Origin of the sequence: Candidatus Pantoea rara (genome assembly GCF_051136265.1) — a bacterium.
Classification (GTDB): domain Bacteria; phylum Pseudomonadota; class Gammaproteobacteria; order Enterobacterales; family Enterobacteriaceae; genus Pantoea; species Pantoea rara.
In genome coordinates, this window is record NZ_CP194942.1 from 1,260,251 (window position 1) to 1,317,921 (window position 57,671).

At 55.0% G+C, this 57,671-nt stretch carries 52 protein-coding genes and 1 pseudogene (2 of these 53 running past the window's edge); 39 read left to right on the top strand and 14 right to left on the bottom strand.

The features are described from left to right. On the bottom strand, window positions 1-905 hold the start of the coding sequence (gene mnmC / locus ACR8BF_RS06130; RefSeq protein ID WP_434745723.1) for a bifunctional tRNA (5-methylaminomethyl-2-thiouridine)(34)-methyltransferase MnmD/FAD-dependent 5-carboxymethylaminomethyl-2-thiouridine(34) oxidoreductase MnmC. 1,102 nt of this gene lie to the left of the window's left edge; 905 of the gene's 2,007 nt are visible here — the first part of the coding sequence; the start codon lies at window positions 903-905; its stop codon lies off the left edge, out of view. Between the two features lie 154 nt (window positions 906-1,059). Here mnmC and fabB point away from each other — a divergent pair, with 154 nt between their 5' ends. Then, entirely contained in the window at window positions 1,060-2,280 is a 1,221-nt protein-coding gene (fabB, locus tag ACR8BF_RS06135) for a beta-ketoacyl-ACP synthase I (RefSeq protein WP_179895191.1), read from the top strand. Window positions 2,281-2,366: 86 nt separating this feature from the next. Here the strand turns inward: fabB and ACR8BF_RS06140 are convergent. Next, a pseudogene (locus ACR8BF_RS06140) lies at window positions 2,367-3,791 on the bottom strand (PLP-dependent aminotransferase family protein). Between the two features lie 87 nt (window positions 3,792-3,878). Between ACR8BF_RS06140 and ACR8BF_RS06145 the strand changes: the two are divergent. Further along, window positions 3,879-4,322 (top strand): rhodanese-like domain-containing protein, encoded by a 444-nt coding sequence (locus ACR8BF_RS06145; protein WP_292992088.1) that lies wholly within the window; start codon window positions 3,879-3,881, stop codon window positions 4,320-4,322. A 1-nt stretch (window position 4,323) separates the two neighbouring features. Here the strand turns inward: ACR8BF_RS06145 and flk are convergent, their stop codons facing one another. Together flk and ACR8BF_RS06155 are read right to left on the bottom strand one after the other, a co-directional pair. Beyond that, window positions 4,324-5,370 (bottom strand): flagella biosynthesis regulator Flk, encoded by a 1,047-nt coding sequence (gene flk, locus ACR8BF_RS06150; protein WP_292992090.1) that lies wholly within the window; start codon window positions 5,368-5,370, stop codon window positions 4,324-4,326. A gap of 226 nt (window positions 5,371-5,596) precedes the next feature. Next, the gene (locus ACR8BF_RS06155; RefSeq protein WP_434745724.1) at window positions 5,597-6,496 is read right to left on the bottom strand and encodes a DMT family transporter; all 900 of its coding nucleotides are present in this window, start codon (window positions 6,494-6,496) and stop codon (window positions 5,597-5,599) included. Between the two features lie 98 nt (window positions 6,497-6,594). Here ACR8BF_RS06155 and ACR8BF_RS06160 point away from each other — a divergent pair, with 98 nt between their 5' ends. The 15 genes from ACR8BF_RS06160 (at window position 6,595) to hisP (ending at window position 20,955) form a co-directional block, all read left to right on the top strand. Further along, a complete protein-coding gene (locus ACR8BF_RS06160; RefSeq protein WP_179895199.1) occupies window positions 6,595-7,374 on the top strand; it encodes an AraC family transcriptional regulator in 780 nt (259 codons plus the stop codon). A 55-nt stretch (window positions 7,375-7,429) separates the two neighbouring features. Then, window positions 7,430-8,563 (top strand): 4-phosphoerythronate dehydrogenase PdxB, encoded by a 1,134-nt coding sequence (gene pdxB / locus ACR8BF_RS06165; protein ID WP_434745725.1) that lies wholly within the window; start codon window positions 7,430-7,432, stop codon window positions 8,561-8,563. A 303-nt stretch (window positions 8,564-8,866) separates the two neighbouring features. Then, window positions 8,867-9,874: an aspartate-semialdehyde dehydrogenase gene (locus ACR8BF_RS06170; protein WP_136199010.1), complete on the top strand. Its 1,008-nt coding sequence runs from the start codon at window positions 8,867-8,869 to the stop codon at window positions 9,872-9,874. Between the two features lie 2 nt (window positions 9,875-9,876). Then, window positions 9,877-10,680: a tRNA pseudouridine(38-40) synthase TruA gene (truA, locus tag ACR8BF_RS06175; protein ID WP_179895201.1), complete on the top strand. Its 804-nt coding sequence runs from the start codon at window positions 9,877-9,879 to the stop codon at window positions 10,678-10,680. Window positions 10,681-10,709: 29 nt separating this feature from the next. Then, window positions 10,710-11,372: a DedA family protein gene (locus ACR8BF_RS06180; RefSeq protein WP_434745726.1), complete on the top strand. Its 663-nt coding sequence runs from the start codon at window positions 10,710-10,712 to the stop codon at window positions 11,370-11,372. Between the two features lie 144 nt (window positions 11,373-11,516). Beyond that, window positions 11,517-12,431 carry an acetyl-CoA carboxylase, carboxyltransferase subunit beta gene (gene accD / locus ACR8BF_RS06185; RefSeq protein WP_179895203.1) on the top strand — a complete coding sequence of 305 codons (915 nt, stop codon included), beginning with the start codon at window positions 11,517-11,519 and terminating at the stop codon, window positions 12,429-12,431. A gap of 94 nt (window positions 12,432-12,525) precedes the next feature. Next, window positions 12,526-13,794 (top strand): bifunctional tetrahydrofolate synthase/dihydrofolate synthase, encoded by a 1,269-nt coding sequence (gene folC, locus ACR8BF_RS06190; protein WP_434745727.1) that lies wholly within the window; start codon window positions 12,526-12,528, stop codon window positions 13,792-13,794. Further along, entirely contained in the window at window positions 13,784-14,566 is a 783-nt protein-coding gene (gene dedD, locus ACR8BF_RS06195; protein ID WP_179895205.1) for a cell division protein DedD, read from the top strand. Before folC ends, dedD begins: the two co-directional genes overlap by 11 nt. A 264-nt stretch (window positions 14,567-14,830) precedes the next feature. Beyond that, window positions 14,831-15,316, top strand: a complete 486-nt coding sequence (cvpA, locus tag ACR8BF_RS06200; protein ID WP_003854265.1) for a colicin V production protein — start codon at window positions 14,831-14,833, stop codon at window positions 15,314-15,316. 37 nt (window positions 15,317-15,353) lie between these two features. Continuing rightward, window positions 15,354-16,871, top strand: coding sequence for an amidophosphoribosyltransferase (gene purF / locus ACR8BF_RS06205; RefSeq protein WP_013358590.1), 1,518 nt, complete (start codon window positions 15,354-15,356; stop codon window positions 16,869-16,871). Between the two features lie 112 nt (window positions 16,872-16,983). Beyond that, window positions 16,984-17,553, top strand: a complete 570-nt coding sequence (locus tag ACR8BF_RS06210; protein ID WP_179895206.1) for a UbiX family flavin prenyltransferase — start codon at window positions 16,984-16,986, stop codon at window positions 17,551-17,553. A 259-nt stretch (window positions 17,554-17,812) separates the two neighbouring features. Continuing rightward, window positions 17,813-18,595 carry a lysine/arginine/ornithine ABC transporter substrate-binding protein ArgT gene (argT, locus tag ACR8BF_RS06215; protein WP_179895207.1) on the top strand — a complete coding sequence of 261 codons (783 nt, stop codon included), beginning with the start codon at window positions 17,813-17,815 and terminating at the stop codon, window positions 18,593-18,595. Window positions 18,596-18,774: 179 nt separating this feature from the next. After that, the gene (locus ACR8BF_RS06220) at window positions 18,775-19,464 is read left to right on the top strand and encodes a histidine ABC transporter permease HisQ (protein ID WP_003854260.1); all 690 of its coding nucleotides are present in this window, start codon (window positions 18,775-18,777) and stop codon (window positions 19,462-19,464) included. After that, entirely contained in the window at window positions 19,457-20,173 is a 717-nt protein-coding gene (locus ACR8BF_RS06225) for an ABC transporter permease (protein WP_090959168.1), read from the top strand. The genes ACR8BF_RS06220 and ACR8BF_RS06225 overlap by 8 nt, the downstream gene beginning before the upstream one ends. Window positions 20,174-20,181: 8 nt before the next feature. Continuing rightward, window positions 20,182-20,955, top strand: coding sequence for a histidine ABC transporter ATP-binding protein HisP (hisP, locus tag ACR8BF_RS06230; RefSeq protein WP_179895208.1), 774 nt, complete (start codon window positions 20,182-20,184; stop codon window positions 20,953-20,955). Window positions 20,956-20,990: 35 nt separating this feature from the next. On the opposite strand, the gene ACR8BF_RS06235 is transcribed toward hisP, so the two are convergent. Beyond that, on the bottom strand, window positions 20,991-21,890 hold the full coding sequence (locus ACR8BF_RS06235; protein WP_179895209.1) for a TIGR01777 family oxidoreductase: 900 nt from the start codon (window positions 21,888-21,890) through the stop codon (window positions 20,991-20,993). Between the two features lie 182 nt (window positions 21,891-22,072). Between ACR8BF_RS06235 and yfcF the strand changes: the two genes are divergently transcribed. Next, window positions 22,073-22,714, top strand: coding sequence for a glutathione transferase (gene yfcF / locus ACR8BF_RS06240; protein ID WP_179895210.1), 642 nt, complete (start codon window positions 22,073-22,075; stop codon window positions 22,712-22,714). Window positions 22,715-22,822: 108 nt separating this feature from the next. Continuing rightward, window positions 22,823-23,347 (top strand): NUDIX hydrolase YfcD, encoded by a 525-nt coding sequence (gene yfcD / locus ACR8BF_RS06245; RefSeq protein ID WP_003854255.1) that lies wholly within the window; start codon window positions 22,823-22,825, stop codon window positions 23,345-23,347. 109 nt (window positions 23,348-23,456) lie between these two features. On the opposite strand, the gene pta is transcribed toward yfcD, so the two are convergent. Beyond that, a complete protein-coding gene (gene pta / locus ACR8BF_RS06250) occupies window positions 23,457-25,586 on the bottom strand; it encodes a phosphate acetyltransferase (protein WP_179897013.1) in 2,130 nt (709 codons plus the stop codon). An 86-nt stretch (window positions 25,587-25,672) separates the two neighbouring features. Then, window positions 25,673-26,875: an acetate kinase gene (gene ackA, locus ACR8BF_RS06255; RefSeq protein WP_179895211.1), complete on the bottom strand. Its 1,203-nt coding sequence runs from the start codon at window positions 26,873-26,875 to the stop codon at window positions 25,673-25,675. 337 nt (window positions 26,876-27,212) lie between these two features. Here ackA and yfbV point away from each other — a divergent pair, with 337 nt between their 5' ends. The 3 genes from yfbV to ACR8BF_RS06270 all read left to right on the top strand — a co-directional run bounded on the left by yfbV (window position 27,213) and on the right by ACR8BF_RS06270 (window position 28,978). Beyond that, window positions 27,213-27,665 (top strand): terminus macrodomain insulation protein YfbV, encoded by a 453-nt coding sequence (yfbV, locus tag ACR8BF_RS06260; RefSeq protein WP_179895212.1) that lies wholly within the window; start codon window positions 27,213-27,215, stop codon window positions 27,663-27,665. A 145-nt stretch (window positions 27,666-27,810) separates the two neighbouring features. Beyond that, window positions 27,811-28,305, top strand: coding sequence for a YfbU family protein (locus ACR8BF_RS06265; RefSeq protein WP_313698317.1), 495 nt, complete (start codon window positions 27,811-27,813; stop codon window positions 28,303-28,305). 13 nt (window positions 28,306-28,318) lie between these two features. Continuing rightward, a complete protein-coding gene (locus ACR8BF_RS06270) occupies window positions 28,319-28,978 on the top strand; it encodes a sugar phosphatase (RefSeq protein ID WP_434745728.1) in 660 nt (219 codons plus the stop codon). Between the two features lie 29 nt (window positions 28,979-29,007). On the opposite strand, the gene yfbR is transcribed toward ACR8BF_RS06270, so the two are convergent. Both yfbR and ACR8BF_RS06280 read right to left on the bottom strand, forming a co-directional pair. Continuing rightward, window positions 29,008-29,607, bottom strand: a complete 600-nt coding sequence (gene yfbR / locus ACR8BF_RS06275; protein WP_013358577.1) for a 5'-deoxynucleotidase — start codon at window positions 29,605-29,607, stop codon at window positions 29,008-29,010. Between the two features lie 69 nt (window positions 29,608-29,676). Continuing rightward, a complete protein-coding gene (locus ACR8BF_RS06280) occupies window positions 29,677-30,894 on the bottom strand; it encodes a pyridoxal phosphate-dependent aminotransferase (RefSeq protein ID WP_179895215.1) in 1,218 nt (405 codons plus the stop codon). A gap of 960 nt (window positions 30,895-31,854) precedes the next feature. Between ACR8BF_RS06280 and lrhA the strand changes: the two genes are divergently transcribed. The 15 genes from lrhA to ACR8BF_RS06355 all read left to right on the top strand — a co-directional run bounded on the left by lrhA (window position 31,855) and on the right by ACR8BF_RS06355 (window position 49,161). Further along, a complete protein-coding gene (gene lrhA / locus ACR8BF_RS06285; protein ID WP_150010546.1) occupies window positions 31,855-32,778 on the top strand; it encodes a transcriptional regulator LrhA in 924 nt (307 codons plus the stop codon). A gap of 638 nt (window positions 32,779-33,416) precedes the next feature. After that, a complete protein-coding gene (locus tag ACR8BF_RS06290; RefSeq protein WP_010258058.1) occupies window positions 33,417-33,860 on the top strand; it encodes an NADH-quinone oxidoreductase subunit A in 444 nt (147 codons plus the stop codon). 15 nt (window positions 33,861-33,875) lie between these two features. After that, window positions 33,876-34,553: a NuoB/complex I 20 kDa subunit family protein gene (locus ACR8BF_RS06295; RefSeq protein WP_003854245.1), complete on the top strand. Its 678-nt coding sequence runs from the start codon at window positions 33,876-33,878 to the stop codon at window positions 34,551-34,553. Between the two features lie 113 nt (window positions 34,554-34,666). Beyond that, window positions 34,667-36,466 carry an NADH-quinone oxidoreductase subunit C/D gene (gene nuoC / locus ACR8BF_RS06300; protein ID WP_179895216.1) on the top strand — a complete coding sequence of 600 codons (1,800 nt, stop codon included), beginning with the start codon at window positions 34,667-34,669 and terminating at the stop codon, window positions 36,464-36,466. Between the two features lie 2 nt (window positions 36,467-36,468). After that, a complete protein-coding gene (nuoE, locus tag ACR8BF_RS06305) occupies window positions 36,469-36,984 on the top strand; it encodes an NADH-quinone oxidoreductase subunit NuoE (RefSeq protein ID WP_033733367.1) in 516 nt (171 codons plus the stop codon). A gap of 2 nt (window positions 36,985-36,986) precedes the next feature. After that, the gene (gene nuoF, locus ACR8BF_RS06310) at window positions 36,987-38,327 is read left to right on the top strand and encodes an NADH-quinone oxidoreductase subunit NuoF (protein ID WP_179897017.1); all 1,341 of its coding nucleotides are present in this window, start codon (window positions 36,987-36,989) and stop codon (window positions 38,325-38,327) included. 112 nt (window positions 38,328-38,439) lie between these two features. Next, on the top strand, window positions 38,440-41,163 hold the full coding sequence (nuoG, locus tag ACR8BF_RS06315) for an NADH-quinone oxidoreductase subunit NuoG (protein ID WP_434745729.1): 2,724 nt from the start codon (window positions 38,440-38,442) through the stop codon (window positions 41,161-41,163). Beyond that, the gene (gene nuoH, locus ACR8BF_RS06320) at window positions 41,160-42,137 is read left to right on the top strand and encodes an NADH-quinone oxidoreductase subunit NuoH (RefSeq protein WP_003854240.1); all 978 of its coding nucleotides are present in this window, start codon (window positions 41,160-41,162) and stop codon (window positions 42,135-42,137) included. The genes nuoG and nuoH overlap by 4 nt, the downstream gene beginning before the upstream one ends. Before the next feature lie 11 nt (window positions 42,138-42,148). Next, window positions 42,149-42,691 (top strand): NADH-quinone oxidoreductase subunit NuoI, encoded by a 543-nt coding sequence (nuoI, locus tag ACR8BF_RS06325; RefSeq protein WP_003854239.1) that lies wholly within the window; start codon window positions 42,149-42,151, stop codon window positions 42,689-42,691. 10 nt (window positions 42,692-42,701) lie between these two features. Continuing rightward, window positions 42,702-43,253 carry an NADH-quinone oxidoreductase subunit J gene (nuoJ, locus tag ACR8BF_RS06330; RefSeq protein WP_010258075.1) on the top strand — a complete coding sequence of 184 codons (552 nt, stop codon included), beginning with the start codon at window positions 42,702-42,704 and terminating at the stop codon, window positions 43,251-43,253. Beyond that, on the top strand, window positions 43,250-43,552 hold the full coding sequence (nuoK, locus tag ACR8BF_RS06335) for an NADH-quinone oxidoreductase subunit NuoK (protein WP_003854236.1): 303 nt from the start codon (window positions 43,250-43,252) through the stop codon (window positions 43,550-43,552). The genes nuoJ and nuoK overlap by 4 nt, the downstream gene beginning before the upstream one ends. Beyond that, window positions 43,549-45,384 carry an NADH-quinone oxidoreductase subunit L gene (gene nuoL, locus ACR8BF_RS06340; protein ID WP_313697963.1) on the top strand — a complete coding sequence of 612 codons (1,836 nt, stop codon included), beginning with the start codon at window positions 43,549-43,551 and terminating at the stop codon, window positions 45,382-45,384. The genes nuoK and nuoL overlap by 4 nt, the downstream gene beginning before the upstream one ends. Window positions 45,385-45,594: 210 nt before the next feature. After that, on the top strand, window positions 45,595-47,115 hold the full coding sequence (gene nuoM / locus ACR8BF_RS06345) for an NADH-quinone oxidoreductase subunit M (RefSeq protein WP_010258081.1): 1,521 nt from the start codon (window positions 45,595-45,597) through the stop codon (window positions 47,113-47,115). A 6-nt stretch (window positions 47,116-47,121) separates the two neighbouring features. After that, window positions 47,122-48,579, top strand: a complete 1,458-nt coding sequence (nuoN, locus tag ACR8BF_RS06350; RefSeq protein WP_003854230.1) for an NADH-quinone oxidoreductase subunit NuoN — start codon at window positions 47,122-47,124, stop codon at window positions 48,577-48,579. A gap of 123 nt (window positions 48,580-48,702) precedes the next feature. Further along, window positions 48,703-49,161: a GNAT family N-acetyltransferase gene (locus tag ACR8BF_RS06355; protein ID WP_434745730.1), complete on the top strand. Its 459-nt coding sequence runs from the start codon at window positions 48,703-48,705 to the stop codon at window positions 49,159-49,161. A 32-nt stretch (window positions 49,162-49,193) separates the two neighbouring features. Here ACR8BF_RS06355 and ACR8BF_RS06360 read toward each other — a convergent pair whose 3' ends face one another. Continuing rightward, window positions 49,194-50,852, bottom strand: a complete 1,659-nt coding sequence (locus ACR8BF_RS06360; protein ID WP_434745731.1) for a glucan biosynthesis protein D — start codon at window positions 50,850-50,852, stop codon at window positions 49,194-49,196. A gap of 335 nt (window positions 50,853-51,187) precedes the next feature. Here ACR8BF_RS06360 and elaB point away from each other — a divergent pair, with 335 nt between their 5' ends. Beyond that, a complete protein-coding gene (gene elaB / locus ACR8BF_RS06365) occupies window positions 51,188-51,499 on the top strand; it encodes a stress response protein ElaB (RefSeq protein ID WP_434745923.1) in 312 nt (103 codons plus the stop codon). A 241-nt stretch (window positions 51,500-51,740) separates the two neighbouring features. Then, window positions 51,741-52,937 (top strand): nicotinamide mononucleotide deamidase-related protein YfaY, encoded by a 1,197-nt coding sequence (locus tag ACR8BF_RS06370; protein WP_434745732.1) that lies wholly within the window; start codon window positions 51,741-51,743, stop codon window positions 52,935-52,937. A gap of 140 nt (window positions 52,938-53,077) precedes the next feature. On the opposite strand, the gene yfaE is transcribed toward ACR8BF_RS06370, so the two are convergent. From yfaE to ubiG, 4 genes are all read right to left on the bottom strand, one after another. Next, window positions 53,078-53,338 carry a class I ribonucleotide reductase maintenance protein YfaE gene (gene yfaE / locus ACR8BF_RS06375; RefSeq protein WP_010258095.1) on the bottom strand — a complete coding sequence of 87 codons (261 nt, stop codon included), beginning with the start codon at window positions 53,336-53,338 and terminating at the stop codon, window positions 53,078-53,080. A gap of 2 nt (window positions 53,339-53,340) precedes the next feature. Next, window positions 53,341-54,471: a class Ia ribonucleoside-diphosphate reductase subunit beta gene (gene nrdB / locus ACR8BF_RS06380; protein ID WP_179895222.1), complete on the bottom strand. Its 1,131-nt coding sequence runs from the start codon at window positions 54,469-54,471 to the stop codon at window positions 53,341-53,343. A 72-nt stretch (window positions 54,472-54,543) separates the two neighbouring features. Beyond that, the gene (nrdA, locus tag ACR8BF_RS06385) at window positions 54,544-56,829 is read right to left on the bottom strand and encodes a class 1a ribonucleoside-diphosphate reductase subunit alpha (protein WP_179895223.1); all 2,286 of its coding nucleotides are present in this window, start codon (window positions 56,827-56,829) and stop codon (window positions 54,544-54,546) included. Window positions 56,830-57,334: 505 nt separating this feature from the next. Next, a protein-coding gene (gene ubiG / locus ACR8BF_RS06390; RefSeq protein WP_179895224.1) for a bifunctional 2-polyprenyl-6-hydroxyphenol methylase/3-demethylubiquinol 3-O-methyltransferase UbiG crosses the window boundary here: on the bottom strand, window positions 57,335-57,671 show its end. 389 nt of this gene lie beyond the right edge of the window; only the last 337 of its 726 coding nucleotides appear in the window; the start codon falls outside the window, past its right edge — the gene reads right to left on this strand; it ends in the stop codon at window positions 57,335-57,337.

Here is a 57,671-nt window from a genome sequence, read left to right on the forward strand (position 1 = left end):
CCCAGGGCGGGCGCGTCATCAGCGCAGTAAAGCGTGACCCGCCAGCCGCGGCGCAGCAGCGCCAGCGCCAGCGTGGCACTGGCAACACCGCCACCAATCAGGGCAACGTCGCGCTGCTGTGCAGATTGACGATGATACCAGGGCTGCGTGCCGGGTAAGGGCGGCGCATCCTGCAACGGCCCGCATAACATTTCGCGCTTCGGGCCAAACCCTTTGCGGCGGATGACTGCAAAGCCCGCCTGTTGCAGGCCGCGCCGGACAATACCTGCGGCAGTAAAGGTCGCGAAAGTTCCCTGCGGGCGCGCCAGTTTTGCCATCATGCCGAACAGCTCTGGCGTCCACATGTCCGGGTTCTTCGAGGGCGCAAAACCATCCAGGAACCAGGCATCCACCTGACGATTCAGGCTGTCATCAAGCTGTCCCATCAGCAGGTTAATATCGCCCAGCCACAGGTCGAGCGTGATGCGACCGCCGTCAAACAGCAGTCGCTGACAGCCGGGCAGGGCAGCGGGCCATTGCGCCTGCAGTGCTTCGGCCCAGGGGGCCAGTTCAGGCCAGTGCTGCTGCGCTGCCGCCAGGTCGTCACGAGTTAACGGAAATTTCTCAAAGCTGATGAAATGCAGACGTTTTAAAGTGGCATCGGGCTGTTCGCGCTGAAAGGCATCGAATGCCTGCCACAGCGTCAGAAAATTGAGGCCGGTGCCAAAACCGCTTTCCGCCACAATCAGCAGATCGCGCGGATGCCCGGCAAAACGCTGGGGAAAACCGTTGCCGCCAAGGAAGACATAGCGTGTCTCTTCCAGACCATTGTCATTAGAGAAATAGACGTCGCCAAACGCTCGGGAAACAGGTGTACCCTGTTCATTCCAGTTTAGCTGCGCATGTTCAACCGGTGTTAATTTCACGGTAAAGGCTCGTTTTTCAGGCAGTGGCGCGATTCTAGCGACCCACGTGACATGACGCAAATTTACAAAAGGAAATAGCAGATCGGACTTGTTCGGCGTACAAGTGTACGCTAGAGTGCATGCCAATTAAGAAGAAGTGGATGAGGAAGATTGAATGAAACGTGCTGTGATTACTGGCTTAGGGATCGTTTCCAGTATTGGTAATAACCAGCAGGAGGTGCTGTCATCTCTGCGTGAAGGACGCTCTGGCATCACCTTTTCTGAAGAGATGAAAGATTCCGGCATGCGTAGTCACGTCTGGGGTAACGTTAAATTAGATACCACCGGCCTCATCGATCGCAAAGTTGTGCGTTTTATGAGTGATGCGTCCATCTATGCTTATCTTTCCATGGAAGAAGCGATTAAAGATTCCGGCCTCACCAATGAAATGTATCAGAGCAACCCACGTGTGGGTCTGATTGCAGGTTCAGGCGGTGGTTCTCCACGTTTCCAGGTGTTTGGTGCTGATGCAATGCGCAGCCCACGCGGCCTGAAAGCGGTTGGCCCTTACGTGGTCACCAAAGCGATGGCTTCGGGTGTTTCTGCCTGCCTCGCCACGCCGTTCAAAATTCATGGCGTAAACTATTCGATTAGCTCTGCCTGTGCCACCTCGGCGCACTGTATCGGTAATGCCGTTGAGCAGATTCAGCTCGGCAAGCAGGATATCGTTTTTGCGGGCGGCGGCGAAGAGCTGTGCTGGGAAATGGCCTGTGAGTTCGACGCCATGGGCGCGCTCTCTACCCGTTACAACGACACCCCAGAAAAAGCGTCCCGCACTTATGACAATGAGCGCGACGGTTTTGTTATCGCAGGTGGCGGTGGCATGGTGGTAGTTGAAGAGCTGGAACATGCGCTGGCACGTGGTGCGCACATCTATGCCGAAATCGTTGGTTACGGTGCAACTTCTGACGGTGCAGACATGGTTGCACCCTCAGGGGAAGGTGCAGTGCGCTGCATGAAGATGGCAATGCACGGTGTCGATACACCTATCGACTATCTGAACAGCCATGGAACCTCTACCCCGGTGGGCGATGTGAAAGAGCTGGGTGCGATTCGTGAAGTGTTTGGCGATAACACGCCACACATCTCAGCTACCAAAGCGATGACCGGCCACTCGCTGGGTGCCGCGGGTGTGCAGGAAGCGATTTACTCGCTGCTGATGCTGGAGCATGGCTTTATCGCGCCAAGCATCAACATCACCTCGCTGGACGCTGCCGCAACCGGTATGAACATCGTCACTGCGCCGATGGAAAAAGAGCTGACCACCGTGATGTCTAACAGCTTTGGTTTTGGCGGCACCAATGCCACGCTGACCATGCGTAAATATCAGGCGTAATCATTACGTCAGCACTCTGAAGGGCCGGCTTGCCGGCCCTTTTTGTTTTTACAGCCCATCTGCGTTACCGCATTTACCTGTCGGTATTAACTTTCCCGCTGCAGTAGCCGCAGCAACTTATCGCATCCTGCCACAATCTCGTCAGGCGTCAGCGCGGCGAAGCCCAGCATTCAGCCTTGCTGAGACGCAGGTCCGGCATAGAGCGGGCTGAGACGGGGTAATAGCAGACCTTCTTGTGCCGCCAGCGCGGTTAAGCGCGCTTCATCCTGCTGCAATTTCACCGTGAGCTGTAATCCGCCGCCGCTGGGTATTGGCGTGATCCACGGCGAAAGCCGCTGCTCAATCTGCGCGAGCAACCGATCCCGACGGCTTCGATAGAGCTGACGCATCAGCCGCAGATGGCTGGCAAAGTGTCCCTGCTGCAGAAAGGCGGCAGTGACAGCCTGCGGAAGCAGAGCGCTGTGCCCGTCCAGCACACTGCGCGCCTGACCTATGGGCGTGATCAGCGCTGGCGGCACCACCATCCAGGCCAGCCGCAGGGAGGGAAACAGCGACTTCGAGAAGGTACCCAGCGTGATGACCCGCTGATGACGATCCAGTCCCTGCAGCGCCGGAATCGGACGCTCGTCATAGTGAAATTCGCTGTCGTAATCATCTTCGATCAGCCAGCTCTGGTTGTGCTGCGCCCAGGCGAGCCATGCCAGACGCCGGGACAGACTCAGCGTGACGCCGGTAGGATAATGATGCGAGGGCGTCAGATACATCAGCTTTGCACTGCCACTCGCAGGAAGCGCACCTTCGGTATCGACCGTAATCCCTTGCACCTTCGCCCCTGCGGCCAGAAAGGCATTACGCGCACCAGGATAGCCGGGCTCCTCCATCCACACGTCATCACCAGGATCGACAAACATCATGGCCAGTAACTGCAGTGCCTGTTGCGAGCTGGTCAGAATGATCACCTGCTCCGGCTGGCACGCTACGCCCCGTGAGAGCGCCAGATAATCAGCAAGTGCGCTGCGTAACGGCAGATAGCCGCCGGGATCGCCATAGCCCATGGCGGCGCTGCCCAGTGAACGCTGTACGCTGCTGCTGAGACGTCGCCAGGTATCATGAGGAAAAGCGCGTAACTCGGGTGAACCTGCAGCGAACGCATGGGGAAAAGGAGGATCCTGACAGCCACCGGTTGCCAGCACCTGCAAGCCCCGCGCCGAAAAGCGGGCGGGCTGAGGCCGGGCCGGTAAGGTTGAGGGGCTGGCGGGGATGCTGATAGCGACAAAGGTACCGCGTCCGGTCTCGCGTCGCAGATAGCCTTCACTCTCAAGCTGGCCGTAGGCTGCTTCCACCGTAACGCGTGACAGATGCAGATCCTGCGCCAGCTGTCGGCTGGAGGGTAACTGCTGATCGGCGTGCAGATAGTGACGGTTAATCGCCAGTCGCAGAGTAGAGCAGAGCCGCTCACGCACGCCGCCACTGGCCTGATGCTGGAAGAGTTGTAATAGCGGTGAAGACATATGGGTCTTATACCTGACGAGGAATGGGTCTCAGTAAGCAGTCCACTTTGCCGTAAACTGCGAACTCACCACAACAGGAGAATTGTTATGTCATCGGTTTTACGCATTCCCGCCGCCACACCGCAGCAAAGCCTCGACTATCTGCAGGCGAAACTCGCTTATTACACCGACGCCTGGGATCTCGCGGAAGACCTGGGGCAGCAGCTTACGGAAATTGTCGTGATCGATGCGCGTGCGCCGGAGGCTTATCGCGCCGGGCATATCTGCAGCGCAATAAACTTTCCACATCGCGGGATGGACGCCACCACGACGGCCCGGCTTGACCGCAGCAAAGTGTATGTCACTTATTGTGACGGTATTGGCTGTAACGGCTCGACGAAAGCGGCCCTGAAGCTGGCATCGCTGGGGTTTCAGGTAAAGGAATTAATTGGCGGGCTGGATTTCTGGAAACGTGACGGTCATCCGCTGACCTGGGGTGATGCACCGGGCGAATGGCCCCTCGCCGCGCCCAAAGCATCCTGTGGCTGTTAACTCAGAGTACCAGCCAAAGTATCAGGGTGATGGCAACCAGAACGATAAAGAAACCCAGCAGGGGACGCTGTGCCAGAGGCTGAACTGCAGGCGGCAGTGACGCGACAAACGGCGACCAGATCGGCTGCGGTCTGAGCTCGCTGGGCGCCAGCGGCTGCTCGAGAATTTTTTCTGCCCGATCAGCGCGACGGCTGAACAGGAAGTTCAGCAGATCCTGGGTCTGAGTCACAGTCAGCACCGTCAGCGGTGTAGCCTGGAAACGCTGCTGACTGTAATCCTCCAGCTGCTGCCGCTCCTGCTGATCAAGCGGCTGTTTCAGCGAGGCTTCAAGCAAATGGAGCGTCGGAGCGCTGTGCTGACTCAGCGTCTGGCGCACCTGGAGATACTGGGTCAGCAGCGGGAAGTGGCGCGACGGGATCGGATCGCCGCTGGTCAGATTCACCAGTTTCAGCGCAGCCGTCCAGAGCTTACCGGTGGACTCGCCGGTAGCGGCGGCAAGGCGGACCACCTGCTGATTCAGCGTATGGTGCTCGGCAGGCAACAGCGTGCGGTCACTGACGCGGATCTGCTGCGGCTGAGGAATCGTCATTTGCCCGTTCTGCAGCATTGTCAGCACCTGGCGCAGCTGATCCTGGCTCAGCGCGCTCAGTACGGTCTGACCAAACTGCTGACGGATGAAATCACTGACGGCCTGGCGGTTATTGCCTTTTGGCAACAAATCGGTGAGCTGGGTCATCAGCTGGCGTGTCGCATGTCCGTTCTGCGTCTGCGTGAGGCGATTATTCAGATACTGTTCTGCTGCCGGAAAATGGCGCGACTGCAGCTCCGCTTCACTTTTTACGCCTACTTCATGACGGACGCCCGCCCACAATTCAGGTGCCTTAAGATTGCTGAGCGACGAAATACGCACGATCAGACGTTCTAACGTCGTGCGCTGCGCAGGAGAAAGCGGCTGTTCACCAGCCACAGAACCCTGGCGCGTGACGCCGGTTTGTGGATTGACAGATGAACGATCGACCGGCGCACCGGGGCCGCTGAGAGGTTGCATGGCGGATTCCTTGGGAAAACAGAACAGCGTGGGGTGCGCCGGAAAAAGAATAGGCCATGATAGCAAAAGCCCCCGGGAAATCCCACGGGGGCGTACGCGTTTCGGCAGGAGAATTATGCTTCCGTGGCAAACGTCGCCTGCCCTTCTTCACTGCCCCTCCGCAACAGCATGATCATTTTCTACTGCTACTGCCACTGCCACTGCCACATTCCTCGGGGACCGCTGTTCAGGGCTGTGATTGGTTCACCGCTTTACGCTGGGTTAAAGGTGTGCGTAGCCGCTGCGCCAGAATGACCCCGGCCAGCGTCAGGCCGCCGCCAATCCAGTGGTAACTGTGCAGTTGCTCATGCAAAAACAGCACCGCAATCACCGCGGTAAATACCGGGGTCAGATTCATAAAGATGCTGGTGGTGCTGGCTCCCAGACGCTGCACACCGTGGATCCACAAAAAGGGAGCGATGATGGAGGCGAACAGTCCGGCAAACGCGACCAGTGGCAGATTGTGCCGGTTGAGCGCGACGTCGGGTGCCAGTAAAAAGCCGGGCAGTAACAGCAGCACGCCGAATAAAATCTGCACATAGAGGCTTTGCCAGATCGGCAGTGGCAGCCCCCAGCGTTTGGTCAGAACGCCATACAGTGCGTAAGAGGTGGAGGCGGCCAGCATCATCAGCTCCCCTTTGCCCATTCCATGATTCAACAGCTGCATCACGTTGCCCTCACTGACCAGCCACACCAGGCCGCCAAAGGAGATGATGCTCCCCAGCAGGATACCGCGCGTCGGCGCAATCCGCAGGATCACCACGCTCAGCAGCACGGTAAGCAGCGGGATCAGGGCGCCGATAATGCCCATAAACAGTGCGCTGACGCTGTGAGCCGCGTAATAGGCCAGGCTCTGATAGAGCACCATGCCGAGCAGGCCAAGGATCGCCAGACGCCAGAGGTGCGGTTTAATGACCTGACGCGCGCGCCACGCGCCCGGCAGTACAAAGGGCGTCAGCACCAGCAGCGCCAGCAGCCAGCGATAGAATGAGATCGCCGCGGGATCAATTGCACTGGCCGAGAGTTTGCTGACAATTGAATTGATCGACCAGATCATTACCGCAAAGAGCGGATACAGGAAAAACATGCTGACTCTCCACACGCCATTAATGAGGCGCAGTGTACGCTTGTCCGGATTTATCCAGATAGTTAATATCGGACAAAATGAGTCGTTGAGCGGACAGAATGACCCTGAAAGTGACCTACCAGCCGCCGGTGGATGCGCCGCAGTTACGCTACTTTATGCGTGACGAACAGGCCAATGCCCGTACCGAATATCTGCCGCATGCCCATGCCTGGGGCCAGCTGATCATGGTGAAAAGTCACGTACTGGAGATGCAGGTCGAGGGTGAACGATTGCTTACCCCGGCAGATATTCCGGTCTGGGTCCCGCCCGGTCAGCTTCACAGTAGCTATAACCATCGTCAGGCACAGTTCCGGACCTTTAATCTGGCAGCCCCGTTATGCGCCGACTTACCCCGGCGCGCCTGCCTGCTGCGGGTCGATCCGATCGCTCACGCCATCATGGATGCGTTTGCTGAGCAGCAGATCGAGCAACCGGAAACGGATGCGCAGTGGCGGCTGTGCGAGGTGCTGCGCGATCGCCTGCAGCTGGCGCAGGTGCAGGAAAGCTATCTGCCCACCTCTGACGATAAGTTTCTGGCGCCGGTGTTGCATGCGCTGGAAGCGCATCCAGGCGACAACACCACGCTCGCGGGCTGGGCGGCGCGGGTCTTTACGACCGAAAGGACGCTGGCGCGGCGCTGCCAGCAGCAGCTTCATATGACCTTTGGCGAGTGGCGGCAGCGGCTGCGGTTTCTGCGTGCCATCGTGCTGCTGGAGCAGGGGGAAAGCGTGCAGAGCATTGCCCATGAGCTGGGATACAGTTCCGCTTCGGCGCTGATTGTGATGTTCCAGCAACAGGCGGGAACGACGCCCGAACGCTACCGTGCACGGTTAGGCTAACGCGTCGCTTTGTGCCAGAATAATCGCCTGATAGGTAACTGACAGGAAAGCCGCAGTGAAAATTCTGGTCGATGAAAATATGCCTTATGCCCGCGAGTTATTCAGCCGGACTGGCGACGTGGTCGCGGTGCCGGGACGTCCGCTGCCGGTGACTGAACTCACCGATGCCGATGGTCTGATGGTGCGCTCAGTCACCCAGGTCAATGAGGCGCTGCTGGCAGGAAAACCGGTGAAATTTGTCGGAACCGCGACGGCGGGCACCGATCATATCGACGAACACTGGCTGCAGCAGGCAGGCATTGCGTTCTCTGCCGCACCTGGCTGCAACGCCATTGCGGTGGTGGAATATGTTTTCTCTGCGCTGCTGCTGCTGGCGGAACGCGATGGTTTTACGCTGCGTGACCGCACGGTCGGCATTGTCGGCGTCGGTAATGTTGGCGGCCGGCTGCAAAAGCGGCTGGAAGCCTGGGGCATCAAAACCCTGCTGTGCGATCCGCCGCGCGCCGATCGCGGTGACGAGGGGGATTTCCTGTCGCTGGAAGCCGTGACAGAGCAGGCTGATATTCTGACGTTCCATACCCCGCTGTTTAAAGACGGTCCCTATAAAAGCTGGCATCTGGCGGATGCGGCGCTGCTGATGGCGCTGAAACCCAACACCATTCTGATTAACGCCTGTCGCGGCCCGGTGGTGGACAACAGCGCGCTGCTGGAGGTGCTGAAAATGCGCCATGATCTCAGTGTCGTGCTGGATGTGTGGGAGCCGGAGCCGGATCTCTCGCTGGCGCTGCTCGATAAGGTCGACATCGCCACACCACACATCGCGGGCTACACGCTGGAAGGCAAAGCACGCGGCACGACTCAGGTGTTTGAAGCCTGGTGTGACTTTATCGGTCAGCCGCAGCAGGTGCCGCTCAGTAGCTTGCTGCCGGTGCCGGAATTCAGTGAAATCACCCTGAATGGCCCGCTGGATCAGCCAACGCTGAAACGCCTGGCGCATCTGGTGTATGATGTGCGCCGCGATGATGCCCCCCTGCGTAAAGTGGCGGCCAAACCCGGCGAGTTTGATCGCCTGCGCAAACAGTATCTGGAGCGTCGCGAATGGTCGTCGCTGCAGGTGACATGTGATGACGCCACAACGGCTGAGATGCTGAACAAGCTGGGCTTTAACGCAATCATCTCCCCGAAATAACGGGCGCTGCCGGTCAGTCGTCCCGGCGCCGTTTCCCGCACTGAATCATTCAGTGAACGGAAGACGCGCAAGGCTGGCATGTCTGCATGACGGCGGTTTTTGGGGGGATATACCCATTGGATTTCGGGTTGCATTGAGGCGGCAAGAGAACGAATCCCGATGAGCTTACTCAGGTAAGTGATTCGGGTGAGTGAATGCAGCCAACAAAGATGCAACGTGAAAGACGACGGGGATAAATCTGAATCCCTGGGCGGTGAATATCACCGCCTTCTGTTTTTATGTCATTGTCTGGAGTAAACCAACATGTCTGACGGCTGGAATATTGCGCTACTTGGCGCGACAGGCGCAGTAGGGAACGCTGTACTGGAACTGCTGGCGGAACGCCAGTTCCCGGTTGGTGAATTATATTTGCTGGCCAGTGAAAACAGCGCGGGCGAAATCAAGCGTTACGAGGGCCGCTCGGTGCGGGTCGAAAATGCTGAAACGTTCGACTGGTCACAGGCGCAGCTGGCCTTTTTCGTGGCGGGCCGTGATGCTTCGGCGCGGTTTGCCGATGAAGCGGCCAACGCCGGTTGTCTGGTGATCGACAGCAGCGAGCTGTTTGCGCTGGAACCCGATGTGCCGCTGGTGGTGCCGGATGTGAACCCACAGGTGCTGGCAGATTATCGCAATCGCAACATCATCAGCGTAGCGGACAATCTGGTAAGCCAGCTTCTGACCGCAATTAAACCGCTGGTGGATGCGGCCGGATTAAGTCGTTTACAGGTGACTAACCTGATTTCGGTCTCCAGCTACGGCAAAGTGGCGGTGGATGCGCTGGCCGGGGAAAGTGCCCGCTTGCTGAATGGTATTCCAGCCGATGAACACCATTTTGGTCGTCAGCTGGCGTTTAACCTGATGCCGCAACAGGCCGATGCAGAAGGCAGCGTTGAAAGCGAACGCCGTCTGATTGATCAGGTGCGTAAGGTACTGCAGGACGAAGGCTTACCGATTGCGGTCAGCAGCGTACAGGCGCCGGTGTTCTACGGTAATGCGCAGATTGTGCACATTGAAAACCTGCGCCCGCTCTCTGCGGAAGAAGCACGTGCTGAGCTGGCGCTGGCGTCAGATATTCGTCTGAGCGAAGAGGATGAAGTGCCGACGCCGGTTACGGATGCCTCAGGCAACGGCGAGCTGAGCATTGGCGCGGTACGCAACGACTACGGTATTCCGGAGTTGCTGCAGTTCTGGTCAGTGGCGGACAATATTCGTTTTGGCGGCGCGCTGATGGCGGTGAAAACTGCTGAGAAACTGGTTCAGGAGTATCTGTAACCATGTCCGATGGTCAGACGCAAAAACTGGCGCTCGGCATCGAGTATGACGGTAGCCGTTACTACGGCTGGCAGCGTCAGAATGAAGTCCGCAGCGTGCAGGAGAAGGTAGAGCGCGCGCTGTCGAAAGTCGCCGATCATCCGGTCAGCATTTTTTGTGCGGGCCGCACCGATGCAGGCGTTCACGGAACGGGGCAGGTGGTCCATTTCGAAACGACATCGCAGCGACCTGATGGTGCCTGGACGCTGGGCGTGAACGCTAACCTGCCGCCGGATATTGCAGTGCGCTGGGTGAAAGCGGTACCGGATGAATTTCATGCCCGCTTCAGCGCTACGGCCCGACGCTATCGCTACCTGATCTACAATCAGCGTCTGCGTCCTGCCGTGCTGGCGCAGGGCGTGACGCACTTCTACCATCCTCTGGATGCGGAGAAGATGCAGCGCGCCGGGCAATGTTTGTTAGGCGAGAATGATTTCACCTCATTCCGCGCGGTGCAGTGCCAGTCGCGTACCCCGTGGCGCAACGTGATTCACCTCAACGTGACGCGTCAGGGCCCTTACGTGGTTGTGGATATCAAAGCCAACGCCTTTGTGCACCACATGGTGCGCAATATCGTGGGCAGCCTGATGGAGATAGGCTGCGGCAATAAGCCGGAGTCATGGATGGCAACGCTGCTGGCGGCGAAGGATCGGACATTAGCCGCAGCCACAGCCCGGGCGGAAGGGTTGTATCTGGTGGCGGTGGATTACCCATCCCACTTTGCGTTACCACAGCCGTCGATGGGACCATTGTTCCTCGCGGATTAATTCACTTTCAGGACTTAAAAGGGCGCGCTATGGAGTTTCTCCATTTTCTGGTCGATTTTATTCTGCACATCGATGTGCATCTGGCCGAACTGGTTGCACAGTACGGTATCTGGATTTACGCTATTTTGTTCCTGATTTTGTTCTGTGAAACCGGACTGGTGGTGACGCCATTCCTGCCGGGTGATTCGCTGCTGTTTGTGGCGGGCGCTCTGGCCGCGCTACCGGGTAATGATCTCAATGTGCACATTATGGCGGCATTGTTAGTGATAGCGGCGGTTCTGGGCGATGCGGTGAATTACACCATTGGCCGCTTGTTTGGCGAACGGTTGTTCAGTAACCCGAACTCGAAGATTTTCCGTCGCAGCCATCTGGATAAAACCCATGCGTTTTATGCCCGTCACGGCGGAAAAACCATTATTCTGGCGCGCTTTGTGCCGATCGTCCGGACGTTCGCGCCGTTTGTGGCCGGTATGGGCCATATGTCCTATCGCCACTTTGCACTGTTCAACGTGACGGGTGCGCTGTTGTGGGTGCTGCTGTTCTCCTACGCCGGCTACCTGTTTGGCGATCTGCCGGTGGTGCAGGAAAACCTGAAGCTGCTGATTGTTGGCATTATCCTGGTCTCGATTCTGCCAGGTGTGATTGAAGTCTGGCGTCATCGCCGTCAGGCTAAGCAGCAGAAGCAGCCATAAGACTTCGCTCAGGGGTAAGACCAGATTTTTATCCACAGTCTGAACAGGTTGTGGTTTAATGAGCGACATTTACCGTCTGCTGAAGCGGTTTTCAGCAGTATCAAGACGACTGGACCAGGTCAGTTTTAAACAGAAAGGTCATCAATGAGCTGGATTGAACGCATTCTTAATAAAAGCACCGGAACGCCTGTGCGCAAAGCCAGTATCCCGGAAGGGGTCTGGACCAAGTGTGACAGCTGTGGTCAGGTTCTCTACCGCGCCGAGCTGGAGCGTAATCTTGAGGTCTGCCCGAAGTGCGACCATCACATGCGTATGCATGCACGTGAGCGCCTCGTCAGTGTCCTGGATCAGGGCACGATGGTTGAGCTGGGCAGTGAACTTGAACCTAAAGATCTGCTCAAGTTCCGTGACTCCAAAAAGTATAAAGACCGTCTGGTAGCGGCCCAGAAAGATACCGGCGAGAAAGATGCGCTGGTCGTCATGAAAGGTCAGCTTCACGACATGCCGGTTGTTGCGGCAGCCTTTGAATTTGCCTTTATGGGCGGTTCAATGGGTTCTGTCGTCGGTGCGCGCTTTGTACGTGCGGTTGAGCAGGCATTAGAAGATAACTGCCCGCTGATCTGCTTCTCCGCCAGTGGTGGTGCCCGTATGCAGGAAGCGCTGCAGTCGCTGATGCAGATGGCGAAAACCAGTGCGGCTCTGGCCAAAATGCGTGAGCGCGGTCTTCCGTATATTTCCGTGCTGACTGACCCGACCATGGGTGGCGTTTCGGCCAGTTTTGCGATGCTGGGTGACCTCAATATCGCAGAACCTAAAGCGCTGATCGGTTTTGCCGGTCCACGCGTGATCGAGCAAACCGTGCGTGAAAAACTGCCGCCTGGCTTCCAGCGCAGTGAGTTCCTGATTGAGAAGGGCGCGATCGATATGATCATTCGTCGTCCGGAAATGCGTTACAAACTGGCAAGCCTGCTGGCAAAAATGATGAACCTGCCGGCACCGCTGCATGACGGTGAACAGTCCGCTCCTGCGACGACTGAATCGGAAAGCAACGAGGCCTGACAGGAGATAGAGAGGCGCGCCCGTCGCGCCTCTTACCAATGCACCGTATACCGCAGCACCAGTCTGCCAGGTATAAATAAGCAAAACGGGACATATGGACAATCTTCACCTTCCTCAAGCCACGTCGCCTTTGGCCACGTGGCTTTATTATCTTGAGCACCTGCATACTCAGGCCATCGAACTGGGTCTGGACCGTATTCGTCAGGTAGCGCTTCGTCTCGACCTGCTGAAACCTGCTCCCTTTGTCTTTACCGTGGCCGGTACCAACGGCAAAGGCACGACCTGTCGCACTCTGGAAACGCTGCTGATCGCGGCGGGCTACCGCGTTGGTGTTTACAGCTCGCCGCATCTGGTGCGCTACACCGAGCGTGTTCGGGTCCAGGGAGAGGAGCTGCGTGAAGCGCAGCACTGCGCCAGCTTTGCGGAGATTGAAGCCGGACGTGCGGATATTTCGTTAACCTATTTCGAATTTGGCACGCTCTCTGCGCTCAATCTGTTCCGCCAGGCGCAGCTGGATGTGGTGATCCTCGAAGTTGGCCTCGGTGGACGGCTGGATGCCACCAACATCGTGGATGCCGATGTCGCCGTGGTCACCAGCATTGCACTGGATCATACTGACTGGCTTGGGCCGGATCGCGAAAGCATCGGGCGTGAAAAAGCGGGTGTGTTCCGGGCGGGAAAACCTGCGGTAGTCGGTGAACCCGATATGCCTCACAGTATTGCTGTGGTCGCGCAGGAAAAAGGGGCTCAGCTATTACAATGCAACCGTGACTGGTCATGGCATGCACAGGCTGAAAGCTGGTCGCTGCGTGATGCGCAGGGCGAGCTGAACGATCTGCCACTGCCCCAGGTGCCGTTATCTAACGCGGCGACAGCACTGGTGGCGCTGCGTGTCTCGGGGCTTGAGGTTAGTGAAACCCAGATTCGTGCCAGCCTGCCGCTGGCGATGCTGCCAGGGCGTTTTCAGACTATCAGTGAATCACCGCGCGTGATTCTGGATGTCGCCCATAATCCGCATGCGGCGTCCTGGCTGGTGTCGCGGCTGGCGACCCTGCCGAAACGCGGCAAAGTGCATGCCGTCGTGGGCATGCTGCATGATAAAGATATCGCCGGTACGCTGACGGCGCTGGCACCCATGGTCGATGCCTGGTACTGCGCACCGCTTGACGGTCCACGCGGCGCCAGTGCTGAGCAACTGCTGGATTGTCTGTCGCAGGGCGAAGCCTTTAGCTCGGTTGAGCTCGCCTGGCAGCAGGCACGCCAGCGAGCAGCGCCGCAGGACACTGTGCTGGTCTGTGGTTCATTCCACACCGTTGCACAGGTCATGGAATCGATTGAAACGGAGAAAGGACGTGGCAAGTAAGTTTCAGAACCGTTTAGTCGGCACCGTTATTCTGGTCGCCGTTGGCGTGATTGTGCTGCCAGGGCTGCTGGACGGTCAGAAAAAGCATTACAAAGAAGAGTTCGCTGCCATTCCGCTGGTGCCGAAACCTGATGATCAGCAGGACAGCGAAATGGTGCCACCGGTTACTCAGTCGCTGCCGGCACAGCCGCCGGAAGGCGCGGGCAATGCGGTCAGCAGCAGTAATGGCAATGGCAAAAACAACGCCACGGCAGAGCAGGGGCGGACTCAGCCGGATGAAGAGAGCGATCCGGTAGTGGTCTCGCCGCCGCCGGTTCATCAGTCTGTGCCTGCACAGACGGTGACGAAGCCGAAAGCGGTAGAGCAGCAGAAACCTAAAGTCACTGAGCAGCCTAAGCAGAAACCGGTCGAACAGCAGAAGCCAAAAGCCGTGGAACAGCCTAAACCGAAGTCGGAAGAACCGCCTAAAGCGGTCGAACAGCCGAAGCAGCAAGAGGCACCTAAAGCGGCCGAGACAACGGCACCGGCAGGGCAGGCTTATGTGGTGCAGTTAGGTGCGCTGAAAAACGCCAGCAAAGTCAATGAGATCGTCGCGCAGTTGCGGTTGTCGGGCTATCGCGCCTTTACTGTGCCTTCAACGCCGGTACAGGGTCAGATCACCCGCATTTACGTGGGGCCGGATGCCTCGAAAGCTAAAATGCAGAGCGCGGTTGGCGAGCTGAAAAGCATCTCAGGACTGGGCGGTGTCGTAAAACCGTACAGCGCCCGCTAACCCTGTGATTGGCGCTGCCGATAGCAGTAACAGGCAGCGTCTTTTGCCCGGCAGGTAGTGCGTAAAAGGCGCACTACAGCGAAAAATAGTGAAGATTTTCAACGATCTATTCGGCTGAGAATCACCCGGGCGATTGAGGTTTTTTTCATCGCCTTTTTTATGGATGCAGAAAAAGAAAACCGCTACGCAAACGTTTTCTTTTTCTGTTAGAATGCGCCCCGAACTGGATGCAGGGGTGCAATTGCACTGGCGCTGGAAGAGTTCATGATCTGGATTGATTACGTCATTATTGCGGTAGTTGGTTTTTCGGCTCTGGTCAGCCTCGTTCGTGGGTTTGTCCGGGAAGCCTTATCTCTCGTTACCTGGGGATGTGCGTTTTTTGTCGCCAGTCATTACTACGCCTACCTTGCAGTCTGGTTTACAGGTTTTGACGACGAACTGGTTCGTAACGGTATCGCTATTGGTGTGCTGTTTGTGGCTACCCTGATTGTGGGGGCGATTGTGAACTACGTTATCGGCACGCTGGTGGAGAAAACCGGCCTGTCGGGAACCGACCGGGTGTTGGGCGTCTGTTTCGGGGCGTTGCGTGGGGTGCTGATTGTAGCCGCCTTGCTATTCTTCCTTGATACATTCACTGGCTTTTCCAAAAGTCCGGACTGGCAACAGTCTCAACTCATTCCCGAGTTCAGTTATATCATCAGGTGGTTTTTTGATTACCTGAAAAGCACGTCGAGTTTTTTACCCCGGTGATGTGACCGGGAGTGCGGCTTAATGAGGAAATGACAACATGTGCGGTATTGTCGGTATCACCGGTTTCATGCCGGTCAACCAGTCGATCTATGACGCGTTAACGGTGCTCCAGCACCGCGGGCAGGATGCCGCAGGCATTTGTACCATTGATGCGCTGAAATGTTTTCGCCTGCGAAAGGCAAACGGCCTGGTCAGCGACGTTTTCGAAGCACGCCACATGCAGCGTCTGCAGGGCAATATGGGGATCGGCCACGCGCGTTATCCAACCGCGGGAAGCTCCAGTGCCTCAGAAGCGCAGCCATTCTATGTAAACTCCCCGTATGGCATCACCCTGGCGCACAACGGTAACCTGACCAACGCCCATGTGCTGCGTAAGCACCTGTTTGAAAAGGGCCGCCGTCACGTTAACACCACCTCAGATTCTGAAATCCTGCTGAACATCTTTGCGCAGGAGCTTGATCGTTTTCAAAATGATCCGCTGGAAGCCGACAACATTTTTGCTGCGGTGGCTGCCGTACATCAGCAGGTACGCGGTGCTTACGCCGTCGTGGCGATGATTATCGGTCATGGCATGGTCGCTTTTCGTGATCCCAACGGTATCCGTCCGCTGGTGCTGGGCAAGCGCGTTATCGCTGATGGTCGCACTGAATATATGGTTGCCTCCGAGAGCGTGGCGCTGGATACGCTGGGCTTTGAATTCATCCGTGACGTCGCACCGGGTGAAGCGGTTTATGTTACTGAAGCGGGCCAGCTGTCTACCCGACAGTGTGCTGAAAACCCGAAAAGCAATCCGTGTCTGTTCGAATATGTCTATTTTGCCCGTCCGGACTCTTTCCTTGATAAAATTTCCGTCTACAGCGCCCGTGTCCGCATGGGCACCAAGCTGGGCGAGAAAATTGCCCGCGAGTGGGAAGATCTTGATATCGACGTCGTGATTCCGATTCCGGAAACCTCTACCGATATCGCGCTGGAAATTGCCCGTATTCTCGACAAGCCTTATCGTCAGGGCTTCGTGAAAAACCGTTACGTAGGCCGTACCTTTATCATGCCGGGCCAGCAGTTACGTCGCAGCGCGGTTCGCCGCAAGCTCAACGCTAACCGCGCCGAATTCCGTGATAAAAACGTTCTGCTGGTAGATGACTCCATCGTACGCGGCACCACCTCAGAGCAGATCATTGAGATGGCGCGTGAAGCCGGCGCAAAACGGGTTTATCTGGCCTCCGCAGCACCGGAAATTCGCTTCCCTAACGTCTACGGCATTGATATGCCAAGCGCCACGGAACTGATCGCGCATGGCCGTGAAGTGGAAGAGATTCGCCAGCTGATTAAAGCCGATGCGCTGATTTTCCAGGACCTGGACGATCTTATCGAAGCGGTGCGTGAAGAGAACCCGGACATTGCCCAGTTTGAGTGCTCGGTGTTCAACGGTATTTACGTGACGAAAGATGTCGATCAGCAGTATCTGGAGTATCTGGAGTCGCTGCGTAATGATGATGCCAAAGCGCTTCAGCGCCAGAACGAAGTCGAAAACCTCGAGCTGCACAACGAGGGCTGATACGCTCAGCAGGCGGGCAGCATAAAGCAGGGCGGGAGCAATCCCGCCCTGTTTGTTTTCAGAAACCCGCTGGCCGCGTATGATGGCGCATTGGCTGACATAAGGTTGGAATATGAAACGACTCATCATTGGCATCTCTGGCGCAAGCGGGGTGATCTATGGCGTGCGCATGCTGCAGGTATTGCAGCAGGTAGAAGAAGTAGAAACGCATCTGGTCATGAGTCAGGCGGCCCGTCAGACGCTGGCGCTGGAGAGTGATTATTCGCTGCGTGACGTGCAGGCGCTGGCCGATGTGGTGCATGACGTGCGCGATATTGCAGCAAATATCTCGTCAGGATCGTTTAAGACGCTCGGCATGGCGATTTTACCCTGCTCAATGAAAACGCTTTCAGGCATCGTGCACAGTTACAGTGATTCGTTGCTGACCCGAGCGGCTGATGTGGTGCTAAAAGAGCAGCGCAAGCTGGTATTGTGCGTACGCGAAACCCCGCTGCATGTCGGTCATCTGCGAATGATGACCACCGCCGCGGAACTGGGGGCGATTATCATGCCGCCTGTGCCGGCATTTTATCACCGGCCTGAAACCATCGATCAGTTGATCGATCAGACCGTCAACCGGGTTATCGACCAGTTTGATATCGAATTACCTGAAGATCTCTTTGTGCGCTGGCAGGGCGCATAAAGTTCCGCTGGCGCACTTATTTAGTGCATAAGCGCGCCTCGGATCACTCTTCGTGCATTTGATGCACCAAAAGTTAACAACGTCGCTTTTTCTCTTTCACTACACTGCTATATTCCCCTCACAAATACAGCGTTTTCGCCTGTCTGACATCACGCTAACAGCGTGGATAACTTGCAGATCTGGCATGAAACATGCAAATTACTTTGCGCAAACACATCACGAACCACATAACAAAAAGCACTTCACTTGAGGGTAATCTATGAAAAAGCGTGTTCTGGCTCTTTCCCTGATGCTGGGCTTATCCAGTGCTGCCAGCGTCTTCGCGGCAGTGCCGGGTTCAATCCGTATCGGTACAGATCCAACTTACCCACCGTTTGAGTCGAAAAACGCGCAAGGCAAGCTAGTGGGCTTCGATATCGATCTCGCTAACGAAATCTGTAAACGTATTCATACCCAATGCACCTACGTTGAAAGCGACTTCGATGCGCTGATCCCTTCGCTGAAAGCGAAGAAAATTGATGCCATCATCTCCTCACTTTCCATCACAGCAAAACGTCAGGAAGAGATCGCTTTCTCGGAAAAACTTTACGCCGCTAACGCACGTTTAGTCGCACCGAAGGGATCGAAAATTCAGCCGACTATCGAGTCGCTGAAAGGCAAAAATATCGGCCTGCTGCAGGGCACCACGCAGGAAACCTATGCCAATCAGAACTGGCGGCCTAAAGGGGTTAACGTAACCCCTTATGCTAACCAGGATCTGGTTTATCAGGATCTGAATGCGGGTCGTATTGATGCTGCCTTCCAGGATGAAGTGCAGGCCAGCGAAGGTTTCCTTAAACAGCCAGTCGGTAAAAACTACGCTTTCGCCGGTCCGTCGGTGAAAGATGACAAGATCTTTGGCGTCGGCACCGGTATGGGACTGCGTAAAGATGACAGCGAACTGAAAGCGGCCATCGACAAAGCCTTCTCTGACATGCGTAAAGATGGCACCTACGACAAGATTGCGAAGAAATACTTCGATTTCAATGTGTACGGCGACTAACCATCCTGTCGCTTTACCCTCTGTTTCCGTTATGCCGGGACTGAGCCCGTTCTGCCCGAGGCAGAAACCGGACCAGTCCCGCTGATGGCGGATAGCATCTTCAACGGAGAGGTAAAGTTAAACTGCCCGTCTCGCTTGCGGGCAGCGTTTCGTTTTCACCCCACGACAGGACCCTTTCGATGCTGTATGGCTATTCTGATGTAATTCTTCGGGGCACGCTGGTGACGCTGGAGCTGGCACTCACCTCCGTCGTACTGGCCGTGCTGCTGGGCCTGATTGGCGCAGGCGCGAAACTGTCGCGCAGCCGGCCGCTGGCGATGATTTTTGAAGGCTACACCACGCTGATTCGTGGCGTGCCTGACCTCGTACTGATGCTGCTGATCTTCTACGGTCTGCAGATTGTCCTCAACCAGGTAACCGATGCGCTGGGCATGGCGCAGTTTGATATCGATCCGATGGTGGCCGGTATCATCACACTCGGCTTTATCTATGGTGCCTACTTTACCGAAACCTTCCGTGGTGCCTTTATGGCTGTGCCTCAGGGGCAGATTGAAGCGGCCACCGCATTTGGGTTTACCAGCGCGCAGGTGTTCCGTCGCATTCTGTTTCCGGCCATGATGCGCTATGCGTTGCCGGGCATCGGCAACAACTGGCAGGTGATTCTGAAAGCTACCGCACTGGTCTCACTGCTGGGACTGGAAGATGTCGTGAAGGCAACGCAACTGGCGGGGAAAAGTACCTGGCAGCCATTCTACTTTGCCATTGTAGCCGGTGTGATTTATCTGGTATTCACCACGCTGTCGAACGGTGTGCTGTGGTGGCTGAACCGTCGCTATACGGTCGGTGTGAAGAGGGCGAGTTATGATTGAGATTATTCAGGAATACTGGAAATCGCTGCTCTGGACTGACGGTTATCGTTTTACCGGTGTGGCTATCACCTTGTGGCTGCTGATCCTGTCGGTTACCGTTGGTGGCTGTCTGGCCATCCTGCTGGCGATAGCGCGGGTTTCGCCCAATCGGTTTATCAGTTTTCCGGTCTGGCTCTTTACCTACGTATTTCGCGGTACGCCGCTTTATGTGCAGTTGCTGGTCTTCTACTCCGGCATGTACACTCTGGAGATTGTGAAAGGCACTGAATTGCTGAACGCGTTTTTCCGCAGCGGCCTGAACTGTACGTTACTTGCCTTCACCCTGAACACCTGCGCCTACACCACGGAAATCTTTGCGGGTGCCATTCGTTCGGTGCCACACGGTGAGATTGAGGCAGCGCGGGCGTATGGCTTCTCCACCTTTAAACTCTATCGCTGTATTATCCTGCCCTCGGCGCTGCGCACGGCACTGCCGGCCTACAGCAACGAAGTGATTCTGATGCTGCACTCCACGGCGCTGGCCTTTACCGCTACGGTGCCCGATCTGCTGAAAATCGCACGGGATATTAACTCAGCGACTTATCAGCCGTTTACCGCCTTTGGCCTGGCGGCTGTGTTGTACCTGATTATCTCTTACGTGTTAATCAGCCTGTTCCGCCTGGCGGAACGTCGCTGGCTGGCCCACGTGAAACCCTCTTCATCGCATTGAGTAGAACTATGGCTGACAATAAATTAAGCGTCACCGAATTGCATAAACGTTACGGTGAACATGAAGTGCTGAAAGGGGTCTCGTTAACTGCTAAAGCGGGCGATGTGATCAGTATCATTGGGTCGTCCGGTTCAGGGAAAAGTACCTTTTTACGCTGCATCAACTTCCTCGAAAAACCAAGCGAGGGCAGCATCGTGGTCAATAACCAGCAGATTACGCTGGTTCGCGACAAGGATGGTCAGCTCAAAGTGGCTGACAAAGAGCAGCTCCGCGCATTGCGTACCAGCCTCACCATGGTGTTCCAGCACTTCAATCTCTGGAGCCACATGACGGTGCTGGAAAACGTGATGGAAGCGCCGATTCAGGTGCTGGGCCTGAGCAAAGCGGAAGCGCGTGAGCGCGCAATTCGCTATCTCGATAAAGTGGGCATTGATGCACGGGCGCAGGCGAAGTACCCGGTACACCTCTCTGGTGGACAGCAGCAGCGTGTGTCGATCGCACGCGCGCTGGCGATGGAGCCGGAAGTGTTGCTGTTTGATGAACCGACGTCGGCGCTGGATCCGGAACTGGTAGGCGAAGTGCTGCGCATCATGCAGAAACTGGCGGAAGAGGGCAAAACCATGGTGGTGGTTACCCACGAGATGGAGTTTGCCCGTCACGTCTCCAGTCATGTGATTTTCCTGCATCAGGGCAAAATTGAAGAGCAGGGGCCACCTGCGGACGTGTTCGGCAGCCCGAAAAGTCCACGCTTACAGCAGTTCCTCAAGGGATCGCTTAAGTAGTCCTGCGCCCGCGTCTGGAAGGCGCGGGCTTCAGGTTAATGCTTCACCACATCCTGCAACGCCTCCTGCAGATCGTACCAGCGGAAGGCAAACCCTGACGCTTCCAGCTGCTTTGGCAGCACATGCTGTCCTCCCAGCACCAGTACCGATGATTCGCCCATCATCAGCTTAATAGCGCTGGCAGGCGTGCGCATAAAGGCCGGACGATGCATGACCCGGCCCAGCGTGGCGGCAAACTGCTCATTACGCACCGCGTAAGGTGCAACCATATTGAACGGCCCCCGCAGATTGTCGTGATCCAGCAGCCAGATAATGGCGTTAAGCATGTCATCAATGTGGATCCACGGCATGTACTGTTTGCCACTGCCGATCGGCCCGCCGATGCCGAGCTTAAAGGGCAGCTTCATTTTGCTGAGCGCGCCACCCTCGGGTGCCAGCACCACGCCGGTACGCAGCAGACAGACGCGGGTGCGTTCGCTTTCAGCGGTGAGCGCCAGCTGCTCCCAGCGGGCGCAGAGCTGATGCGTAAACTCATCCTGCCCCTGATCCTCTTCGGTCAGCACCAGATCGCCGGTATTGCCATAAAAGCCGGTTGCTGAACCTGAGATGAATACGGAGGGTGGCGTGGCGCTGGCGTTGATCAGTGAGGCGATCTGCTCCGTTATCTGCCAGCGACTTTCGCACAACTGCTGCTTATGCGGCTCTGTCCAGCGTTTGTCGGCGATAGGTTCACCCGCCAGATTAATCACCGCATCGACGTTATTCAGATTCGACTGTTGCGTCAGTCCTGACCATAGCGAGACGTTATCGCCCAGTTTTTCACGTGCGCTGACCACATCGCGCGTTACCACACTGAGCTGATGGCCCAGCTGTTGCAGGCGAGGAATCAGGTGACGGCCAATCAGTCCTGTGCCACCGGTAATAAGAATGTGCATGTTGCAGCTCCCTTGATGTTTTTGTTATTTGCACCTTTCAGCATAGAAGAGTGGAGCCACTCTAGAGTGAGTCGCGTCGCGCTTTCTTCTTCCGGAAGCAGAGATCGGATCAGCTCAGCGTTGCCTTCGCAAAAAAAAATCGGTAAACATGATGCAATCCTGACAGCCAATTGAGGTAACCGATGAATTATCCGTCCATCACCCTGTGGTCAGATTCATCATTTTTTAGTCCTTACGCCATGTCGGCCTACGTTGCCCTTAACGAAAAAGGGATCCCTTTCCATCTGAAACGCGTCGATTTGTCACAGAATCAGCAATACGCCGCGGCATACCGTGAGCTGTCGCTGACCTGCCGGGTTCCAACCCTGCAGATTGATGACTTTCTGTTAAGCGAATCCTCGGCGATTGCCGAATACCTTGAAGAGCGTTTTCCGGCACCTGAGTTTGAACGCCTTTATCCACGTGACCGCGAGAAGCGCGCGCGCGCCAGAGAGATTCAGGCCTGGTTGCGCAGCGACTTCCTGTGGATTCGTCAGGAGCGTCCGACAGAGGTGCTGTTTGCCGGTGAACGCTTTGCGCCGCTGACCACGTCAGCCCAGCAGGCAGTAGATAAACTCGTTACGGCTGTCGATCGTCTGCTGCCAGACGGACAGCAGAACCTGTTTGGCGAGTGGTCAATTGCAGATACCGATCTGGCGGTGATGCTTAACCGGCTGGTGCTGCATGGCGATCCTTTGCCTGCACGCTTACAGCATTATGCTGAGTTTCAGTGGCAGCGAGCCTCGGTACAGCTGTGGTTAGCAGAAAGTGGTAAAAATCGGTAACAGCCAGGGCTTGCTCAGGCTGGCGGAAGTGATTACCTTACGCCACATAAAAATAAAGACGTGGCAAACTGCGTACACAACTGTACGCCAAACAGGAAAGGGTTACGGATGGTGGATCAAACTGCGGGTGACGGCATCGAGTGGGTCGATATCGTAAACGAAGAGAATGAAGTCGTTGCTCAGGCGACCCGCGCGCAGATGCGTGCTCAGTGCCTGCGTCACCGCGCCACCTATATCGTGGTTCATGACGGTATGGGTAAGATTCTGGTACAGCGTCGCACCGAGATAAAAGATTTTATGCCGGGCAAACTGGACGCAACCGCAGGCGGCGTGGTGCAGAGCGGTGAAGATATGCTGGAATCTGCGCGACGTGAAGCGGAAGAGGAGTTAGGGATTGCCGCCGTGCCGTTTGCTGAGCATGGCAAATTCTACTTCGAAGATCAGCATTGCCGTGTCTGGGGCGGTCTGTTCAGTTGTGTGTCACACGGCCCATTCGCCATGCAGGAATCGGAAGTCGATGAGATTATCTGGATGACGCCCGATGAGATCACCGCACGCTGTGATGAGTTCACCGACGATTCGCTGAAAGCACTCTCCCTGTGGATGAGCCGCAACGGCGATAACCGGGCCTGATAACAGAAGCTCTGACGCGTGTCAGCGACCCGCGTTTACGCGTACAGCGTTTTTACCGGCGAAAAAAAGGCATGCTCTGGGGCATGCCTTTTTTGTTCCTGACAGACGCTTAGCCTTCAGCCTGCTGAGACTGAATAGCCGTCAGGGCGATGGTATAGACGATGTCGTCAACCAGCGCACCGCGCGACAGATCGTTGACTGGCTTACGCATACCCTGCAGCATCGGTCCGATTGAGATCAGATCGGCTGAACGCTGTACCGCTTTATACGTGGTGTTACCGGTGTTGAGATCCGGGAAGATAAACACGGTAGCGCGACCTGCAACCTGTGAATCAGGCGCTTTCGATTTCGCCACATCTTCCATGATCGCGGCGTCATACTGCAGCGGACCATCAATGACCAGATCAGGACGTTTCTCCTGCGCAATGCGCGTTGCTTCACGCACTTTCTCAACATCGCTACCTGCACCTGATGTACCGGTAGAGTAGGAGATCATCGCCACACGCGGATCGATACCGAAGGCGCTGGCAGAATCAGCTGACTGGATAGCGATCTCAGCCAGCTGTTCAGCGGTCGGATCCGGATTAATCGCGCAGTCACCGTAAACCAGTACCTGCTCCGGTAGCAGCATAAAGAACACGGATGAAACCAGTGAGCTGTTCGGCGCGGTTTTGATCAACTGCAGTGGCGGACGAATGGTATTGGCGGTGGTGTGGACCGCACCTGAAACCAGACCATCCACTTCGCCGCTCTCCAGCATCATGGTGCCAAGCACCACGTTATCTTCCAGCTGCTCCTGCGCGACCACTTCGGTCATGCCTTTGCTCTTACGCAGCTCAACCAGACGTGGCACGTAGTTTTCACGTACCTGTTCCGGGTCAACAATCTCGACGCCTTTGCCCAGTACGACACCCTGAGCCGCAGCGACACGCTGGATCTCATCCGGATTGCCTAACAGTACGCAGGTGGCGATACCGCGCTCAGCACAGATAGAGGCCGCTTTGACCGTACGCGGCTCATCACCTTCTGGCAGTACGACGCGTTTGCCCGCTTTACGCGCCAGTTCAGTCAGCTGATAACGGAAGGCTGGTGGCGACAGGCGACGGCTGCGCTCTGAGGTGGCGGTCAGTGACTCAATCCAGTCAGCATTGATGTAGCTGGCCACATATTCCTGCACTTTCTCAATGCGCTGTGTATCGTCAGCAGGGACTTCAAGGTTAAAGCTCTGCAGGCTCAGGGAGGTCTGCCACGTATTGGTTTTCACCATAAACACCGGCAGGCCGGTCTGGAAGGCGCGGTCGCAGAGACGGGCGATGCGATCGTCAATCTCGTAGTTACCGGTCAGCAGGATTGCACCAATCTCAATGCCGTTCATCGCGGCCAGACAAGCGGCGACCAGCACATCAGGGCGGTCTGCGGACGTCACCAGCAGTGAGCCTGGACGGAAATGCTCCAGCATGTGCGGGATACTACGTGCGCAGAAGGTGACGGATTTAACCCGGCGGGTCTGAATCTCACCTTCGTTGATGATACGCGCATCCAGGTGGCGGCACATATCGATCGCGCGGGTGGCGATCAGATCAAAGCTCCACGGCACGCAGCCCAGCACCGGCAGCGGACTGTCTGAGAAAAGCTGTTTAGGATCGATATTGGCGATGCTGGCTTTTGACGAGTCATCAAAGATCTCTGACAGGTCAGGGCGGGTACGCCCCTGATCATCGACCGGCGCGTTGAGTTTATTGATAATCACGCCCGTGATATTTTTGTTTTTCTGACCACCGAAGCTGCTCTGAGTCAGTTCAATGCGCTCTTTCAATTGTGCCGGAGAGTCATTGCCCAGCGCCATCACGAAGACGATTTCCGCATTCAGGGTTTTGGCGATTTCATAGTTCAGCGCGTTGGCGAACTGATGCTTACGGGTCGGGACAAGCCCTTCAACCAGCACCACTTCCGCATCCTGCGTGTTGGCATGGTAGCGGGAGATGATCTCTTCCATCAGCACATCCTGCTGGTTCGATCCCAGCAGTGATTCCACACGTGACATCTGCAGCGGTTCAGCGGCAGGAATCGAGGAGTTCTTACGGATAATAGTGGTGGTTTGATCCGGCGTATCGCCGCCGCTACGCGGCTGAGCAATCGGCTTAAAGACGCTGAGACGAACGCCTTTGCGCTCCATGGCGCGGATGACGCCGAGACTGACACTGGTCAGGCCGACGCTGGTGCCGGTCGGAATGAGCATAATTGTACGTGACACGTTTGAACCTCTCAGTAATGGCAGGGTGTCAAAAACAACTCCGCCAGCCTGAGCTGACGGAGAGAAGTGTTTTACGCAGTCAGACGCGCGGCGTCCTGGGCGATGACCAGTTCTTCGTTGGTCGGAATCACCAGCGCCGGGCGGGTGCCTTCTTTATTGATGTAACCAGACTTGCCGAAACGGGCTGCCAGGTTGCGATCGTGGTCAACGTCAAAGCCCAGTAGCGCCAGTTTTTTCAGTGAGAGTTCACGCACCATCGCGGCGTTTTCGCCGATACCGCCAGTAAACACAACAGCGTCAAGACGGCCATCCATCAGCGCGGTGTAGCTGCCGATATATTTTGCCAGACGATGACAGAAGACATCCATTGCACGCTTCGCATCTTCTTTGGTGGTGTAGTTATCTTCAACGTAGCGGCAGTCGCTTGTGACTTCGGTCAGACCTAACAGGCCAGACTCCTTGGTCAGCAGTTTATTGATGGCGTCAACGCTCATACCCAGCGTATCGTGGAGGAAGAAGATTATAGCCGGGTCGATGTCGCCACTGCGCGTACCCATCACCAGGCCTTCCAGCGGAGTCAGACCCATTGAGGTGTCCACACACTCGCCGTTGCGAATCGCAGAGACCGAACCGCCATTGCCGAGGTGGCAGGTGATGATGTTCAGTGACGCCAGTGGCTTGTTAAGCATTTTGGCCGCTTCGTGAGTCACGTAGAAGTGGCTGGTACCATGCGCGCCATAGCGACGAACGCCATGTTCTTTGTACAATTTGTACGGCAGCGCATAGAGATAAGACTCTTCCGGCATTGTCTGATGGAAAGCGGTGTCAAATACCGCCACATTCTTGTCTGACAGGTGAGGGAAATTTTTCATCGCTTCATCAATGCCGATCAGGTGAGCCGGATTGTGCAGCGGTGCGAAAGAGGAGGCGTCTTTAATGCCCTGGACGATTTCTTCAGTGATGATGACTGACTGAGTCAGCTTCTCGCCGCCGTGAACGATACGATGGCCGATTGCAGCAATTTGTGCCGAAAGCTCAGGTTTTTGTGCCAGAATGGATTTAACGATAAAGTTCAGCGCTTCGCTGTGCGCGGCGCCAGCACCCAGAGGCGCTTCCTGTTTTTCGCCTTCCAGCTTCCATTTGATGCGGGCTTCAGGCAAATGGAAACATTCCGCCAGGCCGGACAGAAACTCTTCACCGCTGGCAGGGTTGAGAATGGCAAACTTAAGGGAAGAGCTGCCACAGTTCAGAACCAGAACTAACTTACTCGACATGGAAGTACCTATTTTTTGAGAGTGGCTAAATAAAACGCAATCAGACTATCAGCGTAGCCCATGAAAGCTGGTAGATTAATGACAAACATCATGCGGTAGACAGAAATCTGCGATTCCGCAAAAAATTTCGGCAATCTTACGCGAAAATTTGAAGATTGCCTTGTCGAAACCTGGCTCAGGCCTCTTCCCAAAGGCGCATTCCGCTTCCGGAGAGGTGTTAAAACGGCGTCAGAATAGCTGGAGTCATCTTTAAAGACAAAAATAATTGAAGGTTGTTACGTAAAGTTGTGTCTTTATAACTATTTTTTAATCTTTGCAGTATTAGTTGAGGTGAGCCATGGCGAATGAATCTGGCAGTACCAATTGGTTTCAGATGTTTCAGCGCGGCCAGCACTATATGAAGACCTGGCCTGCTGATAAGCGCCTGGCCCCCGTGTTCCCGGAAAACCGGATTTCATCGGCAACGCGTTTTGCCATTCGTTTTATGCCACCTCTGGCGATCTTTACGCTGACCTGGCAAATCGCGATGGACGGTCAGTTAGGCCCGGCTGTGGCGACGGCGCTGTTTGCCTGTAGCCTGCCGATGCAGGGACTGTGGTGGCTGGGCAAGCGTTCAGTGACGCCACTGCCCCCAACGCTACTTAGCTGGTTTCATGAAGTGCGGACCCGACTGGAAGAGGCGGGGCAGGCGATAGCACCGGTAGAAGGCAAGCCGACCTATCAGACGCTGGCCGATCTGTTAAAGCGGGCCTTTAAACAACTCGATCGTACCTTCCTGGACGATCTCTGATCCATCTCAGGTGAGCGGTAAAATAATTACCGCTAACCTGCGGCCAAATCAAAGAAAGGCGATACGGCGATTTCCGTGTCGCTGACGCTGTGCAATCATTTCTCCCTTGTCGATTGACTGAGCGGTCTATGACCGGGAGTAAATGATGGAAATGACCCATGCACAGCGTTTGATTCTTACCAACCAATATAAAATCATGGCCATGCTTGAGCCTGAAAATGCTGAACGCTTTCGCCGTTACCAGACCATCATCGAACGCGGCTATGCGCTGCAGATGCGTGAGCTGGACAAAGAGTTTGGTGAACTCAGCGAAGCTGTCTGTCGGACGGTGATCGATATTATGGAGATGCATCACGCTCTCCACGTCTCCTGGTCAAATCTGAAAGCTCAGGGTCCGCTGGAAGAGCGCCGTCTCGCCTTTCTGGGCTTTGATGCGGCAACGGAAGCTCGTCTGTTGGGTTACGTCCGCTTTATGGTCAATACAGAAGGGCGTTATACCCACTTCGATTCCGGCACTCATGGTTTTAATGCGCAGACCCCGATGTGGGAAAAGTATCAACGCATGTTAGCTTTATGGCAGACTTGTCCGCGCCAGTACCATTTAAGTGCAAACGAAATTGCGCAAGTGATCAATGCCTGATGAGGAGGAGCGCGTGACCTACAGAGGTTTTCTATTTGATTTAGACGGCACGCTGGTGGATTCACTGCCAGCGGTTGAACGAGCCTGGAGCCAGTGGGGTGCGCGTCATGGCATCGCCGCTGACGAGATCCTGGTTTTCATTCATGGCAAACAGGCGATTACCTCTTTGCGTCATTTTATGGCAGGCCAGTCGGAAGAGGCTATCCAGGCGGAGTTTGTCGCGCTGGAACAGGCTGAAGCGGCGGACACCGACGGTGTGCAGGCGCTGCCCGGTGCGAACGCGTTGCTGAACCGGCTGAACGAACTGAATATTCCCTGGGCAATTGTCACCTCAGGCTCGGTGCCGGTCGCTCATGCCCGTCATAAAGCCGCAGGGTTACCAAAGCCTGCTGTGTTCATTACGGCTGAGCAGGTGGCGAAGGGTAAACCTGAGCCTGATCCCTATCTGCTGGGTGCGGAGAAGCTGGGGTTAGCGGCGACATCGTGCGTAGTAGCAGAAGATGCTCCCGCCGGAATTTTATCTGGCCTGAACGCGGGCTGCACAGTGATTGCAATCAATCCTCCGGCGGAGACACCCCGACTGCATGACGTGGCGCTTAAGCTCGAATCACTGGCGTCGCTGGTGGTTACCCGCCAATCTGACGGCACTTTTACCTTTAGCCAGCAGGCTTAAGGGTCGGCCCGGCGGCCAGATCGCCGGGCTTACAGAGGCGTATCCTGCGAGATTTCATCCAGTGACAGGCTGAAGCTTGGAATGAACACTTCAACGAAGTAATCCATCTCCGGCGATCGACGCTGCGCTAACGTCTTTTCCAGCCGCGCTTTGGCCAGTAAAAATTCATTATTCCCGGCAGACAACTCCTCAAGACACTTAACATAGGCACAGAGCGCATCCGCCTGTTTCACAACGGCCTGCTCCTCTTCGCTATGCAGATGTTCATCAATCAGCGGGCGATAGATTGCCTGAAATTCTTCCGGCAGCATCTCAATCAGCTTCTGCTGGGCAATCTTCTCGATTTTTTTATATTCGTGGGCGATCTGCGCGTTGTAATACTTTACGGGCGTGGGTAAGTCGCCGGTAAGCACTTCGCTGGCATCGTGATACAGCGCCAGCATGGCAATACGATCGGCATTAAGCGACCCGCTGAACTTGAGATTTTTGATCACCGCCAGGGCGTGCGCCACCATGGCGACCTGCAGACTGTGTTCAGAGACATTTTCGGTGCGCACATTGCGCATCAGCGGCCAGCGATTGATGAGCTTAAGACGGGAGAGGTGAGCAAAGAAGTGGCTTTGTGTCATGAGCGTTCCTGTTGGCAGGCAGGGGAGAGACAGGCTCTCCCCAAATAGCGTCAGTATACGCGGGCAGGATTACTGACGATAGCCTTGCAGGAAGCGACCAAATTTATTAATCGCCATCTCAAGATCGTCGACGCGCGGCAACGTAACGATGCGCAGGTGATCGGGCCACGGCCAGTTAAAAGCACTGCCCTGAACCAGCAACACTTTCTCCTGTAACAGAAAATCCAGCACCATCTTCTGATCGTCGAAGATGTTGAATTTTTTGGCATCAATTTTAGGGAACATGTAGAGCGCGCCCTGCGGCTTCACACAGCTGACGCCAGGAATATCGTTGATCAACTCCCAGGCGCGCTGGCGCTGTTCGTAGAGACGACCGCCAGGCATGATAAATTCGCTGATGCTCTGATAGCCGCCCAGTGCCGTCTGAATCGCATGCTGCGCCGGTACGTTGGCACACAGACGCATGGAGGCGAGCATTTCCAGCCCTTCAATATAACCTTTCGCGTGTTTCTTCGGCCCGTTCAGTACCATCCAGCCCTGACGGAAACCGGCCACGCGATAGGTTTTGGAGAGGCCATTGAACGTCACGGTCAGCAGATCGGGTGCGAGAGCCGCGATGCAGTGGTGCTGTGCGTCGTCGTAGAGAATCTTGTCATAGATCTCATCGGCGAAAATAATCAGGTTATGCTGACGCGCAATTTCAACCACCTCTAACAGCAACTCTTTGCTGTAAACCGCACCGGTAGGGTTATTCGGGTTGATAATCACAATGCCACGTGTACGCGGTGTTATCTTGCTGCGGATATCATCCAGATCAGGGAACCAGCCTGCTGACTCGTCACACAGATAGTGCACTGCTTTACCACTGGAGAGGGAAACGGCCGCCGTCCATAACGGATAGTCGGGTGCGGGCACCAGCATTTCGTCGCCGCTGTTCAGTAACGCCTGCATCGCCTGCACGATAAGCTCTGAAACACCATTACCAATGTAGATATCTTCTACCGTGACATCGCGCATATCGCGTGCCTGGTAATGCTGCATGATGGCTTTACGGGCGGAATAGAGACCCTTGGAGTCACAATAACCCTGAGAGCTGGGAAGGTTACGAATGACATCAACCAGGATTTCATCCGGTGCTTCGAAACCAAACGGCGCCGGGTTGCCGATGTTCAGTTTCAGAACTTTATTACCTTCCTCTTCGAGGCGCTTAGCCTCTTTTAGTACCGGGCCACGGATGTCATAGCAGACGTTATCGAGTTTTCCGGATTTATCAATTTTAAAAGTCATTGTTACCGCCTTATGGGCAGAATCCTTTTGGCTGCCACAGAAATCGAACCAGCACAATGTACTCTCCTCACGGTCACAAAAGAAGGGTGCCGCCCCGTTTTGGCGGGTTTAACAACTTTTTGCACAGTGCGCAGCGTAAAAAATAATGGTTAAAGCCTGGTCTGGTTAATAAAACTATAAATAGGTGTTAAGGCAGTATTTTAACTTGTCCAAAGCGCGGCTGAGACGACATCTGGCTCTGGCATTATGAAAGCTATCTGGAAGTTATCGAATTGAAACTTTTCTTTGCACCCGAAATATACCCTTAGAGAAATAGTTAAATGATATTGTATTAATGTTCATTTTTTGGACGATTTTATAACGTGCGTAATGATTACGCCTTAACGCTGCTTAAGAGTGCCGCATTTAAGGCCTTGTGATTGCCGGAAAAGTATCAAAAGAACCCCTTTGTCCGGCATACAAATCGCAGGATAGTGAGCACTACTTAACACTTCCGCACTAAATTTCAGAACATTGAAGGCTTAAAAAGTGATCAATAATATGGCATAAGGGTCCAGAAATGCCTTTAACGCAAAATTTACAGCGCTTTTCACAAAATCATTTCCATTTTGAAGTCAAAAATGATTAAGTATAATTTATTATTTAATGCACTAAGCCGCTTCGTCTTGATAGCCCGCAAAGTGCGATTTTTATCCCGCCCGAGTCTTTCTGGCGGGAATAAGACAACTACGCAGCTTCCTGCATTTGCGCACCCAGCGCCATCGGTTCAGAAGTTGTATCTGTCTTGACTAGCGTGGTGACCCCTTCCGGTGAGTCATTTGCGCAGGTTCCACATAAAATTTTTTTGTGTCAGTCTTCACACAGGACTGTCATTAAGCACCATTACTGCTTATCACTTTGATAAGCTTGTAATAACACCAGGGTAGTAGTTCGTAAAAATCTTATAAGTGAAGAAAAAACATGACTAATGCAAATCGTCCGATACTGAATCTCGACCTCGATCTGCTGAGAACCTTCGTTGCCGTTGCGGATTTGAATACCTTTGCAGCTGCCGCTGCAGCGGTCTGCAGAACCCAGTCAGCAGTCAGTCAGCAGATGCAGCGTCTGGAGCAATTGGTAGGTAAAGAGCTGTTTGCCAGACATGGACGTAATAAGCTGTTAACAGAGCACGGCATCCAGCTTTTAGGCTATGCGAGAAAAATTCTTCGTTTTAACGACGAAGCCTGCACATCTCTGATGTACAGCAACATACAGGGCGTCCTGACCATTGGGGCCTCTGATGACACTTCTGATACTATTTTGCCGTTCCTGTTAAACCGGGTGACCTCGGTTTATCCGAAACTGGCAATCGATGTGCGGGTTAAACGTAATCCATTTATGATGGAAATGCTCAATCAGGGTGAAGTGGACCTGGTTGTGACAACGTCCAGCCCGGGCAATTTCACCTATCAGGTGCTGCGTACTTCACCCACGTTGTGGTACTGCGCAGCGGACTACATCTTCCAGCGCGGTGAAGCCATTCCACTGGTGCTGCTGGATGAGCCAAGTCCTTATCGTGATATGGCCATTGATCATCTCAATGAAGCCGGTATTCCGTGGCGCATCTCTTACGTCGCTTCCACACTGGCTGCAGTGCGGGCCGCAGTGAAAGCGGGTCTGGGCGTAACTGCACGTCCGGTAGAGATGATGAGCCCGGAACTGCGTGTTATGGGTGCGGCTGAAGGTCTGCCTGTTCTGCCGGATACTCAGTATCTGCTGTGCCGTAATCCTGACAGCGATAATGAGCTGGCGCTGGCTATCTTTAATGCCATGCAGTCCACCAATGACCCGTATAACCTGAGCAATAATCCAGAAGGGACATTGCTGCTGGATGACGAAGAGTAATTTCGCTAACGTGTTCTACTCAGCATCCGCGTTGTTGTCTTAACAAACGCTTATAAATAGGCCTCTCATTTCCCTTACAGAATGAGAGGCTTTTTTTATCTCTGACTTCCTTCAGACACTTTCATCTGCCCCCGCCCTGATGTAATCCCCTCAATGAATTTCACTGCCTCACAAATTGAAATCTGCCATCCACCTGAATGAACCATTTGTTCCGGAATGTTGCTTCAGGTGGAGGAATTTAACGCAAAAAGGGCAAAAGTGTGTTCTGGATCAAGAAAATACCCCTGGTAAGGGGAAGGAAAACAGAGTCATACCTGTCAAAATATGTTTGTTAAATGCACGATCCATGCATGTGAATACCCGCTACACTAAAATTAACCCTACAGACTGAAGCGATTTAGCTGGAAAGCGGGGCATCATTTGTTAATAATATGATGCAGGTGTGAAATAATGTTTGGATACTTTTGTCAAAGTTGACAAAAGGTTATAGAAAGGAGTAAAAAACCCCATTAAATAGCTGTTTATTACGTAATAACAGCGATATTTAAAAGGTTTTTACCCCTTCCCTTGAATCGATGTGGTCAGTTTGCTGCGGGAAACGCGTGCAGGATGCCAGCGCCACTTTTGATGAGTAAGCAATGAGTATGTCAACTACCACCGAAATCATCGCTCAGCACTGGGCGTTTATCGTATTTATCGTCATTGCCTTTGGCCTGTGTGCTTTCATGCTGACCGGAGGATGGCTGCTTGGCGGCAGAGCGCGCGCCCGCTACAAAGACACGCCATTCGAATCGGGCATTGAATCCGTTGGTGATACCCATATCCGCCTGTCGGCGAAATTTTATCTGGTTGCGATGTTTTTCGTCATCTTCGACGTCGAAGCCCTCTTTTTATACGCATGGGCGACTTCAATCCGCGAAAGTGGTTGGATCGGCTTTGTGGAAGCCGCAATTTTCATTTTGGTGCTCCTGGCGGGTCTGGTCTATCTGGTACGCATTGGCGCACTGGACTGGGCTCCAGCTCGCCGTCGCGTGGTAGTGAAAACTACTACGGTCAGCCACACCAATCCTCATAAGCAGTAAAAGAGAGGCAATAAGATGGACTATACGCTCACCCGCATAGACCCGAACGGTGGTGAGAACGACCGTTATCCTCTGCAAAAGCAGGAAATCGTCAGCGATCCGCTGGAGCAGCACGTTCATCGCAGCGTTTACATGGGCAAACTCGAGAATGCCCTGCATGACATGGTGAACTGGGGACGTAAAAACTCCCTCTGGCCTTATAACTTTGGCCTGTCCTGTTGTTACGTTGAGATGACAACATCGTTTACCGCAGTCCATGACGTGGCTCGTTTTGGTGCTGAAGTTATGCGCGCCTCGCCACGTCAGGCGGATTTCATGGTTATTGCCGGTACGCCATTTACCAAAATGGCCCCGGTTATTCAGCGTTTATACGACCAGATGCTGGAGCCAAAATGGGTGATTTCCATGGGTGCGTGCGCCAACTCGGGCGGCATGTATGACATCTATTCGGTGGTGCAGGGCGTCGATAAATTCCTGCCGGTAGATGTCTATATTCCAGGCTGCCCGCCACGCCCTGAAGCCTACATGCAGGCACTGCTGCTGTTACAAGAGTCGATCGGCAAAGAGCGCCGTCCACTTTCGTGGGTTGTTGGCGATCAGGGCGTCTACCGCGCCAACATGCCTTCAGAGCGTGAAAGAAAACGCGGCGAGCGCATCGCAGTAACGAACCTGCGAAGCCCGGACGAAGTTTAAAACCGTATGGATGGAAAACAGCGCCTGCAGCAGAACATCACAATTTAATGCATGGCCCCATCCTGACGCCTTCATTTGAGTGCCTGAGACCAGGCCGGAATGGTGAGTAACGTATGACAGATTTGACCACGCAAGATCTCGCTCAGCCTTCATGGCAAACCCGTGATCACCTTGATGACCCGGTGATCGGCGAGTTGCGTAACCGTTTTGGGCCGGATGCCTTCACTGTACAGCCAACCCGCACCGGCATTCCGGTGGTCTGGGTTAAGCGTGAACAGATACTGGAAATTATCGAGTTCCTGCGTAAATTACCCAAGCCTTACGTCATGTTGTATGACCTGCATGGGGTAGATGAGCGTTTACGTACCCACCGTGCAGGCCTGCCTGCAGCGGATTTTTCCGTTTTCTACCACCTGCTGTCGATTGAACGCAACCGCGACATCATGCTCAAGGTGGCACTCTCTGAAAACGATATGCATCTGCCGACTATCACCCGTCTTTTCCCTAATGCCAACTGGTATGAGCGTGAAACGTGGGAGATGTTTGGTATCACTTTTGATGGTCACCCGCATCTGACGCGCATCATGATGCCGTCGACCTGGGAAGGCCATCCGCTGCGTAAAGATTACCCGGCGCGTGCCACCGAATTCGATCCTTTCACGCTGACTAAGCAGAAAGAAGATTTAGAGATGGAGGCGCTGACCTTTAAGCCTGAAGACTGGGGCATGAAGCGCAGTACCACCAACGAAGACTTCATGTTCCTGAATCTCGGGCCTAACCACCCGTCGGCGCACGGTGCGTTCCGCATTATTCTGCAGCTGGATGGTGAAGAGATCGTCGACTGCGTGCCTGACATCGGTTATCACCATCGTGGTGCCGAAAAGATGGGCGAGCGTCAGTCGTGGCACAGCTACATTCCTTACACTGACCGTATCGAGTACCTCGGCGGTTGCGTAAATGAAATGCCTTACGTGCTGGCGGTGGAAAAACTGGCCGGTATTGTGGTGCCCGATCGCGTGAACGTGATCCGCGTGATGCTCTCTGAGCTGTTCCGCATCAACAGTCATCTGCTCTATATCTCTACGTTTATTCAGGACGTCGGTGCAATGACACCGGTGTTCTTTGCCTTTACCGATCGTCAGAAAATCTATGATGTGGTTGAAGCCATTACCGGTTTCCGTATGCATCCGGCCTGGTTCCGCATCGGTGGCGTGGCACATGACCTGCCACGAGGCTGGGAACGTCTGCTGCGTGACTTCCTGGACTGGATGCCGAAGCGCCTGAAGGAATATGACAAAGCGGCACTGCGTAACACCGTGCTGATTGGTCGTTCTAAAGGCGTTGCTGCTTACAATATGGAAGAGGCACTGGCGTGGGGCACTACCGGTGCTGGTCTGCGTGCGACAGGTCTCGACTTTGACGTGCGCAAATGGCGCCCCTACTCCGGCTACGAAAACTTCGATTTCGAAATCCCGGTCGGCGACGGCGTCAGCGATGCGTACAGCCGTGTTCAGCTGAAGATGGAAGAGATGTGGCAGTCGCTGCGTATTCTTGAGCAGTGTCTTAACAATATGCCAGAGGGGCCGTTTAAAGCGGATCACCCGCTGACCACGCCACCACCGAAAGAGCGTACGCTGCAGCACATCGAAACGCTGATCACCCACTTCCTGCAGGTTTCGTGGGGACCGGTGATGCCAGCCAATGAATCGTTCCAGATGATTGAAGCGACGAAAGGGATCAACAGCTATTACCTGACCAGCGATGGCAGCACCATGAGCTACCGCACCCGCGTGCGTACGCCGAGCTTCCCGCATCTGCAGCAGATTCCTTCAGTAATCCGTGGCAGCCTGGTATCCGACCTGATCGTATATCTGGGTAGTATCGATTTTGTTATGTCAGACGTGGACCGCTAATTATGCACGATCAACACATTGCCATTAAAACGATCGACCCTAACGAGGTCTTCGTGCTGAGTGCGGAAGAGCATCACGCTATTGAGCACGAAAAACACCACTATGAAGATGCGCGTGCAGCCTCAATTGAAGCGCTGAAGATCGTGCAGAAACAGCGCGGCTGGGTACCCGATGGCGCGATTAACGCGATTGCCGACGTGCTGGGTATCCCGGCAAGTGATGTTGAGGGGGTGGCGACGTTTTACAGCCAGATCTTCCGTCAGCCGGTTGGCCGTCATGTGATCCGTTACTGTGACAGCGTGGTCTGCCACATTACCGGTTATCAGGGCATCCAGTCAGCACTGGAGCAGCAGCTGAATATCAAGCCGGGCCAGACCACTGCCGATGGCCGCTTTACGCTGCTGCCGACCTGCTGTCTGGGCAACTGCGACAAGGGCCCAACGATGATGGTGGATGAAGACACGCATGTTCATCTGACGCCGGAAGGCATCCCTGGATTACTGGAGCAGTATCAATGACAATTAAACAGATCATTCGTACTGCTGAAACTCATCCGCTGACCTGGCGGATGCGTGACGACAAGCAACCTGTCTGGCTTGAGGAATATCGCAGCAAGAACGGTTATGCCGGTGCGGAAAAAGCACTGAAAAGCATGTCACAGGATGAAATCGTCACAGCAGTGAAAGATTCCGGCCTGAAAGGGCGCGGCGGCGCAGGCTTCTCTACGGGTTTAAAGTGGAGCCTGATGCCGAAAGATGAGTCGATGAACATCCGTTACCTGCTGTGTAACGCCGACGAGATGGAGCCGGGCACCTATAAAGACCGCCTGCTGATGGAGCAGATGCCTCACCAGCTGGTGGAAGGGATGCTGATCAGCGCCTTTGCGCTGAAGGCCTACCGTGGCTATATCTTCTTACGTGGTGAATACATTGAAGCCGCGGTGCATCTGCGTCGTGCGATTGCTGAAGCGACGGAAGCAGGTTATCTCGGTAAAAACATTCTCGGCACCGGCTTCGACTTTGAGCTGATTGTCCACACCGGTGCAGGGCGTTATATCTGCGGCGAAGAGACAGCGCTGATTAACTCACTGGAAGGCCGTCGTGCTAACCCACGTTCCAAGCCGCCATTCCCGGCGAGTGCAGGCGCATGGGGCAAACCGACCTGCGTGAACAACGTGGAGACCCTCTCCAACGTTCCGGCGATTCTGGCCAACGGCGTGGAGTGGTACAAAAACATCTCTAAAAGTGAAGATGCCGGAACCAAAATGATGGGCTTCTCCGGACGGGTTAAAAATCCCGGCGTCTGGGAGCTGCCATTCGGTATCACTGCACGTGAAATCCTGGAAGATTATGCGGGCGGCATGCGTGACGGACTGAAGTTCAAAGCCTGGCAGCCCGGCGGCGCAGGGACCGACTTCCTGACCGATCAGCACCTGGATCTGCCGATGGAATTTGCCAGCATCGGCAAAGCAGGCAGCCGTCTGGGGACTGCGCTGGCGATGGCCGTCGATCACGAGATCAACATGGTCTCGCTGGTACGTAACCTGGAAGAGTTCTTTGCCCGTGAGTCGTGCGGCTGGTGTACACCGTGTCGCGACGGCCTGCCGTGGAGCGTAAAAATTCTGCGTGCGCTGGAGCAGAAGCAGGGGCAGCCAGGGGATATCGAAACCTTACTGCAACTCTGCCGTCAGCTTGGCCCGGGGAAAACCTTCTGTGCGCATGCGCCAGGTGCGGTTGAGCCGCTGCAGAGTGCGATTAAATATTTCCGTGAAGAGTTTGAAGCTGGCATGGCACCGCAGGTGTTTGGCAATACCCGCGCTATTGGCGGGATCCAGCCGAACCTGCTGAAAGCACGCTGGTAATTCACCAAAGAATACGGAACAGGCCTGGTGCCGCCGCCCCGACAATGTCGTGCGTCGGGGCAAGAATATGATTAACGCTCGTCTCTGACGAGCCTTACGGAAGCATGTCACTATGGCTACAATTCATGTAGACGGTAAAGAGTATGATGTGAACGGAGCGGACAACCTGCTGCAGGCATGTCTCTCTCTGGGCCTTGATATTCCTTACTTTTGCTGGCATCCGGCGCTGGGAAGCGTTGGGGCCTGCCGCCAGTGTGCGGTAAAGCAATTCCAGAATGCCGAAGATACCCGCGGCCGTCTTGTCATGTCCTGCATGACACCGGCCTCTGACGGTACATTCATCTCCATCGATGATGGCGAAGCGAAAGAGTTCCGCGAAAGCGTGGTGGAGTGGCTGATGACCAACCACCCGCACGACTGCCCGGTGTGCGAAGAGGGCGGTAACTGTCACCTGCAGGATATGACAGTGATGACCGGCCACAGCTTCCGCCGCTATCGCTTCACTAAACGTACCCACCGTAATCAGGATCTCGGTCCATTCATCTCCCACGAGATGAACCGCTGTATCGCCTGTTACCGCTGTGTGCGTTACTACAAAGATTATGCCGATGGCAAAGATCTGGGTGTCTACGGCGCGCACGACAACGTCTACTTTGGTCGCCCGGAAGATGGCACGCTGGAAAGCGAATTCTCCGGCAACCTGGTTGAAATCTGCCCGACCGGCGTCTTCACCGACAAAACCCACTCTGAACGCTATAACCGAAAATGGGATATGCAGTTTGCACCGAGCATCTGCCAGCAGTGCAGTGTCGGCTGTAACACCAGCCCGGGTGAGCGTTATGGTGAGTTACGCCGTATCGAAAACCGTTATAACGGCACCGTAAACCACTACTTCCTGTGTGACCGTGGCCGCTTTGGCTATGGCTACGTGAACCGCAAAGATCGTCCACGTCAGCCAATGCTGCTGCGCGGCAACGACTGGGTTACGCTGAATGCAGAGCAGGCGGTCAACGCCGGTGCAGATTTGCTGCGTCAGGCAAAAAAAGTGATCGGTATCGGCTCGCCGCGCGCCAGCATTGAAAGTAACTTCGCCCTGCGTGAACTCGTGGGTGCAGAGAACTTTTCAACTGGTATGCCAGCGGACGAACAGGCCCGCCTTGAACTGATGCTCAACGTCCTGCGTGAGGGCGGTATCTATACGCCATCACTGCGTGAAATTGAAAGTTATGACGCGGTGCTTGTGCTGGGTGAAGACCTGACACAGGTTGGCGCACGAGTGGCACTCTCTGTCCGTCAGGCGGTGAAAGGCAAAGCGCGCGATATGGCCGCTGCGCAGAAAGTCGCCGACTGGCAGATCGCCGCCATCATGAACATTGGTCAGAATGCGAAACATCCGCTGTTTGTTACCCACGTTGATGAAACCCGTCTGGATGATATTGCGGCATGGAGCTATCGTGCGCCGGTTGAAGATCAGGCGCGCCTTGGCTTTGCTATCGCCAGTGCGCTGGATGAATCTGCGCCAGCGGTTACCGATTTCGACAGCAAGCTCAATGGAAAAATGGATGTTGTCGTTCAGGCGCTGGCCGGCGCGAAAAAGCCATTAATCATCTCCGGTACTCACTCAGGCAGCAGCGCAGTCATTGAAGCAGCGGCTAACGTGGCGAAAGCCCTGAAAGCACGCGGCGCAGATGTCGGCATTACTTTGCTGGCGGGGCACGCTAACAGCATCGGTCTGGGCATGATCGGTGGTAATCCGCTGGAGCATGCGCTGGAGCAGCTGAGTAACGGTGAAGCCGATGCGCTGGTAGTGCTGGAAAATGATCTCTATCGGCATGCACCGAAAGCCGTAGTGGATGCGGCGCTGGCTCAGACCACCAACGTTATTGTGGTTGATCATCAGCGCACCGCAACGCTGGAGAAAGCGGGTCTGGTATTATCTACCGCCAGCTTCGCAGAAAGCGATGGCACTTCGATTAACCATGAAGGCCGCGCACAGCGTTTCTTCCAGGTTTACGATCCTGCCTATTACGACAACACTATTGTGATGCTGGAAAGCTGGCGCTGGCTGCATTCGCTGCACAGCACGCTGGAAAGCCGTCATGTGGACTGGACTCAGCTTGATCATGTGATCGATGCCGTGGTTACCCGCCTGCCACAGCTGGCGGGTATCAAAGAAGCGGCGCCTGATGCCAGCTTCCGCATTCGTGGTCAGAAACTGGCGCGTTCTCCGAACCGCAACAGTGGACGTACTGCGATGCGCGCGAATATCAGCGTTCACGAACCGCGTCAGCCACAGGATCAGGACACCATGTTCGCCTTCTCTATGGAAGGGAACAATCAGCCATCGGCTCCGCGTTCGCAGATTCCATTTGCCTGGGCACCAGGCTGGAACTCACCCCAGGCGTGGAACAAGTTCCAGGTTGAAGTAGGCGGCAAACTGCGTCATGGCGATCCGGGCGTGCGCCTGTTTGAAGCCAGCAATAGTGAGTTGCCATGGTTCACCACTGTTCCTGCCGCCTTTGTCAGTGATGCACAGTGGCGTGTGGCGCCTCTCCACCGGTTGTTTGGTAGCGAAGAGATGTCACAGCGTTCACCGGTTTTCCAGCAGCGTATGGCGGAGCCTGCTCTGGTGATTAACCCGGAGGATGCAGCGAAACTGGGCGTCAACAATGGCGCGGCGGTTGAGTTTAGCTGTGCCGGTGAGACAGTGCGTCTGCCGGTCCGTTTTTCGGCGTCACTGCAGGCGGGACAGATTGGTCTGCCGCTGGGCATGCCAGGCGTTCCGCCATTCCTGGCGAACGGTAAAATCGACACTCTGCAGGAGGCGGTGCAATGAGCTGGTTAACACCGGACGTTATCGACATTCTGCTGGCCATTGTTAAAGCCATCGTGATTCTGCTGGTGGTTGTGGCCTGCGGCGCGTTCATGAGCTTCGCCGAGCGCCGTCTGCTCGGCTTGTTCCAGAACCGTTACGGACCCAACCGCGTAGGCTGGGGCGGCTCGCTCCAGCTGGTCGCGGACATGATCAAAATGTTCTTTAAAGAGGACTGGGTCCCGCCGTTTACCGACCGCTTTATCTTTACCCTTGCGCCGGTTATCGCCTTCGTTTCTCTGTTGCTGGCCTTTGCTATCGTGCCGGTTTCGCCAACCTGGATGGTGACAGACCTGAATATCGGTTTGCTGTTCTTCCTGATGATGGCGGGCCTTGCGGTCTACGCAGTGCTGTTTGCCGGCTGGTCGAGTAATAACAAATACTCGCTGCTGGGCGCAATGCGCGCCTCGGCGCAGACCCTGAGCTACGAAGTCTTCCTGGGCCTGTCGCTGATGGGTGTGGTGGCGCAGGCGGGCTCGTTCAACATGAACGATATCGTCAACAGCCAGACGCATCTGTGGAACATCATTCCGCAGTTCTTCGGTTTCGTGACCTTCTGTATTGCTGGCGTGGCGGTGTGTCACCGTCATCCGTTTGACCAGCCAGAAGCGGAGCAGGAACTGGCGGACGGTTATCACATTGAATATGCCGGTATGAAGTTCGGCCTGTTCTTTGTCGGCGAATATGTGGCGATTACCACTGTTTCAGCGCTGATTGTCACGCTGTTCTTTGGTGGCTGGCACGGACCTTTCCTGCCGCCGTTCATCTGGTTCGCCCTGAAAACGGCGTTCTTTATGATGATGTTCATCCTGATTCGTGCTGCGCTTCCGCGTCCACGCTACGACCAGGTGCTGTCATTCGGCTGGAAAGTGTGTCTGCCGTTGACGCTGTTGAACCTGCTGGCGACTGCCGCAGTGATTCTCTACACAGCGCCGTAAGGGGTTAACAAATGACTTTGAAAGATATTGTCGTAGGCTTTGGCACGACAGTTCGCAGTATCTGGCTGATAGGGCTACACGCTTTCGCCAAACGTGAAACTCAGATGTACCCGGAAGAGCCGGTTTATCTGCCACCACGCTATCGTGGTCGTATCGTGTTAACCCGCGATCCGGATGGTCAGGAGCGTTGCGTCGCCTGTAACCTGTGTGCGGTAGCCTGTCCGGTTGGCTGTATTTCACTGCAGAAAGCCGAAACCAAAGATGGCCGCTGGTACCCGGAGTTTTTCCGCATCAACTTCTCACGCTGCATCTTCTGCGGCATGTGTGAAGAAGCCTGTCCAACCACGGCGATTCAGCTGACACCCGATTTCGAACTGGGTGAGTTTAAGCGTCAGGATCTGGTGTATGAAAAGGACGATCTGCTGATTTCGGGGCCGGGTAAATATCCGGAGTACAACTTCTACCGTATGGCAGGTATGGCGATTGACGGTAAAGATAAGGGCGAAGCGGAAAACGAAGCTAAGCCTATCGACGTCAAAGGCTTATTACCTTAAGGAGCAAGGCATGGAATTTGCGTTTTATCTTTGCGGACTGGTGGCGGTGCTGACGACGTTGCGCGTCATTACCCACACTAATCCGGTACATGCGTTGCTGTACCTGATCGTTTCGCTGTTATCGATCGCGGGCGTCTTCTTCTCGATGGGTGCCTATTTTGCCGGTGCGCTGGAGATCATCGTTTACGCCGGTGCCATCATGGTGCTGTTCGTCTTCGTAGTCATGATGCTGAACCTGGGCAAACAGACTGAGAAGCAGGAGCGGGAGTGGCTCAGCCCGTCACTGTGGATTGGTCCGGGCATCGTTTCATTGTTGCTGCTGGTCGTGATGGTCTACGCCATCCTGACGGCAAATGACCAGGGCATTGATGGCACCATCATCGACGCCAAAGCAGTCGGCATCAGCCTGTTTGGTCCTTATGTACTGGCGGTTGAACTGGCCTCTATGCTGCTGCTGGCAGGTCTGGTCGTGGCGTTCCATATCGGTCGTGAAGAGCGTCAGGGCGAAGTCCTGAGTAACCGTAATGCTGACGCCGCTCAGGTGAAAAAGGAGAACGCATGATCCCGTTACAACATGGATTGATTCTTGCTGCCGTGCTGTTTGTCCTTGGACTGACGTCGCTGGTGATACGCCGCAATCTGCTGTTTATGCTGATCGGCCTTGAAATCATGATCAACGCCGCCGCCTTAGCCCTGGTGGTTGCCGGGAGCTATTGGGGTCAGGCCGATGGACAGGTGATGTATATCCTGGCAATCAGCCTGGCGGCAGCGGAAGCCAGTATTGGCCTGGCACTGCTGCTTCAGCTCTATCGTCGTCGTCAGACGCTGAACATTGATACTGTGAGCGAGATGCGCGGATGAATCTTCTCTATTTAACTGTCTTGTTTCCGCTGATCGGCTTTCTGCTGTTAGCGTTTTCCCGCGGTCGCTGGTCAGAAAACCTGTCGGCTACGGTGGGTATGGGATCCGTGGGTCTGGCAGCGCTGACCACGGCAATGATCGGTTTCGACTTCTTCGCCAATGGTCAGCAAGCCTACACCCAGTCACTCTGGACCTGGATGCATGTCGGCAATTTCGACATGAAGGTGAATTTGGCGCTGGACGGCCTGTCGCTGACCATGCTGTCGGTGGTGACCGGAGTCGGCTTCTTTATTCACATGTTCGCCTCCTGGTACATGCGCGGAGAAGAGGGCTACTCCCGTTTCTTCGCCTATACCAACCTGTTTATCGCCAGCATGGTTGTTCTGGTGCTGGCCGATAACCTGATGCTGATGTATCTGGGCTGGGAAGGGGTAGGGCTCTGCTCTTATCTGCTGATCGGTTTCTACTACAGCAATCCGGAAAACGGCAAAGCGGCGATGAAAGCGTTCATCATTACCCGCGTGGGCGACGTCTTCCTGGCATTTGGCCTGTTCATTCTTTACAACGAGCTGGGCACGCTCAACTTCCGCGAGATGATGGAACTGGCTCCGGCGCACTTTGCCGCAGACAACCATATGCTGCAGTGGGCAACGCTGATGCTGCTGGGCGGCGCGGTCGGTAAGTCGGCACAGCTGCCGTTACAGACCTGGCTGGCGGATGCGATGGCAGGTCCGACCCCGGTTTCGGCACTGATCCACGCCGCGACCATGGTGACGGCGGGTGTTTATCTGATTGCCCGCAGTCACGGTCTTTTCCTGCTGACGCCCGAAGTACTGCATCTGGTGGGAATCATCGGGGCAATTACCCTGGTGCTGGCAGGCTTTGCTGCACTGGTGCAGACCGACATCAAACGTGTTCTCGCTTACTCCACCATGAGTCAGATTGGCTACATGTTCCTGGCGCTGGGTGTTCAGGCGTGGGATGCGGCGATTTTCCATCTGATGACGCACGCCTTCTTCAAAGCGTTACTGTTCCTCTCCTCAGGTTCCGTGATTCTGGCCTGCCATCACGAGCAGAACATCTTCAAAATGGGTGGCCTGCGTAAGAGCATTCCGCTGGTCTACACCTGCTTCCTGGTTGGCGGCGCGGCGCTGGCGGCACTGCCGCTGATTACGGCGGGCTTCTACAGTAAAGATGAGATTCTGTTTGGCGCACTGGCTAACGGTCACATCAATCTGATGGTTGCGGGTCTGGTGGGGGCGTTCCTGACCTCTATCTACACCTTCCGCATGATCTTCATCGTGTTCCATGGCGAAGAGAAAATTCATGCGCACGCCGGTAAAGGCATTACCCATCATCTGCCGCTGATTGTGCTGCTGCTGCTCTCCACCTTCATTGGTGCGCTGATTACGCCACCGCTGGCGGGTGTATTGCCAGCCAACGAGTTTGGTGAAGCGGGCAAAGTGGGACTGGAAATCACCTCAGGCGTTGTAGCGATTGTCGGCATTCTGATCGCTGCTGCGCTGTGGCTGGGCAAACGTGAACTGGTTACCCGTATCGCAAACAGTGCGCCAGGCCGCTTCTTCGGCACCTGGTGGTTTGCGGCCTGGGGCTTCGACTGGCTCTACGATAAAGTGTTCGTCAAACCTTACCTGGGTATTGCGTGGCTGCTGAAGCGCGACCCACTGAATGGTCTGATGAACCTGCCTGCGCTGCTGTCACGCATTGCCAACAAAGGCCTGGTGGTCAGTGAGAATGGCTACCTGCGCTGGTATGTTGCGTCAATGAGCCTGGGTGCCGTACTGGTGCTGGCTCTGCTGCTGGTGATTTAAAGATTGATGAGCGGGGCAGGTTAGTTAATCTGCCCATTGAGAATGTCAAAAATTGTCCTGAGCAAGGGCGTTATCGTCGCAGCCAGTTTGGTTACCGCCAGCGCGCAGCAACCGCAGCATACCGAGGTATGTGAGGATTGCAAGTACTGCCGGGAATCAAAATGGCAAGCAAGATAGCCCGAACTAAGACAAAGAAAAGGGAAGTGTGCCGTGTTATTACCTTGGCTAATTATCATACCCTTCGTCGGCGGTCTGATCTGCTGGCTCACTGAGCGCCTTGGCGCGAAGGTGCCACGCTGGATCGCGCTGATTACCATGGGACTGACGTTGGCGCTTTCGCTGCAACTCTGGTTGCAGGGAGGCTATTCACTGACGCAGGCAGCGGGCATTCCGCAGTGGCAGTCAAGTTTCTCCGTTCCGTGGATCCCACGCTTCGGCATCAGCTTCCATTTAGCCATTGATGGCCTGTCGCTACTGATGGTGGTGCTGACCGGCCTGCTCGGTCTGATGGCGGTGCTCTGTTCCTGGAATGAGATCTCAAAGTATCAGGGCTTCTTCCACCTGAACCTGATGTGGATTCTGGGCGGCGTAATCGGTGTGTTCCTCTCCATCGACCTGTTCCTGTTCTTCTTCTTCTGGGAAATGATGCTGGTGCCGATGTACTTCCTCATCGCGCTCTGGGGTCATAAAGCATCAGACGGCAAAACCCGTATTTCCGCCGCGACCAAATTCTTCATCTATACCCAGGCTTCGGGTCTGGTGATGCTGATTGCAATTCTGGGCCTGGTGTTTGTTCACTACAACGCAACCGGCGTATGGACATTCAACTACGAACAATTGCTGCAGACGCCAATGTCGAGCGGTGTTGAATATCTCCTGATGCTGGGCTTCTTTATCGCCTTTGCGGTGAAGATGCCGGTCGTACCGTTGCATGGCTGGCTACCGGATGCACATAGCCAGGCACCTACAGCCGGTTCTGTTGACCTGGCCGGTATCCTGCTGAAAACCGCGGCTTACGGCTTACTGCGTTTCAGCCTGCCGCTGTTCCCGAACGCGTCAGCGGAGTTTGCGCCGATCGCCATGTGGTTAGGCATCATCGGTATCTTCTACGGTGCCTGGATGGCTTTCTCGCAGACCGATATCAAGCGTCTGATTGCTTACACCTCGATTTCGCACATGGGCTTTGTGCTGATTGCCATCTACACCGGCAGCCAGCTGGCGCTGCAGGGTGCGGTGATTCAGATGATTGCACACGGTCTGTCCGCCGCAGCACTCTTCATTCTGTGTGGTCAGCTGTATGAGCGTCTGCATACCCGTGATATGCGTCAGATGGGTGGCCTGTGGTCGCGCATTAAATGGATTCCGGGTCTGTCGCTCTTCTTTGCTGTCGCCAACCTCGGTATGCCGGGCACCGGTAACTTCGTCGGCGAATTTATGATTCTGACCGGCAGCTTCCAGGTGGTGCCGATGATTATCATCATCGCGACCTTTGGTCTGGTGTTCGCCTCTATTTACTCGCTGGTGATGATGCAGCGCGCTTACTATGGCGAAGCGAAATCAAAAGATCCGCTGCCAGGCATGTCGCCGCGTGAGTTTATGACCATCGGTGTTCTGGTGGTGCTGCTGGTGCTGCTGGGCGTCTATCCACAGCCGATTCTGGATACTTCGCACGCTGCCATGAGCAATATTCAGCAGTGGTTTACCGCTTCAATTTCAACTACAAGGCCGTAATTCGCCATGACAATAACTCCTCACCAATTGATTGCGTTGCTACCGCTGTTAATCGTCGGATTGACGGTGGTGGTTGTGATGCTGTCCATTGCCTGGCGACGCAACCACTTCGTTAACGCCACGCTAACGGTAGTTGGCCTGAACCTGGCGCTGCTCTCTCTGTACTTTGTCGGTCAGGTGGGGGCGATGGATGTCACGCCGCTGCTGCGCGTCGATGGCTATTCGATGTTCTACACCGCGCTGGTGATGCTGGCGAGTCTGGCGACCTGCACCTTTGCCTATCCATGGCTGGCGGGCTACCCGGACAACAAAGATGAGTTCTATCTGCTGGTGCTGATTGCTGCGCTCGGTGGAATTGTGCTGGCCAGTGCTAACCATCTGGCCTCACTGTTCATCGGCATTGAGCTGCTGTCGCTGCCACTGTTTGGTCTGATTGGCTACGCTTTCCGCCAGAAACGTTCGCTGGAAGCGGCGCTGAAATACACCATTCTTTCCGCAGCGGCCTCATCGTTCCTGCTGTTTGGTATTGCGCTAATCTACGCTGACTCCGGTAACCTGAGCTTCGTTGCGCTGGGTCAGAGCCTGACGGACAGCATGATTCACGAGCCACTGCTGCTGGTGGGTCTGGGCATGATGATCATCGGTCTGGGCTTCAAGCTCTCCCTGGTTCCGTTCCACCTCTGGACACCAGATGTTTATCAGGGTGCGCCTGCGCCGGTTTCAACCTTCCTGGCTACCGCCAGCAAGATTGCGATTTTTGGTGTCATCATGCGTCTGTTCATGTACGCGCCGGTGACCGACAGCGAAGCGGTGCGCACAGTGCTGGCTATGATCGCCTTCGTGTCGATTCTGTTCGGTAACCTGATGGCGATCTCGCAGAGCAACATCAAGCGTCTGCTGGGTTACTCCTCTATCGCCCACCTCGGTTACCTGCTGGTGGCGCTGATTGCAGTGAAAGATCATCAGCTGTCGCTGGAAACCTCAGGCGTTTACCTGGCCGGTTATCTGTTCAGCAGCCTGGGTGCCTTTGGTGTGGTGAGTCTGATGTCCAGCCCGTATCGTGGCCCGGATGCCGATTCGCTCTACTCTTATCGTGGTCTCTTCTGGCACCGTCCTATCCTGTCAGCGGTAATGACCGTGATGATGCTGTCGCTGGCGGGTATTCCGATGACGCTGGGCTTTATCGGTAAATTTTACGTTATCGCTTCAGGTGTGAGCGCTCACCTGTGGTGGCTGACCGGTGCTGTGGTCGCGGGGAGTGCGATTGGCCTCTACTACTATCTGCGCGTGACGGTCAGTCTCTACCTCAGCCCGCCGGAACTGCATACCCGTGATACCCCGGCTAACTGGGCATTTACGGCCGGTGGTGTGGTAGTCCTGATCTCTGCCATTCTGGTGCTGCTGTTAGGGGTCTACCCGCAGCCGCTGATCAGACTGGTGCAGATGGCCCAGCCACTGATGTAAGCAGATAACTGCCACTGATGAATCAGGCCTCCGGGCCTGATTTTTTTTGCCTGTCAGACGAGGTCATCAGCAGGTGATGCTGACACCGTGCTGATGTAGAGTGTTTGGTTTAAAGGAGAGACCATGAATATTGACTGGCAGGATAAACACCATAGCGCACTCACCACATCAGAACTCTATGCGCTGCTGGCATTGCGCAGCGCCGTGTTCGTGGTCGAACAGCAGTGTGCTTACCTTGATGTGGACGGTAGGGATTTACAGGCGGAAAACCGGCATTTGCTGGGCATGGCGGACAATGAACTGGTGGCCTATGCGCGACTTATCACGCCAGAGGATGAGAACAGCCCGGTGAAAATCGGACGCGTAATCGTTTCAGATCGGGTTCGCGGTGCGCGTCTGGGCAATCGTCTGATGGAGCAGGCGATCAGCAGTTGTCAGCAGCACTGGCCAGGCCGTGACATGTTTCTCTCCGCTCAGGCACATCTGGAAAATTTCTATGGGCAGCATGGCTTTGTGGCGGTGGGGGAGAACTACCTGGAAGATGGCATTCCTCACGTCAATATGCTGAAGAATGCGCCATAAAAAAGGCGAGACCTGAGCCTCGCCTTTTTCCATCAACCCACCGTCATCTGACGGTCATCGACATATTTGCGCTGATCCGGCGCAGGCGGGAAATACTGATAGAGCCAGGTTTCACTCAGCGTCTCATTCTTGCTGCGCAGGAACAGACGCATCTCCACCGGCTCGGTGGAATCGCTGTTCGGATACCAGTCAAACAGAATGCGGTAACCCTTGAGCGGATCGACATACAGAATCTCAACCTGCTTCACGCTGCCGGATGAAACGGTAATGACCGGCTCAATGCCTTTCGGTGCAGCGGCCTGCAGATCACCACCAATAAAATCGATGGCAAAGCGGCGACACCAGGTTTCCGGGAAGTGTTCGCCGGGCGCCCATCCTTCCGGGAAACCACCGATACCGGTTCGGGTTGCATCCACGCGCGCCAGTCCGCTACGCACCGGTGGCAGACCACTCCAGTAAAGCTTGTAGGAGAAGTTCAGCTCGCTGCCCGCTTTTACCGGCTCAGCCGGTTGCCAGAAGCAGACCACGTTATCCAGCGTTTCACCGGTAGTCGGGATCTCCATCAGGTTAATCGCGCCTTTGCCCCACTTGCCGACTGGCTCAACCCACAGGCTCGGACGTTTGTCATACCAGCCAATCACATCCTGATAATCTTTGAAGTCGTGATTCAACTGCAGCAGGCCAAAGCCACGCGGATTCTCATCTTCATAGGCGTTGAACTGCAGACGCTGTGGATTATTCAGCGGACGGGCAATCCATTCGCCTTTACCGGTCCACATTGCCAGACGATCGGAGTCATGGATCTGCGGATGGTAGGTGTTGCACATGCGGCGCTCGTTGGTGCCGCAGCTGAACATACTGGTCATTGGCGAGATGCCAATCTGACGGATCTCTTTACGCGTAAACAGATGGTTTTCCACCTCCATCACCACACGTTTCTTTTCGCAGTGGATGATGAACTTATAGGCACCGGTGACACTGGCACCATCCAGCAGGGCGTAGCAGGTAAATGTCGTATCGTCCGCTTTTGGCGTTTCAAACCAGAAGGCGGTGAAATCGGGGAACTCTTCCTGGCCATTGCTGAAGGTGTTGATCGCGACACCACGCGCCGAGAGGCCGTACTGGTAAGTATCGTCCACCGCACGGAAGTAACTTGCGCCAAGGAAAGAGACGATGTCGCGACGGGCCAGTTCCGGTTTTTTAAAGGCGCGGAAACCGGCGAAGCCGAGGTCTGTTTTGCCCTCCAGCTGCTTCGTATCGACGTTGGCGTTGTTGTAGTTGAACAGTTCGGGGCGGAAGTGAATTTCGCGCGCCTGGCGGCTTTCGCCGTCAACAGAGAACATGCGTATGCGGCGCTTGAAGCCCATACCGACGTGGAAGAACTGCACGTCCAGCTGACGATCGGGCAGGTTATTCCAGAGTGAGTGGTTGGCGTCATACTGAATTTCGTTGTACGCCTGCGGGGTCAGTGTGGCCAGCGTCTCCGGCAATGCGCCTGGTGCACCGCCCCAGGGTTTCTTCGCCAGCGCAGCCGCGTTTTTCTTCAATACGTCGAAATCGAAGCGTACGGCAGTTCCGTCAGCAATGCCATCTTCTGCCCATGCGGATTGCGCAAACAGCGTTGACAGGCCGGTCATGCCGCTGACGGCAGAGAAGGCCATTGACGCTTTCATAAACATTCTTCGATTCATGCCAGAGATCATTCCTTAGCTGTTCGAGGGTGTCGTGACTGTTGTGCAACATGCACTTTCATGGCCCGATAATCACAGGCAACAGAGGGGTACGACAGTAGGGTTACTGGAAAATTCAGTCACGACAAAATTTATCAGATTAATCAAAGAAGCGAAGCGAAATTCGGCGGTTGCCGCTGCGTCTTACACTTCTTTGCGTAGCGAAACGGCGCACAGCCTGCACTGAGCAGGATTAACAGATGAAAAATCAGGGGATTCCTGGAGCAGGAAAACGGCAGAGCGCCAGATTATGTCTATAGTTAATGAACTGCTTTGCAATTCACACGGAGGAAATGATGGTAAATCAGACAAATCAATTCGAATCGGGCCTCGATGACGATATTGCGTTACTGACCGAAACCCTGGAAGAAGTGCTTAAGGCATCAGGCGATCCAGCCGATCAGAAGTACATTGAGCTTAAAAGCAAAGCCGAACAGGCGCTGAACGAGGTGAAATCCCGTGTCAGCCAGGCGTCCGATAGTTACTATTATCGCGCTAAACAGGCGGCTTACCGTGCAGATGATTACGTGCACGAAAAACCGTGGCAGGGTGTGGGTATCGGCGCAACCGCCGGTCTGGTACTCGGTCTGCTGCTGGCGCGTCGCTAATCTCGACTCGCTGTTAAATTTTAGCAGGCATCTGCAGTAAAAAAGCGGCGGGGAAATCCCGCCGTTTTTATTGGTTTTTTAACGTGCACAACATACCCATTTCCCTTCAATCCCGCTTTGCCCTCACTCTCTTTTATGCGCAACGTGCCTTAGGCGCAACGGTGACAAACACGCGTGATGCCGATTGTGTTTCGCATGAAGAATTCCTACAGTAAAGCAAACGTGAAAAGGAGAATCCGACGTGATTAGAGTAGAGATGCTGTCGACCGGGGATGAGGTGCTGCATGGCCAAATCGTCGATACCAATGCCGCCTGGCTGGCGGATATGCTGTTCCAGCAGGGTTTACCGATGACCAGCCGCACCACGGTAGGGGACTCACTGGCGTCGCTAATTGCCACGCTGCAGGCGCGCAGCCATGAAGCTGATGTGCTGATAGTCAATGGCGGCCTGGGGCCAACCAGTGACGATCTCAGTGCGCTGGCAGCGGCCAGGGCCTGTGGGGTGGAACTGGAGATGCAGCAGAGCTGGCTCGAACAGATGGAAGCCTGGTTCGCCAGCCGCGGACGGGTGATGGCGGACAGCAATCGCAAGCAGGCTGAAATCCCGGCCAATGCGGAGCTGATTGATAATCCGGTCGGAACTGCCTGTGGCTTTGCACTGCAACTCAATCGCTGCTGGATGTTCTTCACGCCTGGCGTGCCATCTGAATTTAAGGTGATGGTGGAGCAGCAGATCATTCCCCGTCTGAATGCAAAATTCTCGCCGCCTGAACCGCCGATTTGTCTGCGACTGACCACCTTTGGCCGCGGTGAAAGTGATATTGCCGCCGAACTGGAGCCGCTGGCGTTGCCGGAAGGTGTGGTGATGGGCTATCGCTCATCAATGCCGATTATCGAGATCAAACTGACCGGCCCGGCCAGTCAGCGCGTAGCGATGGAGCAGGTGTGGCAGCAGGTGCGTCTGTTACTGGCGGAGTGCACTATCTTTGAAGGCACGGAAGGCTTACCAGCGTTGCTGGCCCGTGAGCTGGAGCAGCGCGGGGAGTACCTGACGGTCAGCGAGCAATACACTGCCGGGCTGCTTTACTGGCAACTGGCTGCCGCCAGCGTGCCGTTGCGTGGCGCTGACATCCTGGCAGGCCAGCAGGAGACACTGGAGCAGCAGATGACACGCACCCGCAATCTTGCCGTACAGCAGCAGGCAGCGCTGGCGCTCTCTGTGGGTCGTCTGGATCAGGAAGAGATTTCTGTGGCACTGCATACACCGGAAGGCAGTTTTGGCCAGCGCGTGAAGTTCAGCACGGGTCGCTATAATCTGGAGACGCGGCAGAAGGTGGTGGCGATGATGGCAATGAACATGCTGCGCCGCTGGTTACACGGCAGCGAAGTCAGCACCGGTCACGGCTGGATTGATGTGGTTGAAACTGTCAGACAATAATGTCAGTGCAAACAAAACGGGCGCCTGGGGCGCCCGTTTTGTTTCAGTTTGCTGATCAACTTCATGCAGGGCCATTACTGCAGCAAGAGATAAGCTAACCCGATCTCAACGCCAATCAGGCCAGACGTGTCCCATCTCAGTTATAACTCAAGCTCAATCTCGCCTTTAGCTTTGCAGCAGCAGGGCAGGATCTCATCCTGCTGCACAAAGGCCAGCGGCCGCTGAGGGTAATGCACTTCGCCTTTCAGCAGCCGCATCCGGCAGGAGCCGCAGTAACCTTCCCGGCACTGAAACTCCACGCAAAGATTATTCGCTTCCAGCAGCGTCAGCAGATTTGTATGCTCGTCTGTACATTCCAGCCGGGTGCCGGAACTGCGCAGAATAACAACGTCGCGGCTCATGATTAAAGCTGGAAGTCGTCGAAGTCGTTTGCGCCCACTTCAGAATCGATCTGACCGACCAGATAGGAGCTCACTTCCACTTCCTGCGGTGCAACCTGCACGTTGTCAGACACCAGCCAGGAGTTGATCCATGGAATCGGGTTAGAGCGCGTCTGGAAGGGGAGATCAAGGCCAACCGCCTGCATACGGATATTGGTGATGTACTCAATGTACTGGCAGAGAATGTCTTTGTTCAGGCCGATCATTGAACCGCCGCTGAACAGATATTCCGCCCACTCTTTCTCCTGCAGCGCCGCCTTCTTAAACAGCTCGAAGCACTCTTCACGGCACTCTGCCGCAATCTCTTTCATCTCTGGATCGTCTTCACCGCTGCGCAGCAGGTTCAGCATGTGCTGGGTGCCGGTCAGGTGCAGCGCTTCATCGCGGGCGATCAGCTTGATGATTTTGGCGTTGCCTTCCATCAGCTCACGCTCGGCGAAAGCGAATGAACAGGCGAAGCTGACATAGAAACGAATCGCTTCCAGCGCATTGACGCTCATCAGGCAGATATAGAGCTGCTTCTTCAAGGCGCGCAGGCTGACCACAACCGGCTTACCGTTGACCTGATGGGTGCCTTCGCCCAGCTGATGCCAGTAGTTGGTCATCTCAATCAGATCGTCGTAATAGCGAGAGATATCCTGAGCACGCGCCAGAATCTGCTCATTGGTGACGATATCGTCAAACACCACCGCAGGATCGTTAACAATATTACGAATGATATGGGTGTAAGAACGCGAGTGGATTGTTTCGGAGAACGCCCAGGTTTCAATCCAGGTTTCCAGTTCAGGAATCGAGATCAGCGGCAGCAGGGCAACGTTCGGGCTACGACCCTGTATGGAATCCAGCAGTGTCTGATACTTCAGGTTGCTGATAAAGATATGCTTCTCGTGTTCTGGCAGTGCCTGGTAGTCGATACGATCGCGGGAAACATCAACCTCTTCCGGACGCCAGAAAAAGGAGAGCTGCTTTTCGATCAGCTTTTCAAAGATGTCATATTTTTGCTGGTCAAAGCGCGCCACGTTGACTGACTGACCGAAAAACATCGGCTCTTTCAGCTGATCATTTTTGTTCTGTGAGAAAGTGGAGTAAGCCATAAAAGTTGTCCAAAAGTAGACGAAGCCAGGCCTCGTGAAATGAATGAGGCGGGAGCATCTCCCGCCTGGCCATTAGATCTTACAGGCGCCGCTCTCGCAGCCATCATCCTGGATAGAAGGTGCCAGATCATCCTGCGCATCTTCCGCACCGTCACGGGTGTTCTGATAGTAGAGCGTTTTCACGCCGAACTTGTATGCCGTCAGCAGATCTTTCAGCAGCTGTTTCATCGGCACTTTGCCGTTGGTAAAACGTGACGGATCGTAATTGGTGTTGGACGAAATCGCCTGGTCGATGAATTTCTGCATCAGACCCACCAGTTGCAGGTAGCCGTCGTTGTTCGGCATTTCCCACAGCAGTTCGTACTGATCTTTCAGACGCTCATACTCCGGCACGACCTGACGCAGGATGCCATCTTTCGATGCTTTGATGCTGATGTGACCACGTGGTGGCTCAATACCGTTGGTGGCATTGGAGATCTGCGACGAGGTCTCAGACGGCATGAGCGCAGACAGGGTCGAGTTGCGCAGGCCGTGTGTTTTGATCTCTTCACGCAGGCTGTCCCAGTCGAGATGCAGCGGTTCGTTGCTTATCGCGTCCAGATCTTTCTTGTAGGTGTCGATCGGCATGATGCCCTGCGCATAGGTGGTTTCGTTGAACCACGGGCAGGCACCTTGCTCTTTCGCCAGCGCGTTTGAGGCTTTCAGCAGGTAATACTGAATCGCTTCAAAGGTTTTGTGGGTCAGGCCATTGGCACTGCCATCGGAGTAGCGCACACCATGCTTCGCCAGATAGTAGGCATAGTTGATGACGCCGATACCCAAGGTACGACGACCCATTGCGCCACGCTGGGCAGCCGGAATCGGGTAATCCTGATAATCGAGCAGCGCATCAAGCGCACGTACTGCCAGGGTAGCCAGCTCTTCCAGATCGTCGAGGCTTTCGATGGCACCGAGGTTGAACGCAGAGAGCGTGCACAGGGCAATCTCACCGTTTTCGTCGTTAACATCTTCCAGCGGTTTGGTCGGCAGGGCGATTTCCAGGCAGAGGTTAGACTGGCGAACCGGCGCGATGCGCGGATCAAACGGGCTGTGGGTGTTGCAGTGATCGACGTTCTGAATATAGATACGGCCGGTTGACGCGCGTTCCTGCATCATCAGTGAGAACAGATCGACCGCTTTAACACGCTGCTTGCGGATGCTCTGATCCTGCTCATATTTGGTATAAAGGCGTTCGAACTCGTCCTGATCGGCGAAGAACGCATCATACAGGCCAGGTACATCAGACGGACTGAAGAGGGTGATATCTTCGCCTTTCAGCAGGCGCTGATACATCAGCTTGTTGAGCTGTACACCGTAATCCATATGACGCACGCGGTTGCCTTCAACACCGCGGTTGTTCTTCAGCACCAGCAGGCTTTCTATTTCCAGATGCCACATCGGGTAGAACAGCGTCGCTGCGCCGCCACGCACGCCGCCCTGAGAACAGGACTTCACCGCAGTCTGGAAATGCTTGTAGAACGGGATACAGCCGGTATGGAACGCTTCACCGCCGCGAATCGGGCTGCCCAGCGCACGGATACGACCGGCATTGATGCCGATACCAGCACGCTGAGAGACATATTTCACAATCGCGCTGGAGGTGGCGTTGATGGAGTCCAGGCTGTCGCCGCACTCGATCAGCACACAGGAGCTGAACTGACGCGTCGGGGTACGCACGCCTGACATGATTGGCGTCGGCAGCGAGATTTTAAACGTTGAGATCGCATCATAGAAACGCTTGATGTAATCCATACGCGTGTCGCGCGGATAGCCAGAGAACAGGCAGGCCGCGACCAGAATGTAGAGGAACTGCGCGCTCTCGTAGATTTCACCTGAGACGCGGTTCTGCACCAGATATTTGCCTTCCAGCTGCTTAACTGCGGCATAGGAAAAGTTCATGTCACGCCAGTGGTCGAGGAAAGCGTCCATCTGCGCGAACTCTTCCTGGCTGTAATCTTCCAGCAGGTGGCGATCATATTTGCCCATGTCGACCATCTTAACGACCTGGTCATAAAGCTTCGGCGGCTCAAACTGACCATACGCTTTTTTGCGCAGGTGGAAGATTGCCAGGCGGGCAGCCAGGTACTGATAGTCAGGGGCATCGCGAGAGATGAGGTCTGCTGCGGCCTTGATGATGGTCTCATGAATGTCAGAGGTTCTGATTCCATCATAGAATTGAATGTGAGAGCGCAGTTCCACCTGTGACACTGAGACGTTGTTCAGCCCTTCAGCTGCCCAGTCCAGCACACGGTGAATTTTGTCGAGATCAATGCGCTCCTGGCGGCCATCGCGTTTAGTAACGAGCAGACTCTGGTTCATGTCGCGTATTTACCTTTGCGTGAGTATCCAAAAATTAAAAGAAATCCCGGTTTATACACAGCCTATTCATTGTGAATAATGTGTGGATAAACACTACATCTAGGGGGTGATGAGAAAAGTCATAACTACATGGGGGCATATTTTAGTATTTTACGGCCGCTTAACAAGAGCAAAAAATGATGGCTGGAGGGGTTGTAATTCTTGCGAAATTTCTTAGCCCACGCCTTGTAAGGCCTGGCAACATGTCAACCAGATCACACTTTTTTTTCTTAATATGATCGGGCGCGTGTTTCTTATTCAATCCTTAAGATTCAGCAGGAAAAGGGATGAAAAATGGCTAAAAACCGCTAGCAGGGAACTGCAACAGTGAACGGACGGGGTTTTGGATGACGTAACCTATTGGCAACTATCAGAATGCCTGTGATGCAGCGAGGGCAGCGACTGCTCAGGCAGAAAGCACGGGCAAAGGAAAAAGTGCCCGCCCGGATGCAGGCGGGCAGATTGCTCAGCTGGCGCGGTGAGTATGCACCATATAATTCACGTCAGTGCCGGGTGCCAGTTTGAAGCGGTTGGTCACCGGGTTGTAATGCAGGCCAATAATGTGGCGTTCACGCAGGGCTGTTTCATCGACCCAGCCAAGCAGTTCGGAAGGACGAATAAACTTCTTCACATCATGGGTGCCGCGCGGCAGCATGCGGAGCACATATTCCGCGCCAAAGATCGCCAGTAGCCACGCTTTGGGATTGCGGTTCAGCGTAGAGAAAAAGACTTCGCCGCCGGGTTTAACCAGCTTCGCACAGGCGTGAACCACGGAGCGTGGATCCGGTACGTGCTCCAGCATC

Bases quoted from the DNA above. Each gene is read 5' to 3' on its own strand.
- nuoH (WP_003854240.1), top strand. From the start codon at position 41,160: ATGAGCTGGTTAACACCGGACGTTATCGACATTCTGCTGGCCATTGTT.
- nuoN (WP_003854230.1), top strand. From the start codon at position 47,122: ATGACAATAACTCCTCACCAATTGATTGCGTTGCTACCGCTGTTAATC.
- ACR8BF_RS06220 (WP_003854260.1), top strand. From the start codon at position 18,775: ATGCTGTATGGCTATTCTGATGTAATTCTTCGGGGCACGCTGGTGACG.
- fabB (WP_179895191.1), top strand. From the start codon at position 1,060: ATGAAACGTGCTGTGATTACTGGCTTAGGGATCGTTTCCAGTATTGGT.
- ACR8BF_RS06355 (WP_434745730.1), top strand. From the start codon at position 48,703: ATGAATATTGACTGGCAGGATAAACACCATAGCGCACTCACCACATCA.
- ACR8BF_RS06290 (WP_010258058.1), top strand. From the start codon at position 33,417: ATGAGTATGTCAACTACCACCGAAATCATCGCTCAGCACTGGGCGTTT.
- accD (WP_179895203.1), top strand. From the start codon at position 11,517: ATGAGCTGGATTGAACGCATTCTTAATAAAAGCACCGGAACGCCTGTG.
- ACR8BF_RS06155 (WP_434745724.1), bottom strand. From the start codon at position 6,496: ATGTTTTTCCTGTATCCGCTCTTTGCGGTAATGATCTGGTCGATCAAT.
- yfbV (WP_179895212.1), top strand. From the start codon at position 27,213: ATGGCGAATGAATCTGGCAGTACCAATTGGTTTCAGATGTTTCAGCGC.
- ACR8BF_RS06210 (WP_179895206.1), top strand. From the start codon at position 16,984: ATGAAACGACTCATCATTGGCATCTCTGGCGCAAGCGGGGTGATCTAT.
- nrdB (WP_179895222.1), bottom strand. From the start codon at position 54,471: ATGGCTTACTCCACTTTCTCACAGAACAAAAATGATCAGCTGAAAGAG.
- ACR8BF_RS06295 (WP_003854245.1), top strand. From the start codon at position 33,876: ATGGACTATACGCTCACCCGCATAGACCCGAACGGTGGTGAGAACGAC.
- argT (WP_179895207.1), top strand. From the start codon at position 17,813: ATGAAAAAGCGTGTTCTGGCTCTTTCCCTGATGCTGGGCTTATCCAGT.
- nuoI (WP_003854239.1), top strand. From the start codon at position 42,149: ATGACTTTGAAAGATATTGTCGTAGGCTTTGGCACGACAGTTCGCAGT.
- ackA (WP_179895211.1), bottom strand. From the start codon at position 26,875: ATGTCGAGTAAGTTAGTTCTGGTTCTGAACTGTGGCAGCTCTTCCCTT.
- ACR8BF_RS06160 (WP_179895199.1), top strand. From the start codon at position 6,595: ATGACCCTGAAAGTGACCTACCAGCCGCCGGTGGATGCGCCGCAGTTA.
- ACR8BF_RS06180 (WP_434745726.1), top strand. From the start codon at position 10,710: ATGGAGTTTCTCCATTTTCTGGTCGATTTTATTCTGCACATCGATGTG.
- nuoG (WP_434745729.1), top strand. From the start codon at position 38,440: ATGGCTACAATTCATGTAGACGGTAAAGAGTATGATGTGAACGGAGCG.
- cvpA (WP_003854265.1), top strand. From the start codon at position 14,831: ATGATCTGGATTGATTACGTCATTATTGCGGTAGTTGGTTTTTCGGCT.
- ACR8BF_RS06280 (WP_179895215.1), bottom strand. From the start codon at position 30,894: ATGACTTTTAAAATTGATAAATCCGGAAAACTCGATAACGTCTGCTAT.
- ACR8BF_RS06360 (WP_434745731.1), bottom strand. From the start codon at position 50,852: ATGAATCGAAGAATGTTTATGAAAGCGTCAATGGCCTTCTCTGCCGTC.
- hisP (WP_179895208.1), top strand. From the start codon at position 20,182: ATGGCTGACAATAAATTAAGCGTCACCGAATTGCATAAACGTTACGGT.
- nuoC (WP_179895216.1), top strand. From the start codon at position 34,667: ATGACAGATTTGACCACGCAAGATCTCGCTCAGCCTTCATGGCAAACC.
- ACR8BF_RS06170 (WP_136199010.1), top strand. From the start codon at position 8,867: ATGTCTGACGGCTGGAATATTGCGCTACTTGGCGCGACAGGCGCAGTA.
- nrdA (WP_179895223.1), bottom strand. From the start codon at position 56,829: ATGAACCAGAGTCTGCTCGTTACTAAACGCGATGGCCGCCAGGAGCGC.
- yfcF (WP_179895210.1), top strand. From the start codon at position 22,073: ATGAATTATCCGTCCATCACCCTGTGGTCAGATTCATCATTTTTTAGT.
- lrhA (WP_150010546.1), top strand. From the start codon at position 31,855: ATGACTAATGCAAATCGTCCGATACTGAATCTCGACCTCGATCTGCTG.
- truA (WP_179895201.1), top strand. From the start codon at position 9,877: ATGTCCGATGGTCAGACGCAAAAACTGGCGCTCGGCATCGAGTATGAC.
- folC (WP_434745727.1), top strand. From the start codon at position 12,526: ATGGACAATCTTCACCTTCCTCAAGCCACGTCGCCTTTGGCCACGTGG.
- elaB (WP_434745923.1), top strand. From the start codon at position 51,188: ATGGTAAATCAGACAAATCAATTCGAATCGGGCCTCGATGACGATATT.
- yfcD (WP_003854255.1), top strand. From the start codon at position 22,823: ATGGTGGATCAAACTGCGGGTGACGGCATCGAGTGGGTCGATATCGTA.
- pta (WP_179897013.1), bottom strand. From the start codon at position 25,586: ATGCTCATTCCGACCGGCACCAGCGTCGGCCTGACCAGTGTCAGTCTC.
- yfaE (WP_010258095.1), bottom strand. From the start codon at position 53,338: ATGAGCCGCGACGTTGTTATTCTGCGCAGTTCCGGCACCCGGCTGGAA.
- flk (WP_292992090.1), bottom strand. From the start codon at position 5,370: ATGCAACCTCTCAGCGGCCCCGGTGCGCCGGTCGATCGTTCATCTGTC.
- purF (WP_013358590.1), top strand. From the start codon at position 15,354: ATGTGCGGTATTGTCGGTATCACCGGTTTCATGCCGGTCAACCAGTCG.
- ACR8BF_RS06225 (WP_090959168.1), top strand. From the start codon at position 19,457: ATGATTGAGATTATTCAGGAATACTGGAAATCGCTGCTCTGGACTGAC.
- ACR8BF_RS06145 (WP_292992088.1), top strand. From the start codon at position 3,879: ATGTCATCGGTTTTACGCATTCCCGCCGCCACACCGCAGCAAAGCCTC.
- yfbR (WP_013358577.1), bottom strand. From the start codon at position 29,607: ATGACACAAAGCCACTTCTTTGCTCACCTCTCCCGTCTTAAGCTCATC.
- nuoJ (WP_010258075.1), top strand. From the start codon at position 42,702: ATGGAATTTGCGTTTTATCTTTGCGGACTGGTGGCGGTGCTGACGACG.
- ACR8BF_RS06265 (WP_313698317.1), top strand. From the start codon at position 27,811: ATGGAAATGACCCATGCACAGCGTTTGATTCTTACCAACCAATATAAA.
- nuoK (WP_003854236.1), top strand. From the start codon at position 43,250: ATGATCCCGTTACAACATGGATTGATTCTTGCTGCCGTGCTGTTTGTC.
- nuoL (WP_313697963.1), top strand. From the start codon at position 43,549: ATGAATCTTCTCTATTTAACTGTCTTGTTTCCGCTGATCGGCTTTCTG.
- nuoE (WP_033733367.1), top strand. From the start codon at position 36,469: ATGCACGATCAACACATTGCCATTAAAACGATCGACCCTAACGAGGTC.
- ACR8BF_RS06235 (WP_179895209.1), bottom strand. From the start codon at position 21,890: ATGCACATTCTTATTACCGGTGGCACAGGACTGATTGGCCGTCACCTG.